Consider the following 57,671-nt stretch of genomic DNA (forward strand, 5'->3'; position numbering starts at 1 on the left):
TAGCCGGAAGATAATCAAAATCTCCCACGGATACCCCGCCAGTGGTAATTAACAGGTCTACTTCGTTGAGTGCATTTTGGACGGCTTCAAAGCAAGTGTCGAAATCATCTGGAAGCTTCCCGAAATAGTGCACAATTCCTCCCGTTCTTTCGATTTGAGCAGCAATCATATGTGAATTACTGTTTCGAATTTTTCCGGGTACAAGGGCTTCATTTACTTCTAAAAGCTCAGTCCCTGTTGCAAATAAACCAACATGCGGTTTTTTTGCAACAGGGACTCGTTCATATCCAAACGTAGCAAGCATGGCTTGAATTCCAGGGTTTATCAATGTACCTTTTTTCACCAAAATTTCACCTTGTTTGGCATCTTCACCACTATACGAAACGTTATCACCCTTTTTAAAGCTGCGTTTAATCGACATATATGGAATACCATTCTTTTCGTAAGCCTTAGCCACCTCAAACATAACAACAGCATCTGTACCCTCCGGCATCATTGCACCCGTCATAATTCTAACCGCTTGATGCTCTCCAATTAATTTGGTGGATACCATTCCTGCTCCAATGTGATCAACCACTTCAAATTCAACTGCATTAGTTAGCGCAGCCTCACGAGTATCAATTGACCTAACAGCAAAGCCATCATACGGTGCACGATCAAAATGCGGGACATCGCTAGTTGCGATCAAATCCTCGGATAAAAAACGGCCGTAGCTTTCATTTATTGGGACTTGTTCAGTTACACCAAGTAATTGATATTCCATTATTCTTTTAACCGCTTCACCAATGGGTATTGGTTTTCTTCTTTCGAACAATATAATCACTCCTGCCTTCAACAAATATCTATCCATTGTGTTATGTACTAATTGTCATCGACTATCAACATTATAAGCTTATTAAAAACCAACTGACATATCAAATGTCACAAAATAAAAGAATTCTGCAATAAAAAGAAAATCATATCGAATGTGTGATGCAGGTCACCTAAGTTTTTTCCATTATACTTTATTCTTAGGTTAGATTTAATCTTGCACTTAGGGAGGAAATAAATATGACTTTCACAATTACAGCAAATTCATTAGTTAAAGATATCGTTAACGAATTACCTAAAACAAGTGATGTTTTCAAAAAGAACCGGATCGATTTTTGCTGCGGTGGTAATATCCCACTAACAGAAGCGGTTGCTCAAAATAATCTTAACTTGGATACTTTATTAGATGAATTAAAAGTTGTCTTTGAAAAATATGAAAACACTGAGAAAGATGTTGAGGTTTGGACGAACTCTGATTCTACAACCATTATTGATCATGTTATTTCAAATTACCATCGTGTGTCTGAAGAGGAACTTACCACGTTAAGTCCCTATGTAACAAAAGTTTCACGTGTCCATGGCGATAACCATCCTGAGTTACTAAAGGTTTATGAGCTTTTCTATGAATTCAAAAAAGAATTGATGGAGCATATGGCGAAAGAGGAAGCAGTAGTATTCCCGCTGATTAAACAGCTTGCTGATGGAACGGTAGAAAATCGTGAAGAAGCGATTGCGATGATTGTTGATTTAGAAAAGGAGCATGACCACGCAGGTGAAATATTAAGAGAGATTCGTGCCGTAACTTCTGACTATACACTTCCTCTTGATGCTTGTGGTACGTACCGCTTAGTATATGCTCGCTTAGAGGCACTAGAGGGATTAACCTTTATGCATGTACATCTTGAAAATAACATCCTATTTCCTAGATATCTTTTATAAAATCAACAGCCCGCTTTTCTTAAAGCGGGCTGTTTCTTTCTACAAAAAAAACCTCTCTTCATGGAAGAAAGGTTAACCACCAATATACGACATTTCGATTTTTTTACGGTTTTTGTGTGTTTCAGCTGTTCTTTCGTCTGAATATCTGTCATCTCGGCCATTCCATATTGCGCTCACACGTTCACGGATTTCTTCATCGGAAGCACCGTTTCTCATGAAGTTGCGGATATCATGTCCATTCCCATTAAATAAACAAGTAAAAATTTGACCATTCGCCGAAAGCCGCGACCGTGTGCAGCTTGAGCAAAACGATTCAGAAACAGATGTAATAAATCCTACATTCACATCTTTATCTTTATAACGGTATAGTTTTGCTACTTCACCGTAATAGGCAGGGTCCACTGGTTCAAGTTCAAATTGTTCCTTTAATAAATAATATATCTGTTTTTTAGTAATAACATCATCCATTTTCCAGCCATTGGTTGAACCTACATCCATGAATTCAATATAGCGAAGCTCTAGGCTGTTCGCTTTGCAATACTCTGCCATTGGAATTATTTCAGAGTCATTGAGGCCTTTTTTGACAACCATATTAATTTTAACCCCAAGACCTGCCTGTTTCGCAGCTTCAATGCCTTCTAAAACAGGTCCAGTTCCAACCCCACGTCCATTGATTTTCCCAAACAACTCATCATTTAATGTATCAAGACTGACATTTACCCTTTTGAGGCCAGCTTCCTTTAAATCTTTTGCAAATTTCGGCAGAAGCACACCATTCGTCGTTAAACCGATATCAAGTAAGCCTTCAATCGCTGACAGCTTTTTAACAAGAATAGGCATATCTCTACGAAGAAGCGGCTCTCCTCCGGTTAAGCGAATTTTTTCCACACCTAAACTAACAAATATTTTTGCGAGGCGCTCTATCTCTTCATAAGTCAGCAAAGCACCTTTGGGAAGAAACTCAAAATCAGGACCAAATTGATCTGCCGGCATACAGTATTGGCAACGGAAATTACACCGATCAATCACAGAAATTCTTAAGTCATGTAATGGTCTATTTAATTTATCTTTAATAATGGTTTTTTCCATTAATATCAACTCCATTATTTTAAGGAACCTAATTATATTAAGTGTACCAGTCTTTAGTTAAAAAGACTGTTACTTTATTCACTATTACAATACTTTTTAATACCATTCTTATCTTAGCAGATGTTTCCCATTCAATAAATAACTGTTTTGGAAATATCCTTCCTGTTATTTATTTTTTGATTATTTTAACTAGCCTGCTGATTTATGCTCCAGGTTTATTATTTCATATGAGTTTTCACTATATTGTCATTGTTTACTTCTTTTTATGGCTTCCCTATAAGATAGAATAATACTAACAAACTAAAATGAACACGATGATAATATGATAGTTGAGAATATGAATTATAGAGGTGAATCCGATTACAATGACAATGAAATCAACTCATTCAATTGAAATAAAAGAATTGCTTAAATTTGCAGACCGGAAATTTAAAAGTGAAAGAGGAACCTTTTTATTTCAAGAAGGAATGCTCGCAGATGAACTTTACATTATTATTTCCGGCAAAATTCAAATCAGTAAAATTACATCAGATGGACGTGAACTTTCATTAAGAATCTGCGGGGAAAATGATATTTGCGGAGAATTAACCCTTTTTACGGATAACCCAAGATATTTATTAAGTGCAATGGTTCTTGAGGAAGGGGAAATCGTTGCCATAAAAAAAGATATCATTGAAAGTGAAATATTCCAAAATAGTAAGCTTGCCTTTGAATTTATGAAATGGATGAGTGACCATTTCCGTAAAACACAAACAAAATTTCGTGACCTCGTCTTAAATGGAAAACGGGGGGCCCTCTTTTCAACTCTTATCCGAATGTCGAATAGTTATGGTGTTCAAAAAGGTAATGAAATCTTAATTGATCTTCCTTTAACCAACCAAGAACTTGCCAATTTCTGCGGTACTTCCCGTGAGAGTACAAACCGTATTCTTAGTGAGTTAAAGAAAGATAACATTATTTCAGTTAAAAAAGGTAAGATTTCAATTTTAGATTTACAATACTTAAAAAATGAAATCGACTGTGAAAATTGTTCTGCAATCTATTGCAGCATTGAATAGGATGGGCAGCCATCCTTTTATTTAAGGTCTTTTATTTTTTAAACATAAGGCTGTCTCCTAATCAGGAGGCAGCCTTGTTTTATCGCTTTTTACTGAGCTTGCTTTTCTCTTAATGATTTAGGTATATAAACGCAGAAAGGCTCGCTTTCCAGATAATCTCCTGTCATTGCATATGCTCTAGACCTGGATCCCCCACAAACGTACCGGAATTCACAGACACCGCATTTCCCCTTAAAGAGGTCAGGATTTCTAAGCGCTTGGAATATCGGTGATTCACGGTAAATTTCTGCTAATGGCGTTTCACGGATATTACCCGCTTTAACTGGTAAGAGTCCGCTTGGATATACATCCCCAATATGAGAAATGAACACAAAACCATTACCATCATTAACGCCTTTTGGTGCACGTCCTAGCCCATCAATAGATCCTGTTAATCCTTTTTCTGTTAATGCACTTAGATACTCGATTTCTTCTGATGTTTCCTTCGCTTCACGCATTTTTTGCTGAATCACAACCCGGCGGTAGTGCATTGCTTCAGTTGTTTTAATATCAAAGGATACACGCTTGCTTAAATCATAAAGCCATCTGAATACTTTTTCATGTTGGACCGGAGAAATCATATCGGATTCTTGACCTCTTCCTGTTGGAACAAGGAAGAAGACACTCCATAATACACACCCTAAAGATTCAACCATTTTTGCCATCTCATCAAGGTATTCAATATTATAACGTGAAATAACCGTGTTAATCTGAATCGGTAATCCAACTTCATGCAAATATTGTATTTTTTCCATGGTAAGATCAAATGATCCAGCTGTGCCTCTAAAATGGTCATGAATCTCAGCCGTTGGACCGTCAATACTAAATGCCCACCGAGCGAGGCCTACTTCTTTAGCCTTCTCAATGGCTTCTTTTGTTACATTTGGTGTCGCACTTGGGGTCATTGATACCCGTACACCTTTTTCAACTGCATATTTCGCAATATCAAAAACATCTTCTCTCATTAATGGATCCCCGCCTGTAAAAACAAGCATTGGATTGTTCATTTCATATATTTGATCTATTAGATTTTTGCCTTCTTCAAAAGATAGTTCACGTGGGTCCCTTTTATACTGTGCATCCGCACGGCAATGCAAGCACTTTAATTGACAAGCTCTAGTGAGTTCCCAAATTACGATAAAAGGGTCTTTATTAAAATCACGGCTAATAGCCATATGAAACGCCTCCTAATAACGGCTATCTGAGAATTCAACAGCCTTATTAATTTGTATTATAAAGGTGTTTATGTTCGAAAAAAGTGAACTATCTCACATCCTGTCAGCCAGATATGTCTGAATCGTGAAGAAAAAAATAAAAAACAGCAGAAATTCTGCTGTTTTTAAAAATGGTAAATAAATCGATATATTACTGGAATAACCTTTAATTTTAGCTTAACGAATTCCTAAGGCAATCTTTGCATAGCGTGACATCATTTCTTTAGTCCAAGGAGGATTGAAAACAATATTCACTTCTACGCCTTTAACTTCCGGAATATCAGCCAATGCTCGCTTAACTTGATCCACAATCGTACCTGCCAGCGGGCAGCCCATAGAAGTTAATGTCATCGTAATGGTTACATTCCCTTCATCATCCATTTCAGCATTATATACTAAACCTAAGTTTACAATATCTACACCTAGTTCAGGGTCAATAACTAACTCTAAAGCACCCATAATATTTTCTTTTAATTCTTCATTCATATTCAATCCACTCCTTAAATTTCTTTGTCCCAATTTATTATAGCAAATATGTAAGTCTTTCTTTCTAGATTGAGACTTCGTTTAAAAAAGTATATAGTTTTTTTATACCTTTTGGTGTGAATTTTTTTACAGTTTAGATATAAAATTGTTAACATAGTGAATATAGAAATAATAATTTTTCATTTGTATTCGCAGTGTAACATATATATTAATTCTTTCCTAAGACGATCATCTTTATTAACGCTGAAAATTATGATTAGAAGGAGTATTTATGACAGATAGACATTTAATTGCATTAGATTTAGATGGGACATTATTAAAAGATGATAAAACGATTTCTTTAAGAACAAAGGGCATTTTAAAAAAAGCAAGAGAACAAGGTCATATCGTAATGATTGCAACAGGAAGACCTTATCGTTCCAGTGAGATGTATTATCGGGAATTGGATTTGGACACACCTATTGTCAATTTCAACGGAGCCTTTATGCATCATCCTCGAAATCCTGATTGGGGATTTTATCATGAACCCCTGGATGTGAAGGTAGCAAAAGAAATTGTTGAAGCATGCAGAAGTTTTCACTTCCATAACATTATTGCCGAAGTAATTGATGATGTTTATTTCCATTACCATGATGAGAAGCTTTTAGATATTTTTAACTTTGGAAATCCAAAAATCACTACAGGTGATTTAGCAAATTATTTGAATGATTCGCCCACTAGTTTGTTAATCCATACGGAGGAGGATCAATTAAAAACAATCCGTGATCATTTATCGGCTGTTCATGCAGAAGTGATTGATCATCGCAGTTGGGCCGCACCTTGGCATGTGATTGAAATTATTAAGGTTGGTTTAAATAAGGCCGTTGGGTTAAAAAAGGCTTCTGATTTTTATGGTATTCCTTCGGATAGGGTTGTTGCCTTTGGAGATGAAGACAACGATCTAGAAATGCTTGAGTATGCCGGGCATGGTATTGCGATGGGTAATGCAATTGAAAAGGTGAAAAATATTGCTAATGACGTTACTTTGAGCAACGAAGAAGATGGTGTTGCTCAATATTTGGCAGATTTGTTAAAGATAAATTATTAACAGTCTTTCACCATTGTTTACCTAAATGAACCTACCTCTTTTGGTACATACTATTTTTTGAGGCAGCGTTGCTGTTTCAATTTGAGCTATGAGCATATTGGAGGGATTCGAATGGGTAAACGAAACAAATCAAAACGCTTTGTCCAGCAAGGAGTAGATACGGTCAGCAAGCACGCGGAACGTATTCCTTATCACATGACCTACGCTGAAGCAGAAGCTCAGAAGATGGCCAATGTGCAAGAATCCTCGCTTGGAGGAATATAACATGGGAAACCAATTGTTCCAAGAAGCACGAAGATTTGTTGAAATGGCGAAGTCTGCCAACCCAGCTGAAAGTGATTCTGCTGTTGCGAAAGCTAAAAATGCATTAAGTTCTGCTTATGCAAATTCGACTGTAGCAGAGCAAGCACAGCTCCAACAAATGCAACAAGAGCTTGAACAGATAACTTAAAACAGAAAAGCGGAGGCGCCAAGGCGCTTCCGCTTTTCTACTCTTTTCGAAAAAATCCATAGATATTTGTCGTTTGAATGATATTTGTAAACGCCTTTGGATCGACTTCTTTTAGGATTCTTTCTAAATCATAAAGTTCATAGCGGGTAATTACCACCATTAACATTTCTCTTGCTTCGTTTGAAAAAGCCCCTTTTGCAGGAAGGATCGTTATCCCTCGCACTAGTCTCTCCTGGATAGCCTTTTTCATTTCGTCCGTCTTTTTGGTAATAATCATGGCCGTGAGTTTTGCATGTCTAGTATGAATAGCATCAATCACTCTTGTTGAAGTATATAATGTTACAAGCGTATAAAGGGCTTTTTCCCAGCCATACAAAAATCCTGCTGTTATTATAATCACCCCATTTATAACCAACATATAGGGTCCAATTGGCTTGTCTTTCATTCTCGATAAAACCATGGCAATGATATCAACACCACCTGTTGAGGCTCCCCATTTTAACGTAATCCCGACACCAACGGCTTGGATAACACCACCAAAAACAGCATTAAGAAGGATGTCTCCTGAAACTTGTTTTATCGGAATGAGTGTCAAAAATAGTGAGGTCAAGGCAACACTTATAAAGCTATAGACGGTAAATGATTTCCCTACTTTTTTCCAGCCCAGTATAGCCACAGGAATATTCAATAAAAATAATAAGAAACCTAATGAAACTTGGATGGGAGTATAGTCACCTAACACCTTTGAAAGAAGTTGTGCTATTCCCGTAAATCCACTTGAATAAATATTTGCTGGAATTAAAAATAAGTTCATCGCTAGTGCACCTAACAATGACCCAGCTGCCACCACCGCCAGTTTTTTCATCTGGAGCCATATCATGTTAATTTCTCCTTTATGTGAAATTGGGAAACGTTTTATACTTTTGTAGTGAATGATAATTGTATTTTTAGCTTGAAACCGATAAACTGAAACTATAAATTAGCTTGAAAGCAGGTGAGCTTCATGCAGGTAAGAATACTGGCTGATAGCGCATGCGATTTACCAAAAAGTTTTTATGACGAGAATCATGTCACTTTATTTCCTTTAAAAGTTGAGATTAACGGCAAAGAATATGAAGATGTAAAAACAATTGCTCCACACACCGTTTATGAAGCAATCCGAACTGGGATTGTTCCAAAAACCTCTCAGGTATCTCCACATTTGTTTGAGGAAATATTTACTGAAATGGCAGAAAAAAATGAAGACGGGATATACATAGCTTTTTCTTCCGAGTTATCTGGTACATATTCTACCGCTGTTATGATTCTTGAGCAAGTGAAGGAAAAATATCCAGATTTTAATTTAACAATTGTCGATACCAAATGTGCATCTCTTGGATTTGGTCTTGTGGTTAAAGAAGCAGCAGCTCTCGCTTTGAAAAGTGTTGGTAAAGAAAAAATCTTAGAAGATGTTCTGTTTAGAAGCCAACACATGGAACATCTTTTTACTGTTGAAGATTTAGATTATTTAGCAAAGGGTGGCCGCGTTTCGAAAGCCTCTGCTTTCTTAGGCGGATTATTGAATATTAAGCCCATCTTAAATGTGGAAGACGGGAAACTTGTCCCCATTGAAAAGATACGCGGGAAGAAAAAAGTAATGCGGCGTATCATCGAAATCATGAAGGAACGCGGGGCAAATATGGAAGACCAAGTGATTGGGATTAGCCAAGCCGATTGTGAAGAAACCACCTTAGAAATGAAATCCATGATTGAAGAAGAATTCCACCCTAAAGAAGTATTCATTACTTCAATTGGTTCTACCGTTGGGTCACACACAGGTGCAGGAACTATCGCAATTTTCTTTTTAAATGAAATACCATCTTCAAATTAAAAAAATGAGTGAGGTTTAAACACCGCACTCATTTTTCATTCATCTATTTATGGTCTGTCTTCTTGGAATATTGATTTTTTCCAGCTTGACGATTTTTTTCGCGCATCATATTCTTTTCATGGCGAAGGGCATTGTTGTCTTTTGCTTTTTTATCGTTGTCTGATGTGTGTGGCATAAGCTTACCCCTTTCAAATAGATTCACTTTAGTTTCTGTCAATTTGAAAAGAGTATGTAAAATACCTTAATCTTTCTTCACATATGTCCAGTTGCCCTCTTGGTACACCCTGCCCTCTTTCATAAGCTTTCCAAGTGCACGTTTGAAGGCACCTTTACTCAAATCGAAACGATCTTTTATATCTTCAGGCATGCTTTTATCGTTATATGGCATGGCACCATTTCTGCTCATTAGATATTCATATATCCGTTCTGAATCTAGATCCTGCGATTCCTCTTTCCTTGCTAATAAAGAAACGTTAATCGTTCCGTCTTCCTTAACGTCAATAATCCGTCCCTCAACCTTTTGACCTATACGAGGCTCTTCCAGTCTTTGTGATTCATGAATAAACCCTTTGAAGCCTTCTATTGTATAAATCCAACTGCCTACTTTAGCTGTACGATAAATATGGCCCTGCACATTTTTATTAAAGTTTTCTCTTGTTGCTTTCACGGATATGGATTCAATCACCTGGTCACTGGCCAGCTTCGCGTAAAGAAGATAAGTACTGCTAAGCTTTAAAGTAATATAGACTAAATCTCCTGGCTTCGGCCATACTGACTTATGCACAGGCAAATCATCGATTCCTAACAGAATATCCTTTGGAAGGCCAATATTTATAAAAACGCCAATTCTCGGATTTACGTCTGTTGCTTTAACCCAAGCATAGCGTCCAATTGCTACCTCTGGAGTCGTAGTTGATGCAGAGATTCGACCTTCTGAATCAACATAAAGAAACACTTCAACTTGATCTTCTACTTCTAATTCTTGGTTGGCTTGATTTGTATGCAGCAGAACATCTTCATTTCCGTCCGTTAAAAAATAGCCAAATGAAGCCTTGCGGGCTACTGTTAATGTGGTCGTTTGACCGATAAGTTCATTTAAAGACATATATAACTCCTTCTTTCTTTTTCGGAGAATTTTCCTAAGCGGTTGTTACAACTGCTATATTTTACTATAATGTACCCATAAAGGGAAACTTTAGCAGGTTTTGTTTCAATATATAGTTATAAAATGGAGGTTTGTTTATGTCAAAAGATAGCTCATTTGATATTGTTTCTCAGGTCGATTTATCTGAAGTTTCAAATGCGATTGCCCAAACAATGAAGGAAATTGGTACGCGCTATGACTTTAAGGGCAGTAAAAGTGAAGTCTCACTTGATAAAGAAAAAGAAGAGCTGGTTCTTATTTCAGATGATGAATATAAAATGGATCAGCTGAAAGACGTTTTATTTAGCAAATTAATGAAACGAAGCGTTCCGGTTAGAAATCTTGACTACGGGAAAGTTGAAAAGGCATCGGGTGGAACGGTTCGTCAAAGAGCTAAATTGGTTCAAGGTATTGATAAAGAAAATGCAAAAAAAATCAATACCATTATTAAAAACAGCGGCGTCAAAGTAAAAAGTCAGGTCCAAGATGACCAAGTCCGTGTGACAGGGAAGAACCGCGATGATTTACAAAAAATAATCTCACTAGTGCGTGAAGCTGACTTAACGGTTGATGTCCAATTTATTAATTATCGGTAAAAGGACTTGGCGGAAGGATTTTTAATCCTTTCGCTTTTTTATTATCTTTATTTTTCATAATTTGAACCATTTATCTAAAACTATTAGAGAGTAAACACTTGGAGGTTTTAGTAAATGAGTAACAATCAAAAGCAACAAAAGCCAACCTTTCCACCTCAGCATCAGAACCATCAGCCAGGAATAGAAAGTGAAATGAATCCTCGTCCGATCTCAGTAGACCCTAATTATAAACCAGGGGGAAAATTAACTGGTAAAACAGCGATTATTACTGGAGGCGACAGCGGGATCGGCAAATCTGTTGCGATTTATTTTGCCAAAGAAGGGGCAGACGTAGCAATTGTCTATTTAGAAGAGCATCAAGATGCAGAAGAAACTAAGCAATTGATCGAAGCCGAAGGTCGAAGATGTCTTTTATATTCAGGCGACATTGGCAATGAAGATTTTTGTAAAGAGACTGTCAATAAGATTCATTCTGAATTTGGCAGGTTAGATATCCTTGTCAATAACGCCGCGGAGCAGCATCCGCAAAAAAGCTTATTATCGATTACTTCACAACAATTGGAAAAAACATTCCGCACCAATATATTCTCCTTTTTTTATATGACGAAAATGGCCCTGCCTTTTTTAAAACAGGGTGCATCCATCATAAATACTTCCTCGATTACTGCTTATAAGGGGAATGAACAATTATTGGATTACTCTGCAACAAAAGGTGCGGTGGTTTCCTTTACCCGCTCATTGGCAATGTCGCTCGCACCTCAAGGGATTCGTGTGAACGGTGTAGCCCCGGGTCCGATTTGGACACCGCTCATTCCATCGACTTTCCCGGCTGATCAAGTTGCTGTTTTTGGGTCAAGCACCCCAATGGGTAGAGCTGGCCAACCCTATGAACTGGCCGCGAGCTATGTTTACCTGGCTTCAGATGACTCATCCTATGTTAGCGGGCAAATGATTCATGTTAATGGCGGGGAGATTGTTAATGGATAAAAAAAGTCGGGGAATCTCCCCGACTTTTTATCTTTTTCGTTTTCTTATTTTATAAAGAAATAAGAAACACAACAGGTATACAACGACTAAGCTTGCGATTAATGAAAATTTGATGCCACTTTTCTCAGCTAACACATATATTTCCGAATTATCCCGATCAAGAATAATCAAATATTTATTATCTTTACTAACAATTTTATCTCCGGCAAGCAAGCCTCGCAGCTCTTTCCCACCTTCAATCTGACTGCTTGTTAAGGTAACACTTTGGGATTTGCCCGTATTATTGATTGCAATAATCGACGTTTCACCTTTATATACTCGTTTATAAACAGCCATCCCGTTTTGATCATAAAGCATTTCCATCGTCCCTCTTGTTAAAGAAGGAAGTGTATTTCTTAATTCCCCCACCTTGGTTATATAATCAATTAGTTCCTTCTCTGCCCGAAAGCTCATTTGCCCACGGTTATCCGGGATTTCTCCCCCATTTAAGGCAATCTCTGTTCCATAATAAAAAAGAGGGATTCCCGGGGTTGTATATAAATATACCAATGCTGTTTTCCAGCGGGAGCCTGGGAACTGTTTCTTTGCGACAATGTCACTTGTAAATCTTGACGTATATTCGTTATCCATAAAATTAGCTCTTAAAAAGGAGTTCTGACCATTATCACCATCTGAATAAAGTTCGCGGAAGGACTGATCTGTTCCTGCAAATGTTTTTCTCAACTTTTCACTGTATGAGTAATTAACTATGCTATCTATTCCGGCACCTTCATACTTTTTCAAATCAGTTGAAGTATTTTTTGACATTACTCCCATTAGGAAGAAGTTCTTCTTCTCTTGCTTAACTTCATCTGAAAAATCATTCCAAAAACTTATGGGAACATAATTTACTTCTGGTAGACTCATCCCATCTATATTTGTTTTATCAATCCACCATTTTGCTGCCTCGATTAAATATTTTTTAACTTCCGGGTTGTCCTGATTAAGGTCAGGCAAACCATCAACCCATCCATTTTCAAGCTCCTTTTGATTTACAATTCCATCTTGGATATCCTTTTTTTCATGAAACCAGTCCTGTTTATTGGAATCCTTTATCCACGGATGGTCTGCCGCTACATTATTCGTAACAAAATCAATCATTACCTTTATCTTGCGGTTATGTGCTTCTTTTACTAATGTTTGAAAAGACTTCAAAGTTCCAAAATGCTCATCCACTTTGTAAAAATCATTCACCCAAAAGCCATGGTATCCATTCTTGGCATTGTCAAAAATCGGTGTTAAGCGAATTGCAGTGAATCCCATTTCATGTATGTAATCCAATTTATCAATAATACCTTTAATATCCCCGCCGTTATATGCTAAAGGGTCTTTTGCGTTTACATCGATGTCATTTTTTCGATCTCCATCGTTGAAACGATCAATCATGATAGAATAAACGGTTTCATCCTGCCACAAGCGTTCTTTCTTTTCTACCGCTGCATTGGCAGGAAGCGATGAATTAAGTAATAACAGAATTAAAATGAGTGTAATTTTTTTCATATAGTTTTATCCTCCTCTAAAAAAGAGAAGAGGATATCCCCTTCCCTACACCCATTTTAATCTAATCAAGTTTTTATTCCAAATTTTAAATTCTTGGTTGTAACAATATTTATGCTTAATTCACTATGTTAATATTGTAATCCTCAAACCATGTGTGCAGTTGCACAAGATAGGCCAATAACTGTGGTCCTGTCATCAATTGGCCAAACCAAGGTTCTTGAAAGGAATTTCCACCCGATTTGACGATACTCTCAAGCTGTTCTTTATTAAAAAATTCATGCAAGACTGAGGATTTATCTTTTAATATATTCTCCACCAGCTTTTGAACTGCAATGGTATAGGCAGGATTATGTGTTTTGGGATAAGGGCTTTTTTTCCGGTACAAGACTTCCTCAGGTAAAATACCTTCAAAGGCTTTTCTAAGAATACCTTTTTCCCTGCCGCGATACATTTTCATTTCCCATGGGATATTCCATACATATTCGACAAGGCGATGATCAGCAAAGGGAACTCTGACTTCTAAACTTGCGCCCATGCTCATTCGGTCTTTTCGATCAAGTAATGTCGTCATAAAGCTAATCATATTAATATAAAATAATTCTCTTCGTTTTGCTTTTTCTTGACTTTCACCCTCTAACTTAGGGGTTTCAGCAATCGCTTGATAATACCTTTCCATCACGTAATCATTTAATTTTAGTTTTTCCTGCCAATGTGATTTCAACAAATTATGTCGTTCTGATATGGAGCGCATCCACGGAAACCCAGGCCTTTCTAAGTCTTGTTTGCGGTGGAACCATGGGTAACCCCCGAAAATTTCATCAGCACATTCCCCGGAAAGACTGACAACAAAGTCCTGCTTGATTTCTTTACAAAACCATAGTAACGATGAATCCACATCTGCCATTCCTGGAAGGTCTCTTACATGAGTAGCCTCCACCAAATCATTGACCAATTGCTTTTGAGTAATAATTTTGTTATGGTGCTTTGTATTAAATTTATCGGTTATCATTTGAATAAATTTTCCATCAGCATCCGGTTGAAATTCATTTGATGAAAAGTATTTGTCATTGCCTACATAATCGATAGAATAAGTGTGTAACTGCCCCTTATTTTGGTCCTTGAATCCTTTGGCGGCAATCGCTGTAATGATACTCGAATCCAGCCCCCCAGACAAAAAGGTACTTAGGGGCACATCAGAAACAAGCTGCCTTGTTACCGCGTCTGTGACTAAGTAACGGACCTTTTCAGCTGTTTCCTCCACGTTATCCTTATGTTCTTCACTTTTCACATTCCAATAGCGCCAAATTTTTAAACCATTCTTTGAAAATGTTAAAGCATGTGCAGGTCTTAACTCATTAATTCCTTTAAATACCCCGGAACCAGGCGATCTAGAAGGACCAATTCCAAAAATTTCTGCAAGACCTTCTTGATTAATTTCCGTTTTCACCTCTGGATGGGCTAAAATAGCCTTGATTTCAGATGCAAATAAAAGGCCTTTTTCGTGTTCTCTAAAAAATAATGGTTTTACCCCTAAGCGGTCACGTCCAATAAAAAGTTGTTCCTTCTTACTATCCCATATGGCAAAGGCATAAATCCCATTCAAATAATTTACACACTCTTCCGCCCATTCTATATAGGCAGTTAATAGAACTTCTGTATCAGAATGACCTTTAAATGAATATCCTTTAGTATGGAGAACTTTGCGGATATCTTCGGTGTTATATAATTCCCCATTGTAACAAATGGTGTAATGGAACCCGTCTTTTTGTTTAGACATTGGCTGCCTTCCCCCTTCAGGGTCGACAACAATAAGTCTCTTATGTCCAAAAGCCACATGTGTCTCAGACCAGATGTTGGTTTCATCAGGGCCTCGTTTTGCTAATGTATTTGTCATTTTTGTAAGTGTACCCGCTTCGTTCATAATTGGTTTATTAAAATTAATCCAGCCTGTAATACCACACATTTCCTATCTCACTCCTCATTAACAGAACTACTGTACATGAATTCATGTTTTTATAGTATTCAGCCCATGGGAAATGGTTAATTGTCCGAAAAGAAATGCGGATGGGCATCTGGCAAGCAAGCAGTTTATTTGATTTAAAAGATAATACTTTATCTTTCAGTTATAAAATTTCATGAAGATGTCTAAAAAGAATATGACAGCATATGGTACGGAGGTTAGAAATGAATCGACAACAACGAATGAGACTTTACGATATTCAAGAAAGAGCCTACACGGAAGGAACAGTTGAGCAAATTAATGATCAATGGATTTTCTTTGATGAGGAAACAGAAGAAGCGGAAATGTTAGATGATTATCTTCAGCAAGAAATAGAAGTCTTCAGAATGAATCGTTGGAAGAAAGGTAAATTGTATGAAACAGGAAAAGTCCGAATTGGAAACGATGCCACTATGCTCCGCAATCATGATTTAGTTAGGATTAGGAAGCATTTAGTGTATTCACTTGAGAGGCTTTTAGATGGAATCAATGATGATGCCTTTTTTCAATTTGTTACAACTTTAAACTCATTAAACTTTTCCATTTACGATTGCATCTATTGTTATAATCATTTATCCTTCTTATCTGATGAAAACCGCAAGGATGGAGTTAATTTTCTAGTTTTCGATAATCAGGAGCAAATCTGTAATGTCCAGCACCACTTTTGTTACTTTGAAAAAGTGAATGACCGATTTGAATTTACATTAAATACAGGAAAACGACTAGTAATTGAAAAAATGATTTCATAAAATGCAAACAGGGTGTCAGGCACCATGTGAAAATTTCACATGGTGCCTGACACCCATTTTTTGAGGAAAATTTAGTTCCCGATATACTTCGAATAAAGCATTTTAGCTTTGACCAGATCATTTGTTCCATGAATCAATACACGTGCATCTCTAAACACGACAATTGAAATATCTTCGTCAGGAGCAAAACGGAGTAAGAAGTCATTACCTGAAACTTTACCGCTTTTCTTGAGCCGCACGGCTAAATTTTTTACATCTAAGTCACGCTTATTTCTTGGATTGATTTGGACTGTATTACGCCCACAAAGTGTCGTATAGACTACTTGGAGTTCAGACGACCGATTTAAAAAATCAAATTGATGTTTCACACATGTCGGACAATTAGGATTTCTCCCCTCAGAAATATCCATTTGCATGGTGCTATAATCCCAAATATCAATTTGCTCTAAATTAGGTGTAGTTTTCTCACCCATTAATATTTTCATTGTTTCCATTGCTTGAAAGGAACCGATAATATCCGTTAATGGGGACAATACGCCCACTGTATCGCAGGTTTCCCCAGTCGCAGTCGGGACATGCGGAAAGAGACATCGGTAACAGGGGGTGATTCCAGGTATAATCGAGGCAAAAATGCCTCTTGAACTTACCGCAGCCCCGTGAATCCAAGGAATTCCGTACTTTACAGCCACATCATTGATTAAAAAACGTGTGTTAAAATTATCGGTGCCATCAACGATACAATCAAATTCTGTTAATAATTCTTCCGCATTATCTAGATTTAAATCGGCAATTACTGCATCAACAGTAACAGTCGAATTAATTTTATTTAATCTTTTTTGAGCTGCAATTACCTTTGGAAACTGTAATCTTGCATCCTCTTCATCAAAAAGTGTCTGCCGCTGCAAATTTGATAGCTCAACTAAATCCCTATCAATTAGCCTTATATAGCCAATCCCTGAACGAACCAGGTGATTGGCAATTACCGTACCAAGTGCACCGACGCCGACAATTACTACTTTACTATTTTGCAATTTTATTTGTCCAGACTCCCCTACATGTTGAAAAAGAATCTGTCTTGAATAACGTTCTAAATCACTCATGATCCACCACTTTCCTAAGTTAAAACTTGAATCTTACTCCTCAAACGGTAAAGTTATATTACTATTATCTTACCAAATTATTTCCGATTGTCTTTTAGAAATAATTTAATTTTAAAAACAATTGAAAAAGAATATAATAAATAATGGGGTTAAGTATAATTTTGGGAGGAATCTCTTATCTCAATAGCTAATATTATAAGAGATTAGTATATATTTTTTTCATTTGGAAAGAGGGGGAAAAACTTTGAATTTAGGCGGGTTTAAAAACAAGGAAGTATTAGTCGACTTAACGAATGGTGTTGTTGATTACAGAGGAATCAATGAAGAAGATGCAGTCAAGTACATAGGCGGTCGTGGACTGGGCGTTAAGTATGTATTAGATAACGGCCCTGAAGTCGAGCCATTATCTGCAGAAAACATTCTATGTATTATGACAGGTCCTGTCACGGGATCACGTTCTTCCATGAGTGGACGCCTTTGTGTTGTTACCAAATCACCGCTAACCGGCACTGTTACGGATTCCCACATCGGCGGCTGGACGGCTGCTCGTCTCAAGTGGGCAGGCGTGGATAATATTATTTTTTCTGGAAAAAGTGACAAGCCTGTATACCTATTTATTGAAGATGGGAAAGCGGAGCTTCATGACGCTTCCAACCTTTGGGGAACGAGCACACGAGCTTTTATTAAAGCAATGAAAGACGAACATGGTGAAGAAGACCTAAGTGTCATGACAATTGGTCAAGCTGGTGAGAATACCGTACGCTTTGCCTCATTTATTAATGAACACGATCGTGCTGCCGGCCGTGGCGGTACTGCTGCTGTTGCCGGCTATAAAAAATTAAAAGCAATCGTAATCAAAGCTGCTCAAAAAGGCAATATGCCACAGCCAAAATTAGATACCGAATACAAAGATGCCAATAAAAAAGCTGTAAAAGCAATCCTTGATGGCGGCTTAACAGCACCTAATAAAGGCGGATTATCTGTCTATGGTACAAACGTTTTAACCAACTTAATCAATGAAGTGGGAGCGCTCCCAACCAAAAACTCCCAATTAACACACTGGGATGAAGCAGAGAAACACAGTGGCGAGTATTACAACACGAATTTACGGGTAGCTAACAACACCTGCCATGCTTGCCCAGTCGGCTGTAAGATCGAAGTAGAAGTTAAGGATGGAAAATACAAAACACGTGTAGAAAGTATTGAATTCGAATCCGCTTGGTCACTAGGTTCCAACTGTCTGTTAAGTGACGCGGAAGCGATATCCTATATGATCGACCGTTGTAATGAATATGGTCTTGATACAATTGAACTTGGTCACTGCTTCTCTGTAACAATGGAGGCCTTCGAAAAAGGAATTATTAATGAGGAACTAATCTGGGGCGATGCGGATTCCATGATTGAATTAACCAAGAAAATCGCTTTCCGTGAAGGTTTTGGCGGCGTACTTGCTGAGGGACCTGCACGTGCCACTGCACTTTGGGGTGCACCTGAACTGTCCATGTCAGTTAAAGGTCAGTCAATCCCAGCCTATGACCCACGCGGCATTCAAGGAATTGGACTTGGTTATGCTACCAGTAACCGCGGTGCTTGTCACCTTCGCGGATACACTGTTGCCAGTGAAATTGCCGGGATCCCTGAACCTACTGACCGCTTAAAGCCAGAAGGTAAAGGCGAATTATTAAAAGTATTCCAAGATATGCTTGCATTTTCAGATTCTATGAATATTTGTAAGTTCTCCTCCTTCTCCGAAAACGCTGAGCATTATGCTGAGCAATATAGTGGGATGACAGGAATTCATTTAACAGCTGAGGATGTTATGAAGGCTGGGGAAAGAATCTATAATCTTGAACGTTATTACAATAACCTTGCTGGCTTTAATAAACGCGAGGATGACTTCCTTCCAAAACGATTTACAGAAGAACCAGCGTCTGGAAACAGTGCAGGACATGTAAGCCGTATGGATATTATGCTTGAAGAGTACTATCAGGTACGCGGTTGGAAAGATGGACTTGTAACAGATGAAAAACTTCGAGAATTAGGGATTATTGACCCAGAAGTAAAACAAACTGTTTAAGAGAATACGAGAAAAGCTTCTGCAAAAATGTGCAGAAGCTTTTTTTACCCGCCAATTCTCGTTGTTTTATAACGGTAATTTCTTATTAACTCATCCAAAATAGATTCCTCGTTTGCACAAAAACGTACTTGGACGGTATTTACTTTAAAACTGGAGGTAAATGAAATTTCCTCTTCTGATAAAATTTGGCCACTCCAGTTTTCCGCTTCATAAACATAAGGGAATCTACCTGTTATTTGTTTCGCACCAAGTTCTTCAAAATACAAGCCCAGATGGTCAATCCTAATACCGCGGAACTCTAAATCTTTTTTTATCATATCAACCACCTGCAACTGGAGGAAAAAGCGCAAATTGGTCCTTTTCAACTACTTTTGTTTGCAGGTCATCAAGGTGAATGATATTTCTTCCATTTACATAGACATGAACAAATGGAAGCAGTTCCTTTTCAGTTGAGAAAATCTCATCTTTTAGTGGAGGAAACATTTCAACCATTTTATCAAGCACATCGATTACTCGTTCACCATCAGGCTGAACATCAACCGTTACTCCACCACATATTTGACGGAGATTAGCAAACACTTTTACGAGCATATGTATCCTCTCCTCTCTACCTAATTCAATATTAAAACCTTAAGTACCAGTTGTCACGTTGTTTATCATTTCTCAACAAAACAAAAAGGCTGCCGAGGTACTATGGCAACCTTTACTAGTTAAGTATTAAGGGTTTAAAAACGACATTGGCAATCTTCCACCTAGATATAAAACAAGCACCCAAGCGATGACGAACTGAATCCAAAATACAGATGTTCTTCTGTTATTTGCCACACGACTAAGGATCATTTCAAATAAGCCAATTATCCACAATCCTACAACTGCTTTTAAAATATACCAAACATCAATTTTGTAAACCGAAAAAAGAAGGCCTACACCAGTTGCAATGATAAGCAAATATAATACTCGTAAAATCATTTTGACGATTTTAGCACCTTTTTCTTTCCCACCTTTATGTAAAAAAAGTGCAACTACAAATAAAATTAGTGCTAAAAGCCAAGCTGTAATATGTCCGTGAATCAAGATAGTTCCTCCTTATGTATGATATTTCATTTTATTCAAATTTATCATACCATAATCCACTAATTAACACGAAGAAAAGTGAGGCAAACTTAGTAACAAGCATGAAAATGTATGCTCGCGTCAGTATTCAATTTATTTGGGCGATTGAATCACATAACCATCGCCCATACATAGGATGTAGGAGATACTTTGAAAAAAAGGGTGTTGAAAATGCCAGCGATTGTTGGAGTTGCACAGGTCATTACACTTGGCAGCAGTTCGGTTTTCCATATTGGCGATGTTTATAAAATTATGCCATTTTCCTCTGCAAAAACCTTTTCCGGTGCTGGTTCCTTTAACACAGGGGATAGCTTACAGCTCCAGAATAATGTTAGTTCTACAAATACCCATGACTCAGATGTTTATGATCAAGGGATTGCACTTAATGCGTAATGAATGGGTGATTTTAAAATGAATTTCTATATTCAGCAGTCCATTCAAATAAATTTCATTAAAATTGGCGGGATTACCAATTCCTCAGTCTTACAAATTGGCAGTGCCGGTATTATCAAACCTACAGCTCATTTATATAATACCGGAGGGTTTACACAACCGGCACCGAAAATAACGAATACTGCTTCTGGCTCCTTATTAGGGACACCAGCGGTACCATTACAGGCTGCCGTTCGGAAATAGGATATGTAAGCAAGCCCCATCAAATAAAAAAATGGTACCCTATTGGCGAAATAATTGTGAGGTGATTAAATGTATCAGGATTATTCCCAATATCTTCAATGGCTGCAGAGATGTATTCAAGCACAGGAGCAAAGAATTCTTACATTAGAGAATGCTCTCCAAAAAATGAAAGAAGATATCAAACTAGTAAATGAAAAACAGGCGGTCCATATCGACAAAATTGAATATAAATTTGATCAATTGAAGGTTGAGACACTTGAAGGAACATTAAATATTGGTCTAAACCCTTCCGAATTAGCCGGAATTGAGGATTTTGCCGTTCAAAATCAATCCTTATCTAGCCCACTTTCACCGAAAAACCAAATGCAAAGATCAATGAAAATCGAGGAAGCTATTTACAGATATTTAGAAACGGATTTACCACTGGTAGTTGAAGCTGTCCAGAAGGAATTAAACGTTCAACCAAATGATGAATATTTATCTTTTGTAAAACAAGACATCATTAAACAGCTTCCTAGCAGGATTGAACATCATTTAGCCGCCAATTCCGCTGGAAGCCGTTCATCTGAAAATACACCTTCGGACGAATTAATTATTGAAGCACTTAAGAAAGAAATTCAAAATGGAGTAATGGTTTTTTTCAGCAATTTACCTGAAAATCTGAAAGGAATGAACTAAGAATGAACTTCCATGTTTATAACCGCGAGTTGTTTGTCGAGACCATCAAAATCACCGGAGTGGCCAGTTCATCGTTAGTATTGGTGGGCGATACGGAAACGATCCAATTGGCATCAACTTTTGATACCCCTGCGGAATCATTAATCATCGGCCCGTTTGTTCCTTTATCAGCGGAGTGACCATTGTGCTGCAGAGAACCTCTTGTGTTGATAATATAAATATTAAAATTGTCTCGTTTGCGTCTACGGTACAGTTAGGGGATTCGTGTATCATAAATGGACTTTCTACCGCACTTGCTGTCCAAAGGGAAATCGAAGTATTTTATGGAAATGAGGGCAATTTATCCTCTTACCGAATTTTTTCTGAACCTATTCCTTTTCTGCCAATTACGGAACCTTTCACATACTCGCGTCAAAATCCAAACCCGCTCATTAAAGTTAATAAGATTGATATTATCGGGATATCTTCTTCATCCCTTTTACACGTTGGGAACAGCCGGAATGTTTCCATGGAGGCTAGAATTAAGCATATTCGACAGTTACAGCCAACTCCTAGAAATAATGAAGGTGCAGAAGAACAGGGACAAAAATAAACTCATATTCTCTATTAAAGGAAAAAATAGTTTACAAAAAAAAAGGATGTTTGTCATGCCGGCGATTATCGGTCCAGTTCAAATCATTAACGTAGCTGGTGGTATTGTGCAATTTGGAGATACCGTGTATATCTCTCCAAAGAGTGCCTCAAAGACGAATGCGGGTTCAGGTGCATTTAATACCGGTGGATTTATCATATCGAATTCTGGTTTAAGTGGTACCAATGTACTTGATACAAATGTAATCGACCAGCCAATTGCAGGGAATAATTAAAAAATGACATAAACCATCCCTATGGTCTATGTCATTTTTTTATTAGATTAATCTTTATTAACCTTTAAAATATGGGCCCCATCAAAGAAAAATAAATACCGTTCTGAGACCTTTTTTTTCCAAATTTGTTCAATTGCTCTTGTATATAAATTAATTTGCATCTTGTATTGGTTCTCAAGGATGGTTTTTGCTTGTTCAAATCCGCCTTTATAACGGTCAGAAATTCGATCTGATTTATAATCAACCAAAACAAGACCTTTTTCATCCTCAAAAACGCAGTCAATGATTCCTTGAACAAACACAGATTCTTCCTCATTTTTCCAAGCAGGGTACACCTCCCGAGCAGCCATGGAAAGTGTAAAGGGCACCTCTCGGTTGATTGACCTGGCCTTAAAATATCGATTTCCTAACTCTGATTGAAAGAATTGCACAATTAAATGAGTGTCAATAATCTCGGCTTGTTCAGGGGTTAATAATTCATTATTAAGCATCCATGTTACCTGTTCCTGAAGAGAGTCTTGACTAACCGATTTAGTTAAATCTACATGCTGCATGACCATATGCATGGCCGAACCACGTTCAGCAGGACTGAGTTGTTTTTCCTGCATAAATTTCGGACGTTTAACGATCGATTTTTTAAAGTGTTTCACAAGATCCGTCCCACTTTGTTCATCTGCCATTTCTCTTTGGCGTTTCATTTCAGAAACAGATTGTTTCGAGCGATGGACAGCGGCATTTGGGAAGGAATATTCCCAGTCTAAGCGCGACTTGATTTCGTCCAGAAATGGGGAAGTGGTCGGGATATGCTCCCCTTTTTGGACCAGTTCAAGAAATTGGTCTTCCTTCATTCCTGCATCTATTTCCTTCTTCTTTATTTCATCTGCACTTATTTGTGAAACCTTCCATAAAGAAGGGTGATTTCCAATTTCCTCTGGAACAAGGACATTTCCCGTACTGCCAATCCTTAATTCATTGGCATCGTGATGGCGGACAAGCGCTGGCCCGATCCAATCAATATAGCTTGTAACCGCTGCCCGTTCATAATCCTTTAATAACCATTCTGTGTTAGAAACAACGTCATTCCATTGATCTAATTTTTTTTGCGAATCCTTTAGAGTTGCGGTTAAATAAAGTTTTTCCTTCGCCCTTGTCATTCCCACATATAGCACGCGCATTTCTTCCGCGAGCATCTCCATTTTCTTTTTTCGTTTAAAAGCAATTTGTGGTAAGGAAGGGTATGAAATTCTTTTTTCCGCATTTACATACTTAGATGCAAATCCGTATTCTTTATCGAGCATGTATGGTTTGCGAACATCGGCCATATTAAAAGTTCGTGCCATTCCCGCCATGAATACAACAGGAAATTCCAGCCCTTTACTACTATGGATAGTCATAATCCGAACCACGTCTTCTTGTTCACCGAGTGCCCTTGCTGCCCCTAGATCGTCTCCTCTTTCTATCATTCTTTCGATAAAGCGAAGAAACCTGAACAATCCACGAAAAGATGTTTGCTCGTATTGTCTTGCCCGGTCGTAGAGTGCTCGTAAATTAGCTTGCCGTTGCTTCCCCCCTGGTAAACCGCCAACAAAATCATAAAATTGAGTATCGCGGTAAAGCTGCCAAATTAACTCGGCCAACGAACCTTGTCTTGCCATTGACCGCCACTCTGTCAGAAAGTCATAAAAGCGGCGAAGTTTTTCGTAAAATTCGGCCGTATTTTGAGCCTCTTTACTCCTACAAAATGCGCTAACAGCCTCCCAAAAAGAACCACGCTTCTGATGAATACGGATTTTTGACAGTTCTTCTTCGTTCAAACCAACGATGGGTGATCGTAAGACAGCTGCTAGCGGGATATCTTGGAATGGATTATCAATAACTCTTAGTAATGAAACCATGATTGCCACTTCAGTAGCATTAAAATAACCCGTCGATAGGTTAGCATAAATCGGTATCCCTTGCTGCTTGAACTCTTCAATGATTTGTGGTGCCCAAGTCATTGAACGAAGCAGGATTACCGTATCTCGGTACATAAGTGGCCGATTGGACTTCGTTTTTGTATTATATACTGGTGTTCCACTTGCGACTAATTCCTTAATTTTCGAAGCAATTACTCTGGCCTCTAGTTGGGATTGTTCTAAACCTGCAACATCAAATTCCTCTGGAACTTGTGCCTCTGGCTCTGCCTCAGCTGTATCAGCTGAACCATTATCTTTAACATTTTGATTAATAAGCAGCAGTTCTACAGGATAGGGCTCTTCTGGATACGGTGCACCGGCACGCAATTCAGCCGCCTCATCATATTCAATTTCGCCCACTTTGATTCCCATAATTTGTTTAAATAAATAATTAGTTGCATCGAGCACTTCTTTTCGGCTTCGAAAATTTCGTGCGAGATCAATCCGAAGTCCTGTAGAATCACCGTCTACTTTAAAGCGGTTATACTTGCCTAAGAAAAGGTTCGGCTCAGCTAACCGAAAACGGTAAATGGATTGCTTAACATCCCCAACCATAAACATATTACCATTGTGCTCATCTTCCTTTGTTACAAGTTTCAAGATAGTTTCCTGGACCATATTTGTATCTTGATATTCATCGCAATAGACTTCTTTAAAATGCCTTTGGTAAGCGAGTGCTGCCTCCGATGGAAGAAATTCTCCTTCTGTTGAGATTTCCTTTGTCAAAATTTCGAGGCAGTAATGCTCTAAATCAGCATAATCAACGAGCCCTTTTTCTCTTTTTACCTTTTCAAAGCGCTGTGAAAATTCTTTCACAAGATGAACCAAAGTTTCTACTAACGGTCGCATTTCTGCCATATCTCGTAAAAAGCTTTCAGGTCTTCGAGAAAATAACTCCTCTTTTAAATCCTGTATCTTTTTCTTTGCTTTATCGCGAAGTTTTTGGGCTTTCTCAGTAAGTTCTTTATCATAGTGATCACCCTTGACCTGTTTTGCCCGTGAAAAGGACCAGTTCTGCATTGCTTGATAAAGTGTTTCCCAAGAGTCCTCCTTGGCAAGCAGAAGAGTATCAATCATTGTTAAGTCATCTAGAAAATTTTCGGCTCTCGGTGCCGGCCCGCCTGGGAGCTTTGTAACTTCCATTCCCCGGTTAATCATTTCCTTAGCAGCTCCTAATTGAAGTTCAATATCAAAGAGAAGTGCCTCTATAAAGTTTAGGTCCGCTATACTATGAATCGATGAAACATCATACATAGAAATGATTGACTGCAAATACTGGTCCGGCAATGGATTTGACCGAGCAAAGTCATAAATAGACCGAACAATATCCATTAATGCAGCATCACTTCGATCACTAGTAAATGAATCGACCAAGTTGAAGAATGACTCATTTTCTTTTTTTCCATATTCCTCTTCAAATAATTCATCCATCACTTCATCTCGGATTAATTGTGCCTCTGTATCATCGGCAATTCTAAACCCGGGATCAATATCGATTAAGTAATAATATTTACGAATGACCTCCATACAAAAGGAATGAAGTGTTGAGATGGAGGCTTTATTCAATAAACTGAGTTGCTTTCTTAGATGCCGCGACCATGGATCCTCATCTATCGCTTTTTCTAACGCTTCTCCAATCCGATGGCGCATTTCAGCTGCAGATGCATTCGTAAAGGTTACCACCAATAATTCATCCACATCAATCGGGGCTTCTTTTGAAAGGATTTTTTGGATAATTCTTTCCACTAAGACAGCCGTTTTCCCCGAACCTGCTGCTGCAGCAACTAAGATATCTCTATCCCTAGCCATAATTGCTTTCCACTGATCATCAGTCCATGTCACATCTTCAGGCTTTGGTGGTATTCCGAAATTACTCATGATTCACGCACCTCCTTCCTTATTAAATCCAATACATCATCCTTTGAGTGGGGTGTGAGAACCCGAAATTGATTCGTTTCAATCGTTTCATCGAATTGACAGACCGATTTAAAGGAGCAGAACGTACAAGGCGTTTTATCCTTTAATTGATAGGGTGCGATGTCTATTTGCCCATCAATAATGGCATTACCTGTTTTCTCGTATAATTTTCGAACATAAGTTTTCAGGTCGTCAAATTCTGATAAACTGGCCACCTTGGATCTTTTTGATAAATTCCCGTCTTTTTTGATACCAGCTGCAATAATTTGCGAATCCCCTGATTCAAGTGTCTTGTCCATAAGCCGAATTACATTTTGGTCGCTTAACATTAATCCATTCATTTTAAACTTTTTCATCATTTCCATTTCGATCTCATCTATCGTCAGCATTTTAGAAGTATTAATGAATGGATTATGAACATGGAAATAGAGAACGCCTGCAGGGCTGGCTTTCATTTCTACCAATTGATTTGAATGGGTCATGACAATATCTAGGTAAGTTAACATTTGCAGGGCAAGTCCATAATATACTTCATTAAAATTGATATCCTTTTCACTCGATTTATAATCGATAACCCGTAAAAAGACGCTATCGTCTTCCCCTTTTGCCTGATCAACTCTGTCTATTCTTCCGGCCAATTCCATTCTCTTTCCGTTTTTTAATGAAAATGATAATGGCGGTAGTTTTCCATTTGGTCCAAATCCTAATTCCAAACCTATCGGTGAGAAACCACTTACTTTTGCGTGCTCACTCAACACGACAGATGCCCGGGTAATAATTTGCTCCAATTTTCGTTTAATATAATGATGGCGCTCCGAGCTTAACAATATTTCGTTTTGCAGCTTAGGTGCTATCGATTTGACGGCTTCCTTCGATAGGTCTTCACATTGCTTCCTCGAAAGCTCGGCCCAAGAAAGATTTTGTTCATTGACAATATCAGCTATCTGCTTTAATGCTGCATGAAATAGTTCCCCAATATCCGGAGCCTCTAAGCGAAAAACTTGCCGATCTCGAAGCTTAAGACCGTGCTGAGCGAAATGAGAAAAAGCACAGGAGTTATATAGCTCCATCCTCGAAACACTGGCTTGAATGGTCTCCCCATATAATTCATCTGCTGTACCTTTAGAGAGTTGGACAGCTGTGTTTGAATAAAAAAGACTCGAAAACACTTTTAGTGCTTTATCCCTTCCTGAGCTCCTAAGGTAATAGTTATATACATCCCACCATAAATCTGAAATTGGATACCCTCTCTTTTTCCATTGAAGCTGTGCATTAAGGTAGGATAAGGAGGTCGTAAAATTTGAAATAAAGCTTAGTTGACTGGGCTCCGACACTTGTGACGGGTCTGTCACATAGAATAACTCCTTCGCATCAGGAAACATATCTTTTATTCTCTTAATATACGAAGAAGGAATTAACGCTTTTCCTTCATCATTCGCCAATGGATAACTAACATAAAGAAATTTTGATGGTGCTGTAAAAGCTTTATATGCCAGAAAATTTTCATCGAGTAAACGAGTCCTGCTGCTTGGCGCAATTTTGACACCTGTTGCAAGAAGCATTTCCCTGTCTTCATCGGAGAGGATTCCTTCATCCGATATTTTCGCAGGCAAAATTCCCTCACTGACTCCGACTACAAAAACGACCTTCATATCATTCAGCCTTGATTTTTCTAAATCCCCAATCAACACCTGATCAAGTGCCGGCGGAATAAGTGAAAAATGTAAGGATTCAAATCCTGACTCTAGAACAGCTGCAAATGCCTTTAGTGTGATTGGCTCTTCTCCGAGTATTTCTACATATTGGTCCAGAAGATCGATTACTGCATTCCATACTTGTTCATGCTCACGCATTTTCACAAGATTTCCTTGTTCATCGGCAGCTGCTTTCCATTTTTCAAGCCTGGCCGGGACATCCAATTCCTCTAGTAATAAATAGATGGCTTCGCAGAGTTTTCGTCCGGAATCAGCCTTTTTCAAGCGTCTTGATAGCCGTAATAACGGTGCACTTACGATAAGTTTTAATTCATTTAACTCTTGCTCCATTTCTCTTTCCACATCAGTTTGAGAGTTTACTTCTAATTCCAGCCCTCTAATCCGCCGATAACTCCAGCGATCCTTTTTTGTCCATTTACTTCCGTTAATTCCGTATGCTAAACAATAATTTTCTAGTTTGTCCATTTTCTCTCGCATTTTCGCAGGATTTTCCTGAAGAGGGTATAGCAGTTCTGTCTTTATTGCTCTAAACACCGGCTCATAGCGCCAGAAGGAATTAATGACTTCAAGGCTTGATCGAATTAACTCAATCAGCGGATGGTTCATCATCGTTCTTTTTTGATCAATAAAATAGGGAATCTGATAATCGTCGAAAACCGGTTCAACAATTTCATGATAATCCCCGCCATTCCGGATTAATAATGCAATATCCCTGTAACGGTATCCTTTTGTCCTGACCAATTGGCGAATCTCTCTGGCAATCCCTTCAATCTCAGCTCGACGGTTTACAGCTTGGCAAATTGTAATTTTTGTCTCACCAAAATAAGATTTGATAGGCCGTGCATCAAAATTCCCCTCAAAATGACCCAACGACGGCTCAGTCCATTTTTTTTGTTCTTTTAGAACGACTATCGGCTTCATTTCAATCCCATTCGCTTTAGCTAAATCATAGAGAGAATAGCTAGTCTCACCAGATAAGCGGAACAAATCGAGTTCGTCCGGCGGGGAATCAACGGAGTCCTGATCAGTCGTCAGTGCGATTGAAACGTTTTTACAATGCTTCATCAATTCCAGCATTACTCGATATTCCTGCGGTGAAAAACTATAAAAACCATCAATATATATTTCTGCATTTTTTAAATAGGTTGAGAAGGACACTTTCTCCGACAGGAGTTGAAAGTAATCCTCCGAATCAATATATTTACCAAAGACTTCGTCTTCAAACTTTTTATAGATAATTTCTAGATCCTTAAGTTTATCATTGAGAGCATTAGACTCCGTTGCTTCTCCATCTGCTTTGGAAAAACCTTGAATTAGTTCATCCGGACTGATGCAGTAGCGTTTAAATTCGGTTATCATTTGTTCAAGCTGCTTGATAAAACCATTCTTATCTGCTGCTCGTTGAAAAAGCTTTAGTTGATCCTTTTGCTCTTCGATAATTTTACGAATTAACATACTCATCCCGACACTGCTTAAATGAGTTCGGCTAATTCCGCCTGTTTCTTGCAAGATACGCCACGCCAAGCGAGAAAAACTATAGACTTGAGCACGAATCATTCCACCAATTGCCGGGTCAGTTGCCAAGCGATATTCAGATAAAAACGTCATCTGTTCCGGAACAATATAAATAATCGGTGCGCCCTCTGGATTTTCCTCAAGCCGCTTCTTTATTTCATCCAGAAACATAGCTGTTTTGCCGCTTCCAGACCGCCCGATTACCATTTTTAATGACATATTAAAACCTCGCTTTCCACAACCACTCATAAACTTTGTATCTTTCATTCTACCATAAAACAAGCACAAACGTTTGGATTACTACAAACAGATTTGAGCCATAAATGGTAATTCTAACATATAAAATCAAAAAAACACGATTGAATAATCGTGCTCCTTACTACATCTATTTATTTAAAAATGTACGTCCATTTCGTTTAATGGCCAGTAGCGTAAATCAACTTTACCGACAACTTGACTTGCCGAAATGAAACCGAATTGACGGCTGTCCCAACTACCTAATCGATTATCGCCAAGGACAAATAATTTCCCATCGGGAACTATATTTTCACCAGTAATTTCCTTTAAACTGAAATCTCCAGTAATCCTGATTCCCGGTGATTTTTGTTTATAAACATTTAAAAATGGCTCTTCATACTTGTGCCCATTGATATACAATAGATCATCACGATATTCGATCTTATCCCCCGGCAGCCCAATAATCCGTTTGACAAAATCCTCTTTTTCATTGGCATGAAACACAATCACATCAAATCTGTTCAATTCACCAACTTGATAACCAAGCTTATTAACTACTAGCTTGTTCCCATCCTGCAGCGTCGGCATCATTGATTCGCCTTCGACTACATAATTTGAAAAGAAGAATGTGCGAATAAAAGCAAAAATAATGATTCCAATTGCAAAAGCCTTAGCCCATTCGATGCCTTCCTTTTTCCATTCAATCTTCATTAAAGCTCCTCCGTTTCTCCTGCTTATTGTTTCTATCTATTTCACCATTATGGTCAGTTTCCGTGCCCTTATTCATTCTGTTTTCAATTCTTTTGCCTACAAACCAAAGAATGAAAATAATAAGCAATACTACAACAGTCCGAAGAGGCTTCGTCAGCAAGGATTGAATATCATAGCCAACGAAACTAATCGTGAAAATCATCACCATTTTCCCAATACACACGGCAAGCATGTATTGGGAAAATCGAATTTTGGAAAGACCAGCGACAATGTTTACAACAGCCGAGGGTGTAAATGGAAAACAAAGCAGTAAAAAGAGCGGTCCAAATCCATGACGGTCTACCCAGTCCATTAATTTACGGACCTGAGGGTGCCTTGGCAAAAAGGATAATAACCTTTTTTGCCCGTACCTTCTAATTAGCGTAAATACGAGCAATGCTCCGATACAGGCTCCAAGCCATGAATACAAAAATCCTAACCAAAGTCCAAAGGCACTGGCATTAGCCATTACAAATAAAAACAATGGGAGAAATGGCAGGAACGCTTCAATGATAATAAGCAATATCCCTGGAATGGGGCCTAGGGCTCGATATTCTTGAATAAGACTCATAATATGTTCAAGCGTAAACCACGCTTTTAGTGATTCCATATCCATCCGGTTTCTCCTCATTTTTCTACTAATTAGCTTCATCAGTTATTATTTTGTAATAAATTGATGGAGGGCTTCTTTATTTTTTTCGACATTAATATCTAATACTGCTCCCTCCCCAGCAATTCGAGCATCTGAATAGCTATTTTCGACAGGAATCCGTAACGTATCGATAGTTCCTCGATTCTTCGAAAAGAAATCCTTCGCCATAAAGGTTATGTCTGAAGTGTTCATATTTGTATTCACATAAGGCTTGACGACTCCAATTAGCTTAGGAAGTTTTGGAATCGTTTGTAAACCCATCATTTGATCTCCAATCGCCTTTACTGCCTTTTGTTGGCGTTCTACCCTTCCAAAATCTCCAATGGCATCATGGCGATAGCGAACATATCCAAGCATTTCCTTTCCATTTAATTTTTGCAGACCTGGCTCTAAAGTTACATCAATATTTTTAGACATTTTTTTCTCAACATCTATCTCTACCCCATTCGGGAATGCTTCATCTATAAGTTGTACAAAGCCTTGAAAATCCACAATGACATAGTATTGAAGGTCAATATCAAAATTTTGCTTAATCGTTTGTCTCATTAATTCTGGTCCGCCACGTGCAAATGCGGAGTTAACTTTATGCTTACCATGCCCGGGAATTTCGAGGTAACTATCCCTCATAATTGAAGTTAACTTAAAGGTCCCTTTGTCTTCATTATAATGAACAATCATTATCGTATCTGCACGAGACGTTTCCTTCCCCCTTGCATCACTTCCAAGCAAGAGGATATTCGTACCTCCGTACTGATCCTTTTGTCCTTTGAAGGTATAGACAACATTTGAAGCTTTTTTATCCATTTTTCCTAACGATTGGTTTACACCCTGCTGGTATTGAAAATATGCATAACCTGCCACTGCCCCGATTAGCAGTAGGAATACTAATAAAACGGATGGCCATCTTCTTTTTTTCTTTACTTGATGTTTATCAGATCTCATTGTTAATCACCTATTCATTCATGTTTTTTATTCTCCTGTATATATGACCGATGTATCTTTTTAGTGGTTTCTTCATTTAATTCATTTTCCCCTATCAGATATCCTTCTATTAATAAAAACTTTCTCATATATCAACGGAACATTTCAATAAATAAAACTCGCCAAATGACGAGTTTTCGTAAATGTAATGCACTATTGCTTTTGAAGGTTCTTTTTTGTAAAATAAAGAGGAACATTTGTTCGTCAGTAATGAAAGGTGTGAATGAAAAAATGACCAGAATCCCCGAAGATGATCGAGATATAATGGAAAAGGCTATGTATTTACCAATGGTTCTAATTATCTTAAACCGGGATATAACCGTCATAGAAAATAGTCCGTTTAAATTAAAACAACCATATTTGGATTTGATTGAAGAAACGATGAAGGAAATCCAGAGGGAATTGGCTGAGGTTAAACTATATATGAAAAAGAATAAACTTCAGGTGATTGAAACAAAACGGGACGATGCTTTTACACTGTACAGGTTTATTTATAAAGGCTATGAAGAAAACCATAATTACTTTAATCCAAGAATCCGCAACAAGGTCCAAGAATTAATGGAGGCCTATTTATTAAAAAAACATCTGTCCCGCTAATAGTTTTGAAATTCGTACCTCTTATTTCGGGTCGTTCGGATGAAAATCATCACCATAATCATTGGATCTTTCCAAAGCATTAAACATCCGGGGCTCGTTTGGCGTATAAATTGTCTTTTTTCCATTACTTTCTATTCTTTGCAAAAGTTTTGTTTTTAGTAATGAGGTCCTTAGCATTTGCCCCTCAATTGTACAGAAAGAAACTGGAAAAACATGGGATTGTTTATTGCGGAATAAAACCATTGTTTTTTTTGAGGATACTCGGCGATAACTCTCAATATGCCCAAGCGAAATCCATATACACTCCGGAACTAGCGGCGATGCAGTTGGAAAAAAATAGATGTGGTTAGTTGCTTCAATAACAATTGGGATTTTTCGATCATAGCCAATTAATTGTCTTGTTCCCCTTTTCCTGCTTTCGTAATCGACACCAAAATAACTACAGCCTTTTTTGATAATATCCAGTGGTTTAAAGGGAGATAAAAATTCATCTTCTACTTCTACAGCACGTGAATAAACTTTACCACCATATACAACTGGTTCTACAAACATCGTACCTGTATTTATTTCATATTCTTCAATCTGTGGATGCTTCAACACATTCAACTCCTTTTTATTATACCCACCATATCTTACCACTACTGGTTTTTAATTCCTCCACTTTTCTGAATTGTTCTTAATTTATTCACAAAATTTACGGAAAAGAAATATTTATCAGAAAATTATAAAAACTAATGATATTCTTCAAAAAAAACCATATAATTTTAAAAAGTATCAGAGGTGATTTTCATGAATGAAAAATCATACACGGAATTAATGAAACTTGGTGCCATGAAACGAAATCGTCTGAAAGAGAACTTCGTCCAAGATTTGTACATCGAAATGCTGTTGTCCGAAATTCAACTGACAGTAGAAAAAGAAAAATTATTACAGAAAATTGATTTGGCTATTGATGGTCGAGACAAAAAGTCATTTCTCCATCTCTCCGGACAGCTCAAAGAAATTAACAAACGATTCGGGACTTAATATTTTTTTAGCCGTCAAAGTTTGACGGCTTTTTTTTTGGTACGAACAATGGCAAAAAAAGAGCTGTTGACATAGTAAAATAAGCGGAGATTTTCCGGTTAAATGCAAAATGGAGCTCGTTTCGGGGTATATAAGCGGAATTTTTCCGGTTATGCAAAGAAAAAGCTTCCCTTTTTGGACTTTTCGGGTCAATAGGCGGAATCTCTCCGTCTATTTAAGCCTTTTTTAATAATAATTACGAATTAAGCGGAATTTTTCCGTCTATTTATTAGCTCGGGTGATTAACCTGTGCCCCCCCCCCAACCGATAGGTGCGGATCCTCCGATCCTCAATTGCTATGTCAAAGTTAATGAAATTTCGTAGAAGCCTTGATAAATAAAAAAAAGACGTATGCGAGTCATACGTCAATTCTTGTGTCTTTTACTAAGAAAGCATCCGAAATCGGAACCCTTTAACATAAACGTCGGCAGCTCTTTTAATGGATTGTTTTATTTTTTTCTATGTTTGATCTCATAATCTTCAAGCATCGATATCCTGTCGAGCATGGAAGGATGAGTGTACCTGAAAACTTTCACCAATAGCGGCGGGTTCACTTGACTTAAACCAGATCGGGTTAACTCCTGGAAAGAAGTGATGGCTGCTTCTGGATTTTTGGTCATCTCAATCGCATATTTATCGGCCCGTGTTTCTTGATAACGAGAAGTAAAATTGGTTATTGGACTTGCAGCAAACAAGAGCATCGATAGGACCATAAAAAATAATGGCAGAGAGCGGATATCTCTTGTGTCTGAGATTTTCAACTCATTTCCCCAGCGTTTTGCTACCCAATTCATAATCCTATAGGTCAAATACAATCCCAGCAGTGAAATCAGCAAATAGCCGGCGATTCCAAAATAAATATGCTTCTCGACATAATGGCACATTTCATGAGCCATTATAAATAAAATTTGACTATCAGTTAATTTATTTAATGTTGTATCCCACAGAACAATTCGAGCATTAGAGCCAATCCCCGTTACATAGGCATTTAAAGCATTCGTTTCATCTGACATATTTACTTCAAATACATGCTGTGCTGGAATTTCAGCCTTATCAGCCAGAGTCAAAATTTTTATTTCTAATTCTTTATTTTTTAATGGATAAAAGTCATGGTATAACGGATCAATTACGACTGGCTGGAGAAACATCATAAACAATGTAAACGGAATGGATAGAAGCCAACCATAAAGCCACCATCTCTTTTGACTTTTCTTCATAAGCCAGTATAGTACCGGCACAATAATCAGCCAAGTCCCATAATTAAGCCAAAAGTCGATCAACTCATCCTTCATCCAGGAAGCGAAACTTTGGGTTGAAATATTATACGTTTTTGATAAAGAAAAACTAATATAACTTAAAGGGAATGTCGCCAAATAAGCGAAAAATGATAACCATATAAGATAAATAGCTGTTTGAAGCAACTTATACTTTGAAGAGTTTTCTGCCCAGTTCTTGAATGCCTTTGAAAATCCGAATAATAAAATTAAGAAATAAAATAGCCATTCAAACGGAGTAGATAAGAAAAACAGTAAGTTTCTTATTTTGGAATACTCCTCACTCAGCATAAGTTCCCTTCCATTTAGAAATGTCGACGGGTCAGCTTTAGACCCCTCATATTCAAACGGCAGGTTTGTATTTGCGAAATAGAATAAATACCAATAAAAAAATAAGCCATATAGAATGTAGCCCAAAACCGCATAGACTCCCATTTTCCTCACCATGTTTTGTCCCCCTTTGTGTACAAACTATCTATACTTAGTTTAGTTAAAAAAGGACAAATTAGAACAAAAACAAAAGTCTGTTTTAAGCAGCTTACATTAAGTACGAATATAAGGAAAGGACAGCGATTGAACCGAGGACAACAACTATGACGTTGGCTCCCAAAAAGGCAACGATAAAGGCAGCCGCAGCACCTAATACCCCATACCAAATATCTTCCTTTTGAATAAAGAGAATCGCAGGGAAAATTAATGCCCCCAAAGTGGCATAAGGCACATTTTTTAATACCCCTTGAATAAAAGGAGGGAGCTCTTTCCCTTTAAATAAAACGAAAGGTATCATCCGTGGAATATATGTAACTAATCCCATACCAAGAATCATCCAAACTATTTCAGTCTTCATGATGTACACTCCGATTCCTCATTTTTATTACTTCAGCTGTTTCGATGATTATGGCTGATAAAAGTGTAGCTGTAACAATTGCCCAGCCTTGAGCCATAAAATGACCCATTGTAAAAATAGAATTAAAGATGGCACCAAGTATCGCCAAAAAAACTACTTTTACACTTTTTTTCATCGAGGGAACCAGGAGTCCAATAAACATCGCATATAGCGCGACCCCCATGCTTTCCTGTAGTGTTTTGGGCAGACTTGCCCCAATCAAATGACCCAGTCCAGAAAAAACTACCCAACTGGAATAGGAAACCGAAATAACACCGAATAAATAGCCTGTTGCCGCCGTTCCCTCTTTAGTGGCAACAACTGAAAATGTTTCATCTGTAATGCCAAATGAATAAATCAACTTATTAAGGAGATGGTCCTCCTCCACTTTTTCATTCAATGAGGTACTCATTAGAAAATGCCGAATATTTACAATGAAGGTTGTTAAGATAATTTCAAATATTCCTGTCCCGTAGGCGATAAGGCTTAGAGAAATATATTGGGAGGCGCCTGCAAACACAATCAGACTCATTAAAACTGTTTCATATATGGATAGTCCTGAAGTTTTAGCAAGAAGACCAAAGGTCAACGCAATCGGAAAATAACCAATTCCAATGCTTATCCCTGCTTGAATACCTTTTTTATATTCCGACGATTCTCTACTAATTGCTAGATCCGACAACTCTCTTCCCCCTTATTGCTCTCACTCATATAAAAATAAATAATAACAAATATTCAGTAAAAACTAAATAAAAAACATGGCGCTATACACCATGTTTCGATTTTTATATAAAAATTACTTACTTACATTTTGAGAAACCTGAACCTTTAGAGCCCTTCTTAGGATTTTCCCAGTTGTATTCTTTGGCAGTTCCTCAATAAATTCAATCGATGAGGGAATTTTATATTTAGCCAAGTGCTGACTACAATATTTTATTAATTGCTCTGCGGTTAGCTCTGGATTCTTGCTGACCACGTAGGCTTTAACAGCTTCACCGAGATTTGGGTCAGGAACGCCGAGTACGGCCACCTCTACCACATCTGAATGATTATAAATAACCTCCTCCACTTCACGTGGATAGACATTGTATCCTCCAACTAAGATGAGATCCTTTTTTCGATCGACAATATAAAAGTATCCATCTTCATCCATTCTGGCAAGGTCACCGGTATGAAGCCAGCCATTACGAATTGCGGCAGCCGTTTCTTCAGGCATTTGATAATATCCCTTCATTACATTAGGACCGCGAACGACAAGTTCCCCGACCTCGCCAACGGGTGCTTCTTCACCCAACTCATTAAAAATTTTATTTTCAACACGCAGAATGGAAGTTCCGATTGAACCAGGTTTGCGCGGTCGATCAAGCGGATTAAAGCAAGTTACCGGAGAAGCTTCTGATAGACCATAACCTTCAGATACAACAACATTAAATTTTTGTTCAAAGTTCTTCAAGAGAGCAACAGGTAACGATGCACCTCCTGAAATGCATAAGCGTAAGGATTTTAGATCTTCAGTTTTTCCATCAGGGTTTTGAAATAGAAAATTATACATGGTCGGCACACCTGCAAAAACTGTGGCCTGATATTCATTGATTAACTCAAAAATTTCCTTTGGACTAAATTTGGGTGCAATTAGTAGTGTTGCACCGCTTAATAAGGGTGCATTTAGAGCAACTGTTAAGCAGAAGACATGGAACATTGGAAGAACCGTTACTACTTTATCATCGGAATTCATTTTCAAATATTCGCTCACATCTTTAGCATTACTATACAAATTTTTATGAGTTAACATCGCACCTTTTGGTTTGCCTGTTGTCCCTGAGGTATAAAGAATAATGGCTGTATCATCATCTTTGGGCTCCGGTCCCATAAAGGTTAATTCACCGGAAGCGACCACTCCTGTAAACGATTTCATTTTTGAAGAGCCTGATAAGCTCTCAAATTTCGATTCAACCCTGCTATTGGGGACTGTTTCACAAAAAATATAGTGTTCTATTTTTGGAAGGGACGTATGCATTTTTTCTGCTAATGGGATGGCCATGTCAAGCGCGATCACTGCCTTGACGTCACCGTTATTCAAGATGTAGCCGATTTCATCTGCAGTATAAATCGGATTCACGGGAATTACAGTTACCCCTAACCGTAACGCCCCGTACAAGCTGATCACAAAGTGTGGTGAGTTACCCAACAACAATGCAATATGATCCCCTTGTTTTACCCCTAATTTTTGGAGACCCGATGCAAATTTCGTAATCGCACCATCTAATTCAGCATAAGTACAAGATTGATCCATAAAATAATAGGCTGGTTTGGCGGCATAGTTCTTGGCAGATTCTTTAAACTGTGTTAAAAGATTCATTGTTCTCCCCCTGAGATGAATGAATACTCATTCACAAAATAGTAACAATTTTCTAAATATATTATATTAAAAGTAATGAATCTATTCAAGTATAATACTAGAAAATTTAGACAAAAAAGAAAACACAGCGTAAAAATGCTGTGTTTCTCTTCTTAATATAAAAGATTTAAAAACTCATCTTTCGCTACATTTCCAAAATAGTGGGTCGTGTCAATATCGGCAAGCGCCTTCTCGATTTCATTTTTGTCGTAACGTGCGCCTATTAATTTATCTTCAATCTCACATACCTCACCCACACCAAAAAAGTCGCCGTAGATTTTACAATTTTCGATGACCCCTTTATTTACTTCAAGACGGACATCAATTGAGCCTACAGGAAAACGATGAGAATGCTGCAAATTAAACTTAGGTGACCTTCCATAGTTCCATTCCCAGTTTTGATAGCGTTCTTTCGATAACTGATGGATCTTTTCCCAATCCTCTTCCCTCAAAACATATTCGGGAATTCCTTCTTGTCCTTCAAAAATATTCTTTAAAAGTAGCGACCGGAATTCACTAATATCCAACTTTTCAGTGAGAAACTCAGAAATATTGGCAACTCGGCTCCGGACTGATTTAATTCCTTTTGATTCAATTTTATCTTTTTTGACTTTCAACGCGGAGACTACGTTTTCTATTTCTGAATTAAGCATTAGCGTACCATGGCTAAACATTCTGCCCTTCGTTGAAAATTGGGCATTACCAGAGATTTTTCGTCCGCCAACCTCAATGTCATTTCTGCCGCTTAATTCTGCATTTACGCCTAATTTCTTTAATGCGGTGACGACCGGCTCTGTAAATTTACGGAAATTATGAAAACTCTCCCCGTCATCCTTGGTAATAAAACTAAAGTTTAAATTGCCTAGATCATGATAAACGGCTCCACCGCCAGACAACCTGCGGACAACTTTAACTCCATTACTCTCTACATATTCCGTATTAATTTCTTCAATTGTATTTTGATTTTTGCCAATAATAATCGATGGTTCATTTATGTAAAATAATAAATACGTTTCATTGATATCAAGATTTTTCAGCGCGTACTCTTCAATTGCTAAATTTATTTGCGGATCGGTAATACCTTTATTATCGATAAATAACATCATTTACCACCCCTTCTTATAGTGAAATAGTTTGAAATTCTTCTGCAAGCATAATTATACCAGTAAATTCACTAGATGCCTCGGTTATTAACTCAGATACAGACCCATAATGGGGTAAATGTGTAAGAATTAATTTTTTAACACCTGCTTTTTGCGCAAATTTCCCAGCATCGATACTGTTCATATGTCCTGCCGACTTTCCGTTCTGGTGTCCATAAAAGTTGCATTCACACAATAATAGATCAGCATTTTGACCGAACTCGATGAATTCATCTTTAAAGGAACTGTCAGCAGTGTAGACAATCGCTTTTCCAGCCGCTTCAATTCTCATTGCATAGCATGGGACCGGGTGATCTGTTTTTAAAAATGAAACTTGAAATGGACCAACTGTGAGTATCTCATTAGGATGATAAGCAACACCTATTGTAATTTCTTTGTAGGTTAATTTACTAAATTCATATGGATCGAGCTCATGACCATATAGGGGCAGGTTTGGAGTCTTCTTTCCTAATAACCCTTGGATTAATCTCGCATGCTGTAAAACACCAATATCCGCAATGTGATCGGGGTGATAATGCGAAAGTAAAACAGCATCAAGTTCTTCGGGTTGAATAATGTTTTGGAGCTTACTAAGGACTCCGCTCCCACAATCAATTAAGAGCTGAAATCCCTCATGCTCAAGTAAATAACCGGAACTAGCTGCATTCTGTTTCGGATAGCCCCCCCAAAAACCAATCACAGTGAGTTTCAATTAAATTCCTCCCATTCAAAGTTTATATACCTAATATACTCTATCTTTTTATGAATGAACAAAAACCAGCCGAACTATACGGCTGGTTTTTGTTTATTCTTATTCAGTCATTTGGTGTCTAAATTTATGATTATATCTAATGGTAAAATATGCGATTGTTCCTAAAGAGAATGCAATCAAATAACCTAATAAAATCATGAAATTTTGCCACATGAAACTGAAGTCCCCACTTGATATCACTGCTTTAAAGCCTTGTACAGAATATGTCATTGGCAGAATAGCATTAAAGTGCTGTAGGAAGTTCGGGATTAATTCAAGTGGGAAGGTTCCCGCACTAGTGGTCAATTGTAAAATTAAGATAATAATCGCAATAAAGCGTCCTGCATCAGCGAATACCGATACAAGGAGCTGAACTAAGGCAATAAACACTAAGCTCGTCATTATCGAAAAAAGAATAAATTTTGGGACGCTTTGTACATCGAGACCTAACCCACCAAGAAGAATCACATCTGCCAGTAACGCTTGAAATACTCCAATCCCAGCCATGATAGAAAACTTACTAGAAAACCAGTTAAATCCATTGGCGGGAGCAACCGCAGTATCACGAAGTGGGAAGACAATGGATAGAAGCAGTGCACCAACAAACAAACCTAACGAAAGAAAGTATGGTGCAAAACCGGTTCCATAGTTTGGGACATGATTAATTTTTTCATTATCCAGCTTTACTGGGTCGGCCATCATATTATAGGTCTTTTCATCGGAGTGGACTTTGGCAACTTCTTTGCTTCCATCTGATAACTTATAAGCTAATTCTTTAGCCCCATTAGAAAGTTTGGATGTACCTTCTTTTAACTGATCAGAACCTTTAGCCAATTGACCGGCGCCGGATGTTAGAGCAGAAGCACCGCCTGTTAATTGATTCATCCCATCTGTAAGGTCAGAGGCACCCGCTTTCAACACACCGGAACCTGTGGCTAATTGGCCAGTTCCAGTTGTAATTTTATCAGCACCAGCTGCCAGCTGACTCATCCCGGCAGAAAGATTATTAGTGCCATCAGCTAATTTTGATGAACCAACATATAAATCATGAATCCCTTTTTGTAGTTCTTGCTGACCGCCATTAATTTTACCAATGCCAGTGATCAATTGATCAAAATAAGGGGTTGTTTGTGCTTTAATTTTATCTTCCAATCCCTTTGATGATCCTGCTAATTTTCCATCTACCCCTGTTTTGAATTGGTCAAAGCCTGTATCCATTTGAGGCTTTAGTTCAGATAAAATTTGCTTCTCTAACTGTTCTTTCGTTGGTGCACTTTTTTGCTCATTAGCCATTATTCCTTGCACGAGTGCAGGGTCTACCTTATTTTCAATTAAGGTTTGGGCTAATTTCTGCATTTTCCCCGTTTGTTGAGTAATCGTTTGATCAGCTATTTGGGATGCTAATGTGGTCATTAACTGTGATTGAAATTGATCGATACCCGCATTGAGCTCTCCAACACTTCCTGTCAATTCTTTTTCAATCCCGGCAGCAATCCCGGCGGGAAGGTCCCGTTTTAATTGTTCGGCACCTGCTGATGCTTCTTTCGTTCCTGCAATAAGCAACGGTAGATTGGCATCCGCTTTTGCTAGCCCTTTTTTCAGTTCCGTGGAACCTGTTGCTACTCGTTTAGAACCTGTAGCTGCTTCTTTCACACCACTGTCGAATTCAATTGACTTATCTGCTAAAGTTGCAAGTCCGTTATATAGTTCCTTCGAACCAACCGCAAGCTTGTTAGAACCTGCATCCGCTGATTTCATTCCATCGTTAAACTCAATTGATTTCTCAGCAAGTGTTGCAAGTCCTTTATTTAATTGCTTAGACCCTAAATCAAGGTTAGCTGAACCCGCACTTAATTGACCTGCACCATCACTTGCCTTTACAACACCATCGGCTAGCTCACTGATTTTATCAAATATAGTTTCAGCATACGTTTCCGTAACTTTTTCAGCCACCGCTGTTTTAATTTTTTCTATAGCTGTGCCGCCAATTTGAGCGGACAGGAAGTTATACCCTTCGTTAGGGGTATAGATTAATTCCAGCTTTTCCGGTTGCTCATCCAATAATGTGGTTGCGTTTTTAGAAAAGTTTTTCGGTATTTCAATGACCATATAATACTTTTGATCTTTTAAGTTTTCATAGCCCTCTTCTTTATCTACAAATTCAAAACCAAATTGCTTATTTTTCTTAAGCTTTGAAACTAAATCATCGCCAAGCTTCAGGTGATTCCCATCCAGTGTTGCCCCTGCATCTTCATTCACAATGGCAACGGGAAGATCATCCAGTTTGTCGTAGGGGTCCCAGAATGCCCACAAAAACATTCCCGCATATAATACTGGAACAAACATGACAGCAATAATCGGGATTAACAATTTTTTATTTCTTAGAATAGCAAGGAGCTCTTCCTTAAACAGTATGTTTTTCACTTATGATACCTCCTTTTATAATTATGACCATTTTGTTCATTTAGTCATTATCTTTCAAAAAATATGGAATATCTCATTGATACTCCAATAATGTCTACTAATCAAAATCAATAAAAATGACTGATTGAGTAATTTGGTCAGTTAATACTTTTAGAGTATACATCGATTCATACCTGTTTGCAAGCAGAAAAAAGAAGCTGTTATCCATGAACAGCTCCTGTTGAGGTATCTTTTCTTTTTAAATAATCAAGGACGTTTTTAACTGCTTCCTCACCCTGGTCAATGCAATCTGGAAGTCCAACACCGCCATAGGAAGACCCTGCTAAAAATATACCTGGTAATTCCGTTTTCAATTGCTTATCAATGTCTGTTAACCGTTGCTTATGTCCCACAGTATATTGTGGCATGGAATTTTTCCATCGTGAAATAATTGCAAAATCCGGATTCATTGTGATATCCATGGTTTTCTTCAAATCATCTAAGACAATTTTTATAATTCTATCATCTGAAAGGTCGACGATTGTTTCATCTCCAGACCTCCCAACATAACAGCGGAGCAGTACTTTCCCTTCTGGAGTAGAATGAGCCCACTTTTTATGGGTCCAAGTACATGCTGTAATTGAATAGTCACTATTTCTAGAAACAACGAAGCCTGTTCCATCAATATCATTTTTCACTGCTTCTTTAGGAAATGCTAAAGCTACTGTTGCTACTGATGTAGATGGGACCGATTTTAACGGATCAAAAAAACTATATTCTGCAAACATCGCTTGCGTTATTTTATGTGGCGTCGCCGCAATGATGCTATCAGCAACCAATGTTTCCCTATTATTGAGATAAACTTCATACTTATTCCCAACTTTAGTGATTTTGTCTACACGGTGCCCTTTTAAAATTGACCTTTTATCTATTTTTGCTTCTATAGCTTCAGCAAATGATTGAAGTCCAGTTTTAAATGTTAAGAAGGCACCTTTAGCTTTTTCCTTATTTTCAGGTTTTTTGGGTTGTGAAGGGGCGGATTTTTTCATCCCAATGATCAGGCTTCTGTATTTCTGTTCTACCTCATAGAATTGCGGAAAAGTGGACATGAGACTTAATTGATCAATATCCCCCGCATAAATCCCTGATAATAATGGTTCAATTAAATTCTCGACCACTTCATCGCCTAGCCTTCTTCTGAAGAACTCTCCCAATGATTGGTCTTTTCCGCTTTCGGACCGAGGTAAAATGAAATCTGCCGCAGCTCTTAGTTTGCCGGGAATAGAAAAAAGACCTGTGGTGAGAAAAGGTCCTACTTCGGTTGGAATTCCCATGATCGAACCACCGGGCATTGAATGAAGTTTCTCGTTAACTAACACGAATGATTTTCCCGTGGAATTATGGACTAATTGATCCTCCATCCCCACTTCCCTAGCTAACCTAGTAATACTTGTCTTTCGGGCTAAAAATGAATCCGGCCCTCTCTCAATTGTATAACCATCCCTGATAACAGTTTGCATCTTGCCTCCGAGACGGTGTGAAGCTTCGATTAGTTGGATCTCAATGGGGAGATTATATTCCTGAATTGCTTTTTGAAGATAAAAAGCTGATGTGAGCCCAGCAATTCCTCCCCCAATGATGATAATCTTCTGTTTTTCTTCTGCCAAGGTACTCACCTTCTTCCACTAATCTGAATCTTACTCAGTAGCCATATTAAGAACGACGGTCGCCAATGCATCAATAAATTCATCCTTTGCATTTGGCATTTCCGGGCGGTAGTAACTTGCACCTACTTCTTCCGTCACTTTTCTACATTCATAATCATTATCATAAAGCACTTCAAGGTGTTCACATACAAACCCTACAGGTGCATAAACAAATGCTTTATAATGATGCTCATTATATAAATCCCGAGTTAAATCCTGAACATCCGGGCCAAGCCATGGTTCTGGAGTTTGTCCGGCACTTTGCCAGCCGACCACATAATTTTGTATTCCCGCCTGTTCAGCAATTAAGTCCGCTGTTTCTTGCAATTGGTTCGGATATGGGTCGCCAAACTGGAGAATTTTCTCAGGCAGACTATGTGCGGAAACAATTAGAACGGCCTCGTCCCTTTCCTCTTGCGGCATCCCTAAAAAGACCTTTTTTACTTTATCAACCCAATATCCAATAAACTTTGGTTCTTGATACCAGCTATCAATTGTTCTGATTTTTAACTTTCCACCCAATTTTTCTGCTTCTTCTATGGCTCTTCCATTGTAGGACTTTATGCTGAAAGTTGAAAAATGCGGAGCAAGAACGATACTGATAGCTTCTTCGATGCCGTCAGCATCCATTTGTTTCACTGCATCTTCAATAAAAGGAGTGATGTGTTTTAAACCAAGATACATTTTAAATTCTATATCTTGTTGAATATTATTTAGATGTTTTTCGAGTTTTTCTGCTTGCTCAAGAGTAATCTTAGCTAACGGAGAAATACCACCAATCGCTTCATACCTGCCACGAAGTTCTTCGATCATTTCTGGTGTTGGCTTTCGGCCGTGTCGAATATGGGTATAATATCCTTCTAAATCATCTAAAGTATATGGAGTCCCGTAAGCCATTACTAACAGGCCCATTTTCTTTTTTGTCATGTTCGCACCTCATTTTCAAATCTATTCGCTTTTTCCCATTTTAAAAAAATCGTTTGGGTCCGGGCCATTAAAAGCTGTATTGCCCTCAATGACCCATTATAAAGCAGCCGATATTATTGTGCCAAAAAATTGGACTGCTTACCAATTTTAAAACTTAAGATGGGAAATTAACGACTTAATTTTGATGCTGAATACTCATGGACAAATGAAGCTAATTTTTTCAACGTTTCAGGGTTAACTGAAGGGAATACACCGTGCCCTAAATTAAAGATGTAGCCATCCTTTTCCATTCCTTGGTCTAAAATAGCTTTCGCTCTTTCCTCAATGACTTCCCATGGTGCTAACAAAATAGCCGGGTCAAGATTCCCCTGTATAGCTTTGTTAACGCCCATTTCTCTTGCCTGGTTAATTGGCAGACGCCAATCCAACCCTACAACATCAAGTGGCAGCTCATTCCATTCTAAAGCAAGATGGCTAGCACCAACGCCGAACATAATTAATGGAACATTTTCCTCTTTTAATGAAACAAAAATACGGTTCATAATTGGCTTAATAAAATAACGATAATCCTCTACATTTAAAGCTCCCACCCATGAATCAAAAATCTGAATAGCCTTTGCACCAGCTTTAATTTGCGACTTCACATATGTAATGATCATGTCACCGAGCTTATCCATAAGCGCAAACCACGCCTTCGGCTCGGTGTACATAAACGCTTTTGTCTTATTATAATTTTTGGAAGGACCGCCTTCAATCATATAGCTGGCAAGGGTAAATGGAGCACCAGAAAAACCGATTAATGGTACGGATAACTGCTCTTGTGTTAATAATTTAATAGTGTCCAATACATAAGGGACATCCTCTTCAGGATTAATTTCACCTAATTTTTCAACATCTGCTAAAGAACGAATTGGATTGTCAATAACAGGTCCAATCCCTCCCTTTATTTCTACCTCCATCCCAATTGCTGGGAGCGGCGTCATAATATCTTTATACAAAATCGCAGCATCGACGTTATATTGTTCAACAGGCAAGCGCGTTACATAAGCACAAAGCTCAGGCTGATGTGTAATTTCAAATAAGGAATACTTTTCTTTAATCGCTCTGTATTCTGGCTGCGAACGGCCAGCTTGACGCATGTACCATAAAGGTACATGATCGGTCTTTTCGCCTCGGGCTGCTTTTAATAATGTTTCATTAATTGGTCTTGTCATTAGTATTGTCCACCTTTCAAAAACATGTCTGTTGTCAATTTTAATATATATAGCATGAATTTAAAACTTACTCATTCTTATTAGACTGTATTTACTATATCTATTTATCCTATTTGTGTATAGCTAACGATATTAACTGTCAAAAAAAAGTCGTTTTTACGTTTTTAAATTTGTTAAATCTTCAGGCATTTCCCCAATAATTTTTTCACTAATTCTACTCACCACTTGATGCAATTTTCATATTCTGTATTACATCCAACAGGGCTATAGCCCTCCCTGGATGTAAGAAAGGAGGGAAATACATGATTGTCGAGCTTACTGCTCTTCATTGGATCTATGTGACCTTTATTGTTCTTATCATTGGATTTATGGTAATGAGGAGGGACACATCCATTGTATGTATCGTCGGGATATTCCTAATTGCTATCACAGCAACTGGGTCGTTAAGCCATTCAATAAGCAGTATTTTCAACAGTTTCAGTTATGCGATTACTGAATTATTATCTACTATTCTTGTTATTTCAATAATTGTTGCCATGAGCAATACTTTAACGGTAACTGGAATTAATGATGTGATGATTTCACCATTTCGAAAACTAATCCGCAACCCCACGCTCGCCTATTGGACAATAGGAATTCTTATGATGATTATTTCCTGGTTCTTTTGGCCATCCCCTGCTGTTGCACTTTTAGGTGCCGTCCTTCTTCCAGTTGCGATTCGCGCTGGACTGCCAGCTCTAGGCGTTGCCATGGCAATGAACCTGTTTGGTCATGGTATCGCTTTATCGGGTGACTTTGTCATTCAAGCTGCTCCAAAACTAACCTCAGATGCAGCAGGTATTCCCATTCAAGACGTGATTAATGCCAGTATTCCATTAGTGTTTATTATGGGTCTTGTTACAACTGTAACCGCATTCTACTTCTTAAAAAGGGATATGAAGCGGGGAATTCTAACAACGACAACTTCCGAAAGCGCGGATTCGCCTGCTAGTGGCACTGACCAGCCTGCGCTTCTATCACTTACCCAAAAACGCCTTTTTGCCCTTTTAGTACCTTTATTATTTGCTGCAGACGTTGCAGCTATGTCTATTCTTGATTTAGCAGGCGGCGATGCCACAGCATTAATTGGCGGCACTTCGATTCTTATACTTTTATTAATTGCCTTAACAAGCCACAAAAGTAAAGGCTTAGAAAAAACAACACAATATCTAATTGAAGGATTCCAATTTGGTTTTAAAGTTTTTGGTCCGGTAATCCCGATTGCTGCTTTCTTTTATTTGGGTGATGCCGGATTTGGGAAAATCATTGGTGACTTTTTACCGAAGGCTTCTCAAGGAATTGTCAATGATTTAGGGGTTTCTCTCGCTAATATCGTCCCATTAAGTAAAGAGGTTGGGGCGATCACCCTGACTACCGTTGGGGCAATCACTGGTCTCGATGGTTCAGGCTTTTCCGGAATTTCACTTGCCGGCTCTGTTGCCAGCCTATTTGCCGTTGCCATCGGTAAAGGTGCTGCCACATTGACGGCACTCGGGCAAATTGCAGCCATATGGGTAGGGGGCGGAACCCTGGTACCATGGGCGTTAATCCCGGCTGCAGCTATCTGTAATGTCGATCCATTTGAACTAGCAAGGCGAAACCTTCTCCCCGTGGTGATTGGACTCGTTGTGACCACAATAGCTGCAATGTTCCTTATTTAACCGAAACAAAGAGGCTGATCTTGTGACCAGCCTCTTTGTTTATTTTTCCCTCTTTTTAAAATAGTTATATAATAGAATCCAAATAACTACCCATAAATAACCTAACGCATAGCCCCCAAGGACATCTGATGGATAATGAACCTGTAAAACAATTCGGCTTGCACCTATTAATAAGAGTAAGAAAGCTGTGATAACAGCGATTGTGCTCTTTGCTGCCTTTGATTTTGCTTCCTCCATTAGAAGATACGCAATCATCAAATAAACAATCATCCCCACCATCGCATGTCCACTCGGAAAGCTGTAGCTTTTAACATCGACAAGATGTTCAAGGTCTGGCCTAGGGCGCACAAAAAAATTCTTTAAAAGCTTACTAACTTCATTTCCTATTGCTACTGATAAGGCAAGAGTACCCGCACCAACGTAGTTCCTCTGTTTAAGTAATAACCACGCTAAGGCTAGTAAGGCAACAACCCCAATCCCCTTTTTATCACCCATTTCTGTTACTTGAATAAAAAATGGAATAACTGACTTAGGAACATGTGCAAATAGCCCTGCCACCTTGTCATCGATCCAAAAATCGCTGCTCATTGCAACCTTAATGGATGTAAACAATGCGCAAAAAAGTGCAAAAATAATAAATAGATAAGAAAAATTCCTGTAGTTCTTTCGTTCCATCCCCCAAACCCTTTCCTGCTCACATCTAAATGAAATTCTAGTAAAAAGTATAAAGAAAATGACTCTTAAAATCTACTTTAGAGGATATAAATGTTAAAATAGTTTGAAAATAGATACTTTATCACCGATATGTTTGGAGGAATAGATTTGATAAACAAGTTGTTTGCAGCCTTAGAAGGGGCTTATGAAGAGATGGTTGATATCCGCCGCTTTATGCACCAACATCCGGAATTATCCTTTCAGGAATATAATACCGCCAAATTCATTCAGGCTTTTTATGAGAAGCTCCAAATTGAAGTAAAAGGGAATGTTGGCGGGAATGGTGTGGTTGCAAAGGTTTACGGAAAAAAACCAGGTAAAACAGTAGCACTACGGGCTGACTTTGATGCACTGCCCATCCAAGATGAAAAGGACGTGCCGTACAAATCTTTAGTGCCCGGGGTGATGCATGCCTGTGGACATGATGGCCATACTGCCACTCTCCTCGTCCTTGCTAAAACTTTGAATGAACTAAAAGAGGAATTAGAAGGCACCTATGTATTTATCCATCAACATGCGGAAGAGTATGCACCAGGTGGCGCCATTTCCATGATTGAGGATGGCTGTTTGGAAAATGTTGATGTTATTTTCGGTACTCATTTATGGGCAAGCGAACCGACGGGGACGATTCAATATCGAACCGGTCCAATAATGGCGGCGGCTGACCGTTTTGAAATTGATATTCAAGGCAAGGGCGGCCATGGGGCCCAGCCGCATAAAACGCTAGACGCGATTGTTACTGCATCCCAGATTGTCTTAAATCTACAGCAGATTGTCAGTCGGAGAGTAAATCCCGTTGATGCGGCGGTGGTCACCATCGGTTCTTTCACTGCACAAAATGCATTTAACGTTATTGCAGACAAAGCAAAACTCATTGGCACCGTTCGTACATTTAGTGAGACCGTCCAACAATTGATCGAAGTAGAGATGGAAAGAATAATTGCGGGCACATGCTCCATGTCCGGCAGTACTTATGACTTTAGATTTGTACGGGGCTATCCAGCGGTGGTCAATTCTGAGAAAGAAACTGTATTTTTGACTTCCTGTGCACAGAAAGTCGCAGAAGTGACCACCATTGAAGAAACCGAACCCCAAATGGGCGGTGAAGATTTTGCCTACTACTTACAAAACGTCCCAGGTACCTTCTTCTTCACAGGGGCAAAGCCACTTGGTAACGACACGGGATACCCCCATCATCACCCTAGATTTGATATCGATGAAAAAGCAATGTTAATTGCAGCAAAAACATTAGGAGTGGCAGCAATTAATATTCATGGTAATCATTAAGAAAAATCCCCTTGACTCAAATTGGGTCAGGGGATTTTTGCAGCAGTCTTAGTCGATAGGCATTCATGGCTGTGTCACCTAAATGCTTAAGGAGATTGTTATTGGCATAGGCACCAACAAAAGCTCCAATGCCCGGCACTAGCTGGAGCATTTTAGCCAGGTCAATATAATCTCGATACTCCTGCTGAAACTTGCGCCAATCCATTTCCACTAGGACAGTCTTTCGAGTCTCCCAGTTTTCAATTTCAGCTAATGTACTTTTTCGAATCTCCTCACTTGAAAATGCCAGCTGAAATACATGAAGAATAAACAATCTTTCTGCATATTCCTTTGTATTAAACCCATAGATGGAAGCTGCTTCAAATAGAAATTTCATCTTTATGGAAAGCAGTAATGGAAAATCAGCCAGCCCAAGTAAAATTCCACCAGCTCCAGTCCCCGCCCCTTCGATCATCGCCGTCTTTTGAAAGGCAGCCATTTTTTTAACTGCCAATTCATCTCTTTCAGCAAGAGTTAACCCGAGTGCCTGATCCTTATTGGTTGTCATCTGCGAACCGAACAGCGTTGCTTTAACCATTGCTTTGATACTTTCTGTCATTACTTCGTGAACCTTTTCAGGGATAAATTCATTTATTTTTCCTTGGGCTTTTTTCGATAATCGGTTCATCATTCCTGAACGTCTCGTTATTTTCCGTTTCCACTCTTCGACTTCTTCATAAACTTTTAATTCATACTCGTTCATTGGTCACCCCTCCACTATAATATTATGCATCCATACGAAGTTCTCCGCCCAATAGTTTCAAAAGAATCCCCTTAAATTTTCAAGGGGATCTGGATTATACTTTTAATCGATTTTTAGCGTAAAAATAAACAAAAACATAGCTAAACACAATTCCTGCAATTATGGATAGCAACGAGCTGAACAAGTCGCCCTTAACTACTATAAATAAAGAAAAGATGACTGTTTGGATCGCTAAAATGGTCATTAATAAAGAGTTAAATGCTATTTCTTTATATTTTTGTTCAACAGGATATATGTCAACCCACAATTTGTTTTGATGATGATTCCACAGTGGAAGAAGCTGAAAACCTGTTAAATATAAGAATAAAATCCCGAGTAAAATTTGACCTACACCAAAAGAGATAAAATAAATTGCAAGAACGCCAATTACTGTTAAACGTATAAAAAGTCCAAGATAATCCGATGACCGCAGAAACGCTCTCGAAAACAAATATAAATAGGTCTTATCTCTGGAAAAAGCAATTCGATTAATAAATAGATCTAACCATTTTCTTCTTTTAACTGTATCCCTTAATTTAGGAACATCAGTAAACATATTCGCCAACCGATAAAAGGATGCCATTCTTTTCTCTTCTTGACTAATTAATAAATCCCATTTAAGGCCCATTTTCTTAGTTTGAGCAGAAAAATAATAGTAATACAAAGCGCAAACGACCACAATGAACAACAGGATAAAAATATTGGCTTGTTTAAATAGCAAATAAGTAAAAATCGCATTAATTAAATATCGAACGACAATGTCCCATCTATGGATAGAAGCTTGGACAAAAAAATCGATCCGCCAACTCGTTGTTAAATTCCAGGCTTTTAAGGCTAACAGGATCACTAGAAAAGGGAAAAATGATTGGAAGCCATTACTGCTTATCCGGGCATACATGGGCATTAATACTGCCAGCACCATAAGAAGCAGGTAACCTTGGAAAACAAGGCTCGCTCCACCTGAACGAAGGAAATACCCTCTCAATTTATTCTCAAGCGGGAGTATAAACACCTGATCTGCTTCAAGCAATAAATTAGATACTGGACTGTAGGTTAACAAGAAACCTAGTAGAACAGCGATAATTAGTTCTGCAGGAAAACCATCAGGAAGGGTTTCGATCCACTTTTGATAATAAAAAGAAGCCGTTCCAATTAAAAATAATAAAACAACGACTAGATGCCCATTGAAAATATAACGTAAATACCTGCCTAAATCCTTCATACGACCGCTTGCTCGGTCCTTCCAAAGCTTTTTTTCATCAAACATAATTTTCTTCCTTTGTTAATTGAATATACAAATCATCTAAAGAAGCAGCTGGCATTGAGAATTGCTCTCTCAACTCTTCAAGGGTCCCTTTTGCACGAATTTTACCTTCATGAAGAATCACAAATCGATCGCAATATCTTTCGGCTGTGGCTAAAATATGTGTGGACATTAAAATGCCTGCACCGTTATCCTTCATTTTTTTCATTAAATCGAGCAGGGATTGGATTCCAAGCGGATCAAGTCCAACAAAAGGTTCATCGACAATATACAGAGACGGCTGAATTAAAAACGCACACATAATCATTACCTTTTGTTTCATGCCTTTTGAAAAATGGGCTGGAAACCACTTTAAACGCTTTTCCATTCGAAATTCTGTCAGTAATGAAGTAATTCGTTCTTTATAGGTAGCCTCATCAAGCCCATACGCCATGGCTGTTAGTTTCAAATGCTCCTCAAGAGTCAATTCTTCATATAAAACAGGTGTTTCAGGAATAAAGGTAAACAATTTACGATAAGCCTCTTTATTTTCTGTGAAAGTATGACCATTTATTTTTACTGAACCTTTGTGCGGTTCCATTAATCCAATAATATGTTTTATGGTTGTACTCTTCCCCGCGCCATTTAAACCAATCAATCCGACCAATTCTCGTTCCTTTACTTCAAAGGAGACATCTTTTAAGACAGGGTTTCTTGTATATCCCCCGACAAGATTTTCAATCATTAATAAAGACATTTGCAACGTCCTTCCTTAACAGGATTATCTTTTTATTTTAACAAATTGTCCTTGATAAAAATAGTTTTCAAATTTTTATCATTTTTTTTGTATATTTCTTTTCACATCGGACATCATAATATTCGAAGGGGAAATAACTTACTTCGATGAAGAAATTCATCAAAACTTGAGATGAGGTGTCTGTCAAAGACAATTTACATTTCAAACAAGTGAGCTTCCAATTCGTTTCAGATAAGGGGATGGTTGTTTTGTACAGCGTGCACAGTAACCATTTTGAGTTCTAGTACACCAAGTCACTGTTTATCTTAAAAAAATAAACATTAAATGAGGTGTTTACCGCAGATCGCTACCTGTTTTTATAAGTTGGGAAAACATATAAAAACAACATAGGGGATGGTCAGCTTGAACAACGATGTCTCTTTATAAAAACACTCTATGAAAAATGAGGTGTTTATCAAAGAACACTCCTAATGAACGTACCAATTGAAGCAAACCCCTTCGAGAGGGCAGGATCCCATGCGGATCCTGTCTTTTTCTTTTTTAGTTTTCATGGTAAAATAATACAAACTATTTAGAAGGGATCGTGGATCGAATGAGTGATTGTATTTTTTGTAAAATTGTTAATGGAGAAATTCCATCCGCAAAAGTTTTTGAGAATGAACATGTATTAGCCTTTTTAGATATTACTCAGGTGACAAAGGGACATACTTTGGTTATTCCAAAAGTACATAAAGAAAACTTATATGAATTAACGCCGGAAATGGCCAGAAACCTTTTTGAAGTAGTCCCCGCCATTGCGAACGCCTTAAAACAAGAATTTAATCCAATTGGCTTAAATGCCATTAATAATAATGGTGAACATGCAGGCCAATCTGTTTTTCATTATCACATGCATTTAATTCCTCGTTACGGAAAAGGCGACGGATTCGGAGCTGTATGGAAAAGTAATCAACATGAGTATACTTTTGACATGTTAGAGGCAATGGCTGCAAATATTAATAAACAAGTATAGAAAAATATTTTTATAATTATCAGAAAATTATATCTTTATTATTATTATATTAATATGGTATAATGAATACAGGTTTTTCGCTGCAGGCAACTAGCGCACTGCAGGAGGAACAAATAGATTAGTATAGCAGAGGAGAGATGAGAAATGAATACGAAGAACATTGTAATTTTAGCACTATTAGCGGGGATTGGGGTGGTCTTGCATACGGTAATGCCAAGTTTTCTTGGAATAAAACCTGACATGATGCTGGCTATGATGTTTTTAGGAATAATTCTTATTCCTGAGATCAAGAGTGTATTGCTCTTGGCAATTGTGACAGGAGTATTGTCTGCATTAACTACAGGCTTTCCAGGCGGACAAATTCCAAATATCATTGATAAGCCTATCACAGCTTTGGTCTTCCTCGGTTTATTTTTATCCTTAAAAAAATACCGAAATTCGATTGTTAGTGTTGGTGTTTTAACTGCCATTGGAACTCTTGTATCAGGGACTATCTTTCTAACAGCAGCATTCTTTCTAGTAAGTTTACCTGCGTCCTTCACCGCACTATTTGCTGCAGGTGTTGTCCCAGCTATTGCTCTCAATACCATTATAATGGTTATTTTGTATCCAGTTGCTCAATCAATTGTTAAGCGAACTAAATTAACATCACCTTCCGTCATTCAAAAATAATGCACGGGATCCTTTTTAAGAAAAGAACCCCCGATGGGTTCTTTTCTTAATATAATTCTATAAAAAATAACTAATCATTATGGCAATTAACATGAAAAACCCACCGCATCCAGCTAGTGCAACAAATCTTTTCTTTAAAATATGTTTAGGTGGATATACACCGGATCTTGCTAATTTCAAAAAAACCTTAATTGCACTCAATAAAAGGATTGTACTAAAGATAAAAAAAATGAGAGCTGCCATCTTCATTCTTCTTGTCCCCCTATTTAGTCTCAAAAAAGCGACTAATTGTTGTAACTATTTATATGTTTACCCGTCCATTCCTATGAACAAGGGCTGACAGATTAATGATAGGGATAATTAACTGACTAATTAGTTAACAATTTTTAAGTTAAATATTCTAAAATTTCCTATTATTCAATGGATGTATTTGATCTAAAAAACAAAAATTCAATAGATTATTATTCTAATTTTTAAAAATTTTGTGAATTTATATCTTTATTAATTTTTACTTTATTGGCATAATGAAAATACAGAAATAAAAAAGTAGGTGAAAATGGGGATGACCGAGAAACAATTTACTATGAAGGAAGCGATGATTTTTACTCAGAGAGTTGCACAATTAAGTAAAGCCTTGTGGAAAGCAATTGAGAAAGACTGGCAGCAATGGATAAAACCTTTTGATTTAAATATTAATGAACATCATATTCTATGGATTGCCTACCATTTAAACGGTGCCTCCATCTCGGATGTGGCGAAGTTTGGCGTCATGCATGTTTCAACCGCATTTAATTTTTCGAAAAAGTTAGAAGAGCGAGGATTACTTCAGTTTTCAAAAAAGGAAAATGACAAGCGCAATACTTATATTCAACTTACTGATGCAGGCGAAGAGATATTACTTCAATTAATGGAAACCTATGAGCCGAATGACAATGCTGTATTTTCGGGTGCCTTGCCGCTTCGTGAATTATACGGGAAGTTTCCTGAGATTGTTGAAATGATGGCAATTGTCCGTAATATTTATGGAGAAGATTTCATGGAAATCTTTGAACGTTCTTTTCATAATATTGAAAGTAGATTCATTGAAGAAGATGGAAAACTAAAAAAATCAAAAAATATTGAACAAGAACTCGTTTAATACTGAACTATAAGTACTTTTCCAACTCTTGAAAAAGAGGCATATAAAGCTTCTGCTTCAAACAAGCGTTTATTATTGCTCTCATATTAAGATTGAAAGGTAAAGAGACAGATAATTCATGAAAAAGCGGCTGGAAGTATACATATCCCTCCGCTTTTTGTTCTTCTAATTTTATGCTCATTTTGTTACATAAAGAATAAAACAGCTTTACTTCCTGTTCGGATATCCCATTTTCAATAATAAGTTTATATAAATCGAGCGTTGAATCATTGAGCAACTTTAGCAACAGCTTTTGGTGATATTCAAGGATTTTAATTCTTTCCAGTAATTCTTGTTCATTCATCCATTAGCCCTCTTTTCATTATTTTACATGGTATATGTATATTATTAACCTTTTAAAACATTGGGTAAACTATTTTAATCCCTATAAGGGGAATTTTTTTATGTTTTTTTCCTTCAGATTTTAAATGGTTCATGCGGTTCACTTATGAGCCTAACATTCTTCCATTCTTTTTGACTATCTTTTTTTTATAATATTTGATAATGTATTAAACATAACACGAACATCAGGGAGGGAATCATTGATGATCTCCATTTTTATTGTCTTAGCAATTTTCATCTTGTTTTATGTAAATAAAATGACCAATTCACTTTGTATCCAAAAAGAAATTCCTGAAGAAAACCAACATAAGGTATTTCGTACTATAAATATCCTAATTACGATTCTTCTAATATCTTCATATTTGGAAATTTTATATACATGACCCAAGGGGAACACTATGCAAACGAAGGCATTTGTATTAATAAAAAAATAGAAGCGATGAGATTTTCTCATCGCTTTTAGTTTGCGATTTTTATTAATAAACCCAAGAAGCTCCGATGATTATTAATAAAATAAATAGGACAACCACTAACGCAAAGCCTCCACCGTAACCTGCTCCACCAGACATATATTCCCCTCCATTCATAAAGTACTATTCGGTCTTAATAAATCCAAGAAGCTCCCACAATAATTAATAGTATGAAAAGTACTACAATTAGAGCAAAGCCCGCTCCATGTTCATGGCTCATCGTAATACCTCCTTTTCCATTTACTACGATATACTATTCAAACCAAATTCAATTCGTTTAGGCACTTCCCATTTTTTTTTGAAATGTTTTAAGTTCACTTTTGTGAAAAATTTCAAAAAATAATCATTGTATTATTTTTGCAGGAGTTACCATTTATGTTATAGTAGAGTTTGTGGACAAGAAATTACTGTTTAGGAGAGATTTCATCATGAAAAAATGGTTATTAGCCCTTACATTAGCTGGCGGAGTACTTGCATTAACTGCATGTAATCAAAGCGGTTCTGATACAGTGGCAGAGAGCAAAGTTGGTAACGTAACTCAAGAAGAACTTTACAATACAATGAAGGATAAATACGGAGATCAAGCCCTTCAGCAACTTGTATATGAAAAAGTTCTAGCTAAGAAATACAAGGTTACAGATAAGGAGTTAAATGCAAAAATTGATCAATTAAAAACCGATCTTGGTGCAAATTTTGAAACGACCCTTGCACAATATGGTTATAAAAGCGAAGCTGACTTGAAGAAAACAATGAAGCTAGGCATGATGCAGGAAAAAGCTGCAATGAAAGGCGTTAAAGTAACCGATAAAGAATTAAAGGATTACTACGATAATTATAAGCCGGAAATTAAGGCGCGTCATATCCTTGTTGCTGATGAAAAGACTGCAAAAGAAGTGAAGAAAAA

62 protein-coding genes (2 of these 62 running past the window's edge) are annotated in these 57,671 nt (G+C 37.8%); 25 read left to right on the plus strand and 37 right to left on the minus strand.

What is annotated here, in order from left to right; genetic code table 11:
• Positions 1–814 carry the 5' portion of a molybdopterin molybdotransferase MoeA gene (locus tag BDR01S_RS04695; protein ID WP_066252094.1) on the minus strand. 452 nt of this gene lie to the left of the window's left edge, so 814 of the gene's 1,266 nt are visible here — the first part of the coding sequence; it begins with the start codon at positions 812–814; its stop codon lies beyond the left edge, outside the window.
• 236 nt (positions 815–1,050) lie between these two features.
• Here BDR01S_RS04695 and ric point away from each other — a divergent pair, with 236 nt between their 5' ends.
• Complete coding sequence (gene ric, locus BDR01S_RS04700; protein ID WP_066252091.1) at positions 1,051–1,749, plus strand: iron-sulfur cluster repair di-iron protein; 699 nt, start codon at positions 1,051–1,053, stop codon at positions 1,747–1,749.
• A gap of 72 nt (positions 1,750–1,821) precedes the next feature.
• Here the strand turns inward: ric and moaA are convergent, their stop codons facing one another.
• Positions 1,822–2,838: a GTP 3',8-cyclase MoaA gene (gene moaA, locus BDR01S_RS04705; RefSeq protein ID WP_066252089.1), complete on the minus strand. Its 1,017-nt coding sequence runs from the start codon at positions 2,836–2,838 to the stop codon at positions 1,822–1,824.
• Between the two features lie 365 nt (positions 2,839–3,203).
• On the opposite strand from moaA, the gene BDR01S_RS04710 reads away from it, so the two are divergent.
• Complete coding sequence (locus BDR01S_RS04710; RefSeq protein WP_066252086.1) at positions 3,204–3,896, plus strand: Crp/Fnr family transcriptional regulator; 693 nt, start codon at positions 3,204–3,206, stop codon at positions 3,894–3,896.
• An 89-nt stretch (positions 3,897–3,985) separates the two neighbouring features.
• On the opposite strand, the gene BDR01S_RS04715 is transcribed toward BDR01S_RS04710, so the two are convergent.
• Together BDR01S_RS04715 and BDR01S_RS04720 are read right to left on the minus strand one after the other, a co-directional pair.
• Positions 3,986–5,110, minus strand: a complete 1,125-nt coding sequence (locus tag BDR01S_RS04715) for a TIGR04053 family radical SAM/SPASM domain-containing protein (protein ID WP_066252083.1) — start codon at positions 5,108–5,110, stop codon at positions 3,986–3,988.
• A 216-nt stretch (positions 5,111–5,326) separates the two neighbouring features.
• A complete protein-coding gene (locus tag BDR01S_RS04720) occupies positions 5,327–5,635 on the minus strand; it encodes a metal-sulfur cluster assembly factor (protein ID WP_066252081.1) in 309 nt (102 codons plus the stop codon).
• A gap of 271 nt (positions 5,636–5,906) precedes the next feature.
• Here BDR01S_RS04720 and BDR01S_RS04725 point away from each other — a divergent pair, with 271 nt between their 5' ends.
• From BDR01S_RS04725 to BDR01S_RS04730, 3 genes are all read left to right on the plus strand, one after another.
• Positions 5,907–6,722: a Cof-type HAD-IIB family hydrolase gene (locus BDR01S_RS04725; RefSeq protein ID WP_066252079.1), complete on the plus strand. Its 816-nt coding sequence runs from the start codon at positions 5,907–5,909 to the stop codon at positions 6,720–6,722.
• A 111-nt stretch (positions 6,723–6,833) separates the two neighbouring features.
• On the plus strand, positions 6,834–6,986 hold the full coding sequence (locus BDR01S_RS25675) for a hypothetical protein (RefSeq protein WP_166258563.1): 153 nt from the start codon (positions 6,834–6,836) through the stop codon (positions 6,984–6,986).
• 1 nt (position 6,987) lies between these two features.
• Positions 6,988–7,173, plus strand: coding sequence for a DUF3813 domain-containing protein (locus BDR01S_RS04730; RefSeq protein ID WP_066252078.1), 186 nt, complete (start codon positions 6,988–6,990; stop codon positions 7,171–7,173).
• 37 nt (positions 7,174–7,210) lie between these two features.
• Here the strand turns inward: BDR01S_RS04730 and BDR01S_RS04735 are convergent, their stop codons facing one another.
• The gene (locus tag BDR01S_RS04735) at positions 7,211–8,053 is read right to left on the minus strand and encodes a YitT family protein (protein WP_066252075.1); all 843 of its coding nucleotides are present in this window, start codon (positions 8,051–8,053) and stop codon (positions 7,211–7,213) included.
• Positions 8,054–8,176: 123 nt separating this feature from the next.
• Here BDR01S_RS04735 and BDR01S_RS04740 point away from each other — a divergent pair, with 123 nt between their 5' ends.
• Positions 8,177–9,043 (plus strand): DegV family protein, encoded by an 867-nt coding sequence (locus BDR01S_RS04740; protein WP_066252070.1) that lies wholly within the window; start codon positions 8,177–8,179, stop codon positions 9,041–9,043.
• A gap of 43 nt (positions 9,044–9,086) precedes the next feature.
• Here the strand turns inward: BDR01S_RS04740 and BDR01S_RS24750 are convergent, their stop codons facing one another.
• Entirely contained in the window at positions 9,087–9,218 is a 132-nt protein-coding gene (locus BDR01S_RS24750) for a DUF3941 domain-containing protein (protein ID WP_081825501.1), read from the minus strand.
• A 66-nt stretch (positions 9,219–9,284) separates the two neighbouring features.
• Positions 9,285–10,148, minus strand: a complete 864-nt coding sequence (locus BDR01S_RS04745) for a CvfB family protein (protein ID WP_066252066.1) — start codon at positions 10,146–10,148, stop codon at positions 9,285–9,287.
• Between the two features lie 137 nt (positions 10,149–10,285).
• On the opposite strand from BDR01S_RS04745, the gene BDR01S_RS04750 reads away from it, so the two are divergent.
• Positions 10,286–10,783, plus strand: a complete 498-nt coding sequence (locus BDR01S_RS04750; protein WP_066252064.1) for a YajQ family cyclic di-GMP-binding protein — start codon at positions 10,286–10,288, stop codon at positions 10,781–10,783.
• 114 nt (positions 10,784–10,897) lie between these two features.
• Positions 10,898–11,770, plus strand: a complete 873-nt coding sequence (locus tag BDR01S_RS04755; protein WP_066252061.1) for an SDR family oxidoreductase — start codon at positions 10,898–10,900, stop codon at positions 11,768–11,770.
• 27 nt (positions 11,771–11,797) lie between these two features.
• Here the strand turns inward: BDR01S_RS04755 and BDR01S_RS04760 are convergent, their stop codons facing one another.
• Positions 11,798–13,309 (minus strand): alpha-amylase family glycosyl hydrolase, encoded by a 1,512-nt coding sequence (locus tag BDR01S_RS04760; RefSeq protein ID WP_066252058.1) that lies wholly within the window; start codon positions 13,307–13,309, stop codon positions 11,798–11,800.
• A gap of 115 nt (positions 13,310–13,424) precedes the next feature.
• The gene (gene asnB / locus BDR01S_RS04765; protein WP_066252054.1) at positions 13,425–15,272 is read right to left on the minus strand and encodes an asparagine synthase (glutamine-hydrolyzing); all 1,848 of its coding nucleotides are present in this window, start codon (positions 15,270–15,272) and stop codon (positions 13,425–13,427) included.
• 221 nt (positions 15,273–15,493) lie between these two features.
• Between asnB and BDR01S_RS04770 the strand changes: the two genes are divergently transcribed.
• Positions 15,494–16,057, plus strand: coding sequence for a DUF2777 domain-containing protein (locus tag BDR01S_RS04770; RefSeq protein ID WP_066252052.1), 564 nt, complete (start codon positions 15,494–15,496; stop codon positions 16,055–16,057).
• Positions 16,058–16,128: 71 nt separating this feature from the next.
• Here BDR01S_RS04770 and BDR01S_RS04775 read toward each other — a convergent pair whose 3' ends face one another.
• Entirely contained in the window at positions 16,129–17,157 is a 1,029-nt protein-coding gene (locus BDR01S_RS04775) for a ThiF family adenylyltransferase (protein ID WP_066252051.1), read from the minus strand.
• A gap of 244 nt (positions 17,158–17,401) precedes the next feature.
• On the opposite strand from BDR01S_RS04775, the gene BDR01S_RS04780 reads away from it, so the two are divergent.
• Positions 17,402–19,234, plus strand: coding sequence for an aldehyde ferredoxin oxidoreductase family protein (locus BDR01S_RS04780; RefSeq protein ID WP_066252050.1), 1,833 nt, complete (start codon positions 17,402–17,404; stop codon positions 19,232–19,234).
• Between the two features lie 44 nt (positions 19,235–19,278).
• Here BDR01S_RS04780 and BDR01S_RS04785 read toward each other — a convergent pair whose 3' ends face one another.
• The 3 genes from BDR01S_RS04785 to BDR01S_RS04795 all read right to left on the minus strand — a co-directional run bounded on the left by BDR01S_RS04785 (position 19,279) and on the right by BDR01S_RS04795 (position 20,308).
• Positions 19,279–19,551 (minus strand): MoaD-like domain-containing protein, encoded by a 273-nt coding sequence (locus BDR01S_RS04785; protein ID WP_066252047.1) that lies wholly within the window; start codon positions 19,549–19,551, stop codon positions 19,279–19,281.
• Between the two features lies 1 nt (position 19,552).
• A complete protein-coding gene (locus BDR01S_RS04790) occupies positions 19,553–19,825 on the minus strand; it encodes a ubiquitin-like small modifier protein 1 (protein WP_066252045.1) in 273 nt (90 codons plus the stop codon).
• A gap of 126 nt (positions 19,826–19,951) precedes the next feature.
• A complete protein-coding gene (locus tag BDR01S_RS04795) occupies positions 19,952–20,308 on the minus strand; it encodes a YisL family protein (RefSeq protein ID WP_066252042.1) in 357 nt (118 codons plus the stop codon).
• A 210-nt stretch (positions 20,309–20,518) separates the two neighbouring features.
• Between BDR01S_RS04795 and BDR01S_RS04800 the strand changes: the two genes are divergently transcribed.
• The 6 genes from BDR01S_RS04800 to BDR01S_RS04825 all read left to right on the plus strand — a co-directional run bounded on the left by BDR01S_RS04800 (position 20,519) and on the right by BDR01S_RS04825 (position 22,527).
• Positions 20,519–20,740, plus strand: a complete 222-nt coding sequence (locus tag BDR01S_RS04800; protein WP_066259793.1) for a spore germination protein — start codon at positions 20,519–20,521, stop codon at positions 20,738–20,740.
• An 18-nt stretch (positions 20,741–20,758) separates the two neighbouring features.
• Entirely contained in the window at positions 20,759–20,983 is a 225-nt protein-coding gene (locus tag BDR01S_RS04805; RefSeq protein WP_066252040.1) for a spore germination protein GerPB, read from the plus strand.
• A gap of 69 nt (positions 20,984–21,052) precedes the next feature.
• A complete protein-coding gene (gene gerPC, locus BDR01S_RS04810; RefSeq protein ID WP_066252036.1) occupies positions 21,053–21,661 on the plus strand; it encodes a spore germination protein GerPC in 609 nt (202 codons plus the stop codon).
• Positions 21,662–21,663: 2 nt separating this feature from the next.
• Positions 21,664–21,840, plus strand: a complete 177-nt coding sequence (locus BDR01S_RS04815; RefSeq protein WP_066252033.1) for a spore germination protein GerPD — start codon at positions 21,664–21,666, stop codon at positions 21,838–21,840.
• A 5-nt stretch (positions 21,841–21,845) separates the two neighbouring features.
• A complete protein-coding gene (locus BDR01S_RS04820; RefSeq protein ID WP_066252030.1) occupies positions 21,846–22,253 on the plus strand; it encodes a spore germination protein GerPE in 408 nt (135 codons plus the stop codon).
• 55 nt (positions 22,254–22,308) lie between these two features.
• A complete protein-coding gene (locus tag BDR01S_RS04825) occupies positions 22,309–22,527 on the plus strand; it encodes a spore germination protein (RefSeq protein WP_066252028.1) in 219 nt (72 codons plus the stop codon).
• Between the two features lie 47 nt (positions 22,528–22,574).
• Here the strand turns inward: BDR01S_RS04825 and addA are convergent, their stop codons facing one another.
• The 5 genes from addA to BDR01S_RS04850 all read right to left on the minus strand — a co-directional run bounded on the left by addA (position 22,575) and on the right by BDR01S_RS04850 (position 32,210).
• Positions 22,575–26,360 (minus strand): helicase-exonuclease AddAB subunit AddA, encoded by a 3,786-nt coding sequence (addA, locus tag BDR01S_RS04830; RefSeq protein WP_066252026.1) that lies wholly within the window; start codon positions 26,358–26,360, stop codon positions 22,575–22,577.
• Complete coding sequence (gene addB / locus BDR01S_RS04835) at positions 26,357–29,848, minus strand: helicase-exonuclease AddAB subunit AddB (RefSeq protein ID WP_066252024.1); 3,492 nt, start codon at positions 29,846–29,848, stop codon at positions 26,357–26,359. The genes addA and addB overlap by 4 nt, the downstream gene beginning before the upstream one ends.
• Before the next feature lie 174 nt (positions 29,849–30,022).
• Entirely contained in the window at positions 30,023–30,577 is a 555-nt protein-coding gene (gene lepB / locus BDR01S_RS04840; protein ID WP_066252022.1) for a signal peptidase I, read from the minus strand.
• Positions 30,567–31,232: a TVP38/TMEM64 family protein gene (locus BDR01S_RS04845; RefSeq protein ID WP_066252021.1), complete on the minus strand. Its 666-nt coding sequence runs from the start codon at positions 31,230–31,232 to the stop codon at positions 30,567–30,569. The genes lepB and BDR01S_RS04845 overlap by 11 nt, the downstream gene beginning before the upstream one ends.
• 42 nt (positions 31,233–31,274) lie before the next feature.
• Positions 31,275–32,210, minus strand: a complete 936-nt coding sequence (locus BDR01S_RS04850) for an LCP family protein (RefSeq protein ID WP_066252020.1) — start codon at positions 32,208–32,210, stop codon at positions 31,275–31,277.
• A gap of 270 nt (positions 32,211–32,480) precedes the next feature.
• On the opposite strand from BDR01S_RS04850, the gene BDR01S_RS04855 reads away from it, so the two are divergent.
• A complete protein-coding gene (locus tag BDR01S_RS04855) occupies positions 32,481–32,846 on the plus strand; it encodes a YhjD family protein (protein ID WP_066259791.1) in 366 nt (121 codons plus the stop codon).
• A gap of 21 nt (positions 32,847–32,867) precedes the next feature.
• On the opposite strand, the gene BDR01S_RS04860 is transcribed toward BDR01S_RS04855, so the two are convergent.
• Positions 32,868–33,446 (minus strand): competence protein ComK, encoded by a 579-nt coding sequence (locus BDR01S_RS04860; protein WP_235846492.1) that lies wholly within the window; start codon positions 33,444–33,446, stop codon positions 32,868–32,870.
• 189 nt (positions 33,447–33,635) lie between these two features.
• Here BDR01S_RS04860 and BDR01S_RS04865 point away from each other — a divergent pair, with 189 nt between their 5' ends.
• Positions 33,636–33,872: an IDEAL domain-containing protein gene (locus BDR01S_RS04865; protein WP_066252017.1), complete on the plus strand. Its 237-nt coding sequence runs from the start codon at positions 33,636–33,638 to the stop codon at positions 33,870–33,872.
• 488 nt (positions 33,873–34,360) lie between these two features.
• Here the strand turns inward: BDR01S_RS04865 and BDR01S_RS04870 are convergent, their stop codons facing one another.
• The 10 genes from BDR01S_RS04870 to hemE form a co-directional block, all read right to left on the minus strand.
• Complete coding sequence (locus tag BDR01S_RS04870; protein WP_066252015.1) at positions 34,361–35,632, minus strand: M48 family metallopeptidase; 1,272 nt, start codon at positions 35,630–35,632, stop codon at positions 34,361–34,363.
• A 91-nt stretch (positions 35,633–35,723) separates the two neighbouring features.
• Positions 35,724–36,032, minus strand: coding sequence for an AzlD domain-containing protein (locus BDR01S_RS04875; protein ID WP_066252012.1), 309 nt, complete (start codon positions 36,030–36,032; stop codon positions 35,724–35,726).
• Positions 36,022–36,753 (minus strand): AzlC family ABC transporter permease, encoded by a 732-nt coding sequence (locus BDR01S_RS04880; RefSeq protein WP_066252009.1) that lies wholly within the window; start codon positions 36,751–36,753, stop codon positions 36,022–36,024. The genes BDR01S_RS04875 and BDR01S_RS04880 overlap by 11 nt, the downstream gene beginning before the upstream one ends.
• Before the next feature lie 114 nt (positions 36,754–36,867).
• Positions 36,868–38,430, minus strand: coding sequence for a fatty acid--CoA ligase family protein (locus BDR01S_RS04885; RefSeq protein WP_066252006.1), 1,563 nt, complete (start codon positions 38,428–38,430; stop codon positions 36,868–36,870).
• A gap of 152 nt (positions 38,431–38,582) precedes the next feature.
• A complete protein-coding gene (gene lplA / locus BDR01S_RS04890) occupies positions 38,583–39,572 on the minus strand; it encodes a lipoate--protein ligase (RefSeq protein ID WP_066252003.1) in 990 nt (329 codons plus the stop codon).
• A 16-nt stretch (positions 39,573–39,588) separates the two neighbouring features.
• Positions 39,589–40,323 (minus strand): MBL fold metallo-hydrolase, encoded by a 735-nt coding sequence (locus BDR01S_RS04895; RefSeq protein WP_066252002.1) that lies wholly within the window; start codon positions 40,321–40,323, stop codon positions 39,589–39,591.
• A 99-nt stretch (positions 40,324–40,422) separates the two neighbouring features.
• A complete protein-coding gene (locus BDR01S_RS04900) occupies positions 40,423–42,786 on the minus strand; it encodes a YhgE/Pip domain-containing protein (RefSeq protein WP_066251998.1) in 2,364 nt (787 codons plus the stop codon).
• 200 nt (positions 42,787–42,986) lie between these two features.
• Positions 42,987–44,432, minus strand: coding sequence for a protoporphyrinogen oxidase (gene hemY, locus BDR01S_RS04905; RefSeq protein ID WP_066251995.1), 1,446 nt, complete (start codon positions 44,430–44,432; stop codon positions 42,987–42,989).
• 30 nt (positions 44,433–44,462) lie between these two features.
• A complete protein-coding gene (hemH, locus tag BDR01S_RS04910) occupies positions 44,463–45,398 on the minus strand; it encodes a ferrochelatase (RefSeq protein ID WP_066251992.1) in 936 nt (311 codons plus the stop codon).
• A gap of 167 nt (positions 45,399–45,565) precedes the next feature.
• Positions 45,566–46,612 carry a uroporphyrinogen decarboxylase gene (hemE, locus tag BDR01S_RS04915; RefSeq protein ID WP_066251990.1) on the minus strand — a complete coding sequence of 349 codons (1,047 nt, stop codon included), beginning with the start codon at positions 46,610–46,612 and terminating at the stop codon, positions 45,566–45,568.
• A 302-nt stretch (positions 46,613–46,914) separates the two neighbouring features.
• Between hemE and BDR01S_RS04920 the strand changes: the two genes are divergently transcribed.
• Complete coding sequence (locus tag BDR01S_RS04920) at positions 46,915–48,312, plus strand: hypothetical protein (protein WP_066251987.1); 1,398 nt, start codon at positions 46,915–46,917, stop codon at positions 48,310–48,312.
• 39 nt (positions 48,313–48,351) lie between these two features.
• On the opposite strand, the gene BDR01S_RS04925 is transcribed toward BDR01S_RS04920, so the two are convergent.
• A complete protein-coding gene (locus tag BDR01S_RS04925; protein WP_066251983.1) occupies positions 48,352–48,987 on the minus strand; it encodes a phosphatase PAP2 family protein in 636 nt (211 codons plus the stop codon).
• 147 nt (positions 48,988–49,134) lie between these two features.
• Here BDR01S_RS04925 and BDR01S_RS04930 point away from each other — a divergent pair, with 147 nt between their 5' ends.
• Entirely contained in the window at positions 49,135–50,313 is a 1,179-nt protein-coding gene (locus BDR01S_RS04930; RefSeq protein WP_157406105.1) for a M20 family metallopeptidase, read from the plus strand.
• A gap of 16 nt (positions 50,314–50,329) precedes the next feature.
• Here the strand turns inward: BDR01S_RS04930 and BDR01S_RS04935 are convergent, their stop codons facing one another.
• From BDR01S_RS04935 to BDR01S_RS04945, 3 genes are all read right to left on the minus strand, one after another.
• Complete coding sequence (locus BDR01S_RS04935) at positions 50,330–51,055, minus strand: EcsC family protein (protein WP_066251978.1); 726 nt, start codon at positions 51,053–51,055, stop codon at positions 50,330–50,332.
• A gap of 94 nt (positions 51,056–51,149) precedes the next feature.
• Positions 51,150–52,361, minus strand: a complete 1,212-nt coding sequence (locus BDR01S_RS04940; RefSeq protein ID WP_066251974.1) for an ABC transporter permease — start codon at positions 52,359–52,361, stop codon at positions 51,150–51,152.
• Positions 52,354–53,094 carry an ABC transporter ATP-binding protein gene (locus BDR01S_RS04945; RefSeq protein WP_066251972.1) on the minus strand — a complete coding sequence of 247 codons (741 nt, stop codon included), beginning with the start codon at positions 53,092–53,094 and terminating at the stop codon, positions 52,354–52,356. Before BDR01S_RS04945 ends, BDR01S_RS04940 begins: the two co-directional genes overlap by 8 nt.
• 592 nt (positions 53,095–53,686) lie before the next feature.
• Between BDR01S_RS04945 and BDR01S_RS04950 the strand changes: the two genes are divergently transcribed.
• On the plus strand, positions 53,687–54,106 hold the full coding sequence (locus tag BDR01S_RS04950; RefSeq protein WP_066251970.1) for an HIT family protein: 420 nt from the start codon (positions 53,687–53,689) through the stop codon (positions 54,104–54,106).
• Between the two features lie 144 nt (positions 54,107–54,250).
• Positions 54,251–54,778 (plus strand): tryptophan transporter, encoded by a 528-nt coding sequence (locus tag BDR01S_RS04955; RefSeq protein WP_066251965.1) that lies wholly within the window; start codon positions 54,251–54,253, stop codon positions 54,776–54,778.
• Positions 54,779–54,835: 57 nt separating this feature from the next.
• On the opposite strand, the gene yhzF is transcribed toward BDR01S_RS04955, so the two are convergent.
• A complete protein-coding gene (gene yhzF, locus BDR01S_RS04960; protein WP_066251962.1) occupies positions 54,836–55,027 on the minus strand; it encodes a membrane protein YhzF in 192 nt (63 codons plus the stop codon).
• Positions 55,028–55,340: 313 nt separating this feature from the next.
• Here yhzF and BDR01S_RS04965 point away from each other — a divergent pair, with 313 nt between their 5' ends.
• Entirely contained in the window at positions 55,341–55,916 is a 576-nt protein-coding gene (locus BDR01S_RS04965) for an HTH-type transcriptional regulator Hpr (protein ID WP_066251958.1), read from the plus strand.
• Between the two features lie 7 nt (positions 55,917–55,923).
• On the opposite strand, the gene BDR01S_RS04970 is transcribed toward BDR01S_RS04965, so the two are convergent.
• The gene (locus BDR01S_RS04970; protein ID WP_066251955.1) at positions 55,924–56,259 is read right to left on the minus strand and encodes a DUF1878 family protein; all 336 of its coding nucleotides are present in this window, start codon (positions 56,257–56,259) and stop codon (positions 55,924–55,926) included.
• A 241-nt stretch (positions 56,260–56,500) separates the two neighbouring features.
• Here BDR01S_RS04970 and BDR01S_RS26190 point away from each other — a divergent pair, with 241 nt between their 5' ends.
• A complete protein-coding gene (locus BDR01S_RS26190; protein WP_066251952.1) occupies positions 56,501–56,680 on the plus strand; it encodes a hypothetical protein in 180 nt (59 codons plus the stop codon).
• A gap of 93 nt (positions 56,681–56,773) precedes the next feature.
• Here the strand turns inward: BDR01S_RS26190 and BDR01S_RS04980 are convergent, their stop codons facing one another.
• Positions 56,774–56,866, minus strand: coding sequence for a YjcZ family sporulation protein (locus BDR01S_RS04980; protein WP_066251949.1), 93 nt, complete (start codon positions 56,864–56,866; stop codon positions 56,774–56,776).
• A 34-nt stretch (positions 56,867–56,900) separates the two neighbouring features.
• Entirely contained in the window at positions 56,901–56,987 is an 87-nt protein-coding gene (locus BDR01S_RS26610; RefSeq protein WP_066251946.1) for a YjcZ family sporulation protein, read from the minus strand.
• Positions 56,988–57,195: 208 nt separating this feature from the next.
• Between BDR01S_RS26610 and BDR01S_RS04990 the strand changes: the two genes are divergently transcribed.
• Positions 57,196–57,671 carry the 5' portion of a peptidylprolyl isomerase gene (locus tag BDR01S_RS04990; RefSeq protein ID WP_066251943.1) on the plus strand. 397 nt of this gene lie beyond the right edge of the window, so 476 of the gene's 873 nt are visible here — the first part of the coding sequence; its start codon is at positions 57,196–57,198; the stop codon falls past the right edge of the window.

It is taken from the genome of Neobacillus drentensis NBRC 102427 (assembly GCF_001591445.1).
Lineage (GTDB): Bacteria > Bacillota > Bacilli > Bacillales > Cytobacillaceae > Neobacillus > Neobacillus drentensis.

Bases quoted from the DNA above. Each gene is read 5' to 3' on its own strand.
- BDR01S_RS04855 (WP_066259791.1), top strand. From the start codon at position 32,481: ATGACCAGAATCCCCGAAGATGATCGAGATATAATGGAAAAGGCTATG.
- BDR01S_RS04720 (WP_066252081.1), bottom strand. From the start codon at position 5,635: ATGAATGAAGAATTAAAAGAAAATATTATGGGTGCTTTAGAGTTAGTT.
- BDR01S_RS04730 (WP_066252078.1), top strand. From the start codon at position 6,988: ATGGGAAACCAATTGTTCCAAGAAGCACGAAGATTTGTTGAAATGGCG.
- BDR01S_RS04750 (WP_066252064.1), top strand. From the start codon at position 10,286: ATGTCAAAAGATAGCTCATTTGATATTGTTTCTCAGGTCGATTTATCT.
- hemE (WP_066251990.1), bottom strand. From the start codon at position 46,612: ATGACAAGACCAATTAATGAAACATTATTAAAAGCAGCCCGAGGCGAA.
- BDR01S_RS25675 (WP_166258563.1), top strand. From the start codon at position 6,834: ATGGGTAAACGAAACAAATCAAAACGCTTTGTCCAGCAAGGAGTAGAT.
- addB (WP_066252024.1), bottom strand. From the start codon at position 29,848: ATGTCATTAAAAATGGTAATCGGGCGGTCTGGAAGCGGCAAAACAGCT.
- BDR01S_RS04965 (WP_066251958.1), top strand. From the start codon at position 55,341: ATGACCGAGAAACAATTTACTATGAAGGAAGCGATGATTTTTACTCAG.
- BDR01S_RS04850 (WP_066252020.1), bottom strand. From the start codon at position 32,210: ATGAGATCTGATAAACATCAAGTAAAGAAAAAAAGAAGATGGCCATCC.
- BDR01S_RS04980 (WP_066251949.1), bottom strand. From the start codon at position 56,866: ATGTCTGGTGGAGCAGGTTACGGTGGAGGCTTTGCGTTAGTGGTTGTC.
- BDR01S_RS24750 (WP_081825501.1), bottom strand. From the start codon at position 9,218: ATGCCACACACATCAGACAACGATAAAAAAGCAAAAGACAACAATGCC.
- BDR01S_RS04950 (WP_066251970.1), top strand. From the start codon at position 53,687: ATGAGTGATTGTATTTTTTGTAAAATTGTTAATGGAGAAATTCCATCC.
- BDR01S_RS04945 (WP_066251972.1), bottom strand. From the start codon at position 53,094: ATGTCTTTATTAATGATTGAAAATCTTGTCGGGGGATATACAAGAAAC.
- BDR01S_RS04870 (WP_066252015.1), bottom strand. From the start codon at position 35,632: ATGGTGAGGAAAATGGGAGTCTATGCGGTTTTGGGCTACATTCTATAT.
- BDR01S_RS04710 (WP_066252086.1), top strand. From the start codon at position 3,204: ATGACAATGAAATCAACTCATTCAATTGAAATAAAAGAATTGCTTAAA.
- BDR01S_RS04770 (WP_066252052.1), top strand. From the start codon at position 15,494: ATGAATCGACAACAACGAATGAGACTTTACGATATTCAAGAAAGAGCC.
- BDR01S_RS04970 (WP_066251955.1), bottom strand. From the start codon at position 56,259: ATGAATGAACAAGAATTACTGGAAAGAATTAAAATCCTTGAATATCAC.
- BDR01S_RS04815 (WP_066252033.1), top strand. From the start codon at position 21,664: ATGAACTTCCATGTTTATAACCGCGAGTTGTTTGTCGAGACCATCAAA.
- BDR01S_RS04775 (WP_066252051.1), bottom strand. From the start codon at position 17,157: ATGAGTGATTTAGAACGTTATTCAAGACAGATTCTTTTTCAACATGTA.
- yhzF (WP_066251962.1), bottom strand. From the start codon at position 55,027: ATGAAGATGGCAGCTCTCATTTTTTTTATCTTTAGTACAATCCTTTTA.
- BDR01S_RS04935 (WP_066251978.1), bottom strand. From the start codon at position 51,055: ATGAACGAGTATGAATTAAAAGTTTATGAAGAAGTCGAAGAGTGGAAA.
- BDR01S_RS04715 (WP_066252083.1), bottom strand. From the start codon at position 5,110: ATGGCTATTAGCCGTGATTTTAATAAAGACCCTTTTATCGTAATTTGG.
- lplA (WP_066252003.1), bottom strand. From the start codon at position 39,572: ATGTTATTTATCGATAATAAAGGTATTACCGATCCGCAAATAAATTTA.
- lepB (WP_066252022.1), bottom strand. From the start codon at position 30,577: ATGAAGATTGAATGGAAAAAGGAAGGCATCGAATGGGCTAAGGCTTTT.
- hemH (WP_066251992.1), bottom strand. From the start codon at position 45,398: ATGACAAAAAAGAAAATGGGCCTGTTAGTAATGGCTTACGGGACTCCA.
- BDR01S_RS04885 (WP_066252006.1), bottom strand. From the start codon at position 38,430: ATGAATCTTTTAACACAGTTTAAAGAATCTGCCAAGAACTATGCCGCC.
- BDR01S_RS04925 (WP_066251983.1), bottom strand. From the start codon at position 48,987: ATGGAACGAAAGAACTACAGGAATTTTTCTTATCTATTTATTATTTTT.
- BDR01S_RS04920 (WP_066251987.1), top strand. From the start codon at position 46,915: ATGATTGTCGAGCTTACTGCTCTTCATTGGATCTATGTGACCTTTATT.
- BDR01S_RS04790 (WP_066252045.1), bottom strand. From the start codon at position 19,825: ATGCTCGTAAAAGTGTTTGCTAATCTCCGTCAAATATGTGGTGGAGTA.
- BDR01S_RS04955 (WP_066251965.1), top strand. From the start codon at position 54,251: ATGAATACGAAGAACATTGTAATTTTAGCACTATTAGCGGGGATTGGG.
- addA (WP_066252026.1), bottom strand. From the start codon at position 26,360: ATGAGTAATTTCGGAATACCACCAAAGCCTGAAGATGTGACATGGACT.
- BDR01S_RS04875 (WP_066252012.1), bottom strand. From the start codon at position 36,032: ATGAAGACTGAAATAGTTTGGATGATTCTTGGTATGGGATTAGTTACA.
- BDR01S_RS04800 (WP_066259793.1), top strand. From the start codon at position 20,519: ATGCCAGCGATTGTTGGAGTTGCACAGGTCATTACACTTGGCAGCAGT.
- BDR01S_RS04865 (WP_066252017.1), top strand. From the start codon at position 33,636: ATGAATGAAAAATCATACACGGAATTAATGAAACTTGGTGCCATGAAA.
- BDR01S_RS04725 (WP_066252079.1), top strand. From the start codon at position 5,907: ATGACAGATAGACATTTAATTGCATTAGATTTAGATGGGACATTATTA.
- BDR01S_RS04785 (WP_066252047.1), bottom strand. From the start codon at position 19,551: ATGATAAAAAAAGATTTAGAGTTCCGCGGTATTAGGATTGACCATCTG.
- BDR01S_RS04760 (WP_066252058.1), bottom strand. From the start codon at position 13,309: ATGAAAAAAATTACACTCATTTTAATTCTGTTATTACTTAATTCATCG.
- asnB (WP_066252054.1), bottom strand. From the start codon at position 15,272: ATGTGTGGTATTACAGGCTGGATTAATTTTAATAAACCAATTATGAAC.
- BDR01S_RS04940 (WP_066251974.1), bottom strand. From the start codon at position 52,361: ATGTTTGATGAAAAAAAGCTTTGGAAGGACCGAGCAAGCGGTCGTATG.
- BDR01S_RS04845 (WP_066252021.1), bottom strand. From the start codon at position 31,232: ATGGATATGGAATCACTAAAAGCGTGGTTTACGCTTGAACATATTATG.
- BDR01S_RS26610 (WP_066251946.1), bottom strand. From the start codon at position 56,987: ATGAGCCATGAACATGGAGCGGGCTTTGCTCTAATTGTAGTACTTTTC.
- BDR01S_RS04805 (WP_066252040.1), top strand. From the start codon at position 20,759: ATGAATTTCTATATTCAGCAGTCCATTCAAATAAATTTCATTAAAATT.
- BDR01S_RS04740 (WP_066252070.1), top strand. From the start codon at position 8,177: ATGCAGGTAAGAATACTGGCTGATAGCGCATGCGATTTACCAAAAAGT.
- BDR01S_RS04735 (WP_066252075.1), bottom strand. From the start codon at position 8,053: ATGATATGGCTCCAGATGAAAAAACTGGCGGTGGTGGCAGCTGGGTCA.
- BDR01S_RS04745 (WP_066252066.1), bottom strand. From the start codon at position 10,148: ATGTCTTTAAATGAACTTATCGGTCAAACGACCACATTAACAGTAGCC.
- moaA (WP_066252089.1), bottom strand. From the start codon at position 2,838: ATGGAAAAAACCATTATTAAAGATAAATTAAATAGACCATTACATGAC.
- BDR01S_RS26190 (WP_066251952.1), top strand. From the start codon at position 56,501: ATGATCTCCATTTTTATTGTCTTAGCAATTTTCATCTTGTTTTATGTA.
- BDR01S_RS04755 (WP_066252061.1), top strand. From the start codon at position 10,898: ATGAGTAACAATCAAAAGCAACAAAAGCCAACCTTTCCACCTCAGCAT.
- BDR01S_RS04825 (WP_066252028.1), top strand. From the start codon at position 22,309: ATGCCGGCGATTATCGGTCCAGTTCAAATCATTAACGTAGCTGGTGGT.
- gerPC (WP_066252036.1), top strand. From the start codon at position 21,053: ATGTATCAGGATTATTCCCAATATCTTCAATGGCTGCAGAGATGTATT.
- ric (WP_066252091.1), top strand. From the start codon at position 1,051: ATGACTTTCACAATTACAGCAAATTCATTAGTTAAAGATATCGTTAAC.